Below are 55,891 nucleotides of genomic sequence, written 5' to 3' on the forward strand. Positions count from 1 at the left end.
CCCGCCGGCCGCAGTGGGGTGTCTGCGGCCGGCGGACGTCTTCTCGGCCCTGCCGTGCGCTGCCGTGCGCTGCCTCGCCCTGCCGTGCCGGCTACGCGGCGTCCGTCATGCGGGCGAACACGACCACGTTGCTGTCGTAGTAGTGCTTCTTCGGGTCGAAGTCCCCGCCGCAGGTGACCAGGCGCAGGCCCGCGTGGTCGAGGTTCTTGTAGACCTCCAGCGTGGGGAACTCGGCCTTCGGGTACTCACCGACCCGGTCCACCGTGAACGTGACCGTCTTGCCGTCCTTGCGCGTCACCTTGATGGTGTCACCGCCCTTCATCGTCTTCAGCTTCTCGAACACGGCTGATGCTCCGTTCCACGTCACGTGCCCTGCGATCACGGCCGGTCCCTGGGAGCCGGGTGTCGGCCCCGGCTCGTACCAGCCCGCGAGCGCGGGGTCCTTCGGGGTCTGCATGGTGCCGTCGGCGTTCTGCCGCAGCGTTTCCAGCGTGCTGGTCAGGCCCAGCGAGGGGATCGCGATCTTCTGCGGCTCCGACCGGGCCAGGGCGGGCCCGGCCTTGCCCGCGCCGCCACCCGTACCGTTCTGCGCCGCGTCCACGGGTGCCGGGGCGCCCCCGCCCGCGGGAGCCGGCGCGCCGGGGGCGGCGGCGTCCGGTGCCCCCGCCTGCCCGGCCTGCCCCTGCGGGGCGGGCGGCTTCTCGGCGTTCTGGCCTCCGCATCCCGCCAGGAGGAGGGCGCCGAGGACCGCGGCCGCCAGGGGGCGTGCCCTGCGGCGACGAGGCGGCGCGGTGGACGGGCGCGGGACCGGCGCGGGAATCCGCTTCACGCGCCGCCCCCGGTGGTCTCCCGGCCGGCGCGGACGGCGACGGGGACGGCGGAGGCCCGCTTCCGGGAGAGGGCCACGGCACCGGCCGCCACCGCGAGGACGGTGATCGCGACACCGTCGCGGACCGTCACCGGCACCGACGCGCTCTGTGTGCTCTCCGGGGAGCCGCCGCCCGTCTCGATGGCTCCGACCGGGAGGGACCCGACGGCCGCGCCCTTGACCTCTCCGCAGTTGGTCGGGGCCGTGGCCTCCTGGGGCAGCTTCGGGTCGAGCTCGCTCTTGCCGGCACCCTCGAAGTCGTACTTGCGGTTCTTGTTCCGGTCGATGCCGTGCTGTACGACGTGCAGGTCCTTGATGTGCTCGACCACGTCCTGGCCGACGGTCATGGTCCGCTTGTAGGAGAGCTTGCCCTGGTTGTCGGCCTTGGGCATGCGCTCCACGGCGAGGCCGCTGGCGGGGGTGGTGTCCCCCGTCGTGGTCAGGGAGATGTTGATGTCGCCGTAGTCGTGCGTGGCTTCGGTGTTGCTGAGGATCCCGTCGCGGTTGGTGTCGTCCGTCGCGTCGGGGCACTTGAAGTCGTGCCCCTTCGTCGAACCGTGCAGGTGCTGGGCCGACGGTTGTCCGGGCACCATGCCCTCGGATTCGATCTGCACGGTCAGCTGGTTGCCGTTGAGGCTGAGCATCACCGTGCCGCGGGAACCCGACTTGTTCAGCTGCGCCAGGTCGATCTGGTACGCCTTTCCGCCCTCCGCGAGAGCTGGTCCCGAAAGACCGAGGGTCAGGAACACTGCGGTGGGTACGGCGGCGAGAACCACGTGGCGACCGGCGCGCTTGACTATCACATTCGCTCCTGTTCCGTGGATCCCCAGGACGGGAATCGCAGATCGTACGGGGTGGAAACGAGCCCCCGGTGAGGGCCTCGCTCCTTCTTCGGCGCCCCAACGCCTTTGGATGGGTGTCTTTTTGATGAGTTTCCGGCGCCCAGCGCGTCCGGCAGCCTGCCCCCGGTCATCCAGATACGTGACATCGCGTCGCCCAGGGCGGGGAATCGGGCGGCCTCGCAGAGCATCACCGAGAGCACGAGCATTCCGTGCGCGGTGGATTTCGGATCACGGTTGCGGTGCAGCCGCATGACCGCGTCGCCCAGGGGGCGGCGTCCCAGGAGGATCCCCGAACGCCGCACGCCCGCGGCCCTTTCCAGGTCCGTTCGGTGGCCGCCGAACGGCAGTTCCTGCGTTCGGCGGATGCCCGATGGGGCTGCAGCGTCCCGCACGTGGCGCACGTACGCCTCCGGCGGGGCCTGCCCGTTCTCGAAGGTGTTGCGGAATCCGATGATGCGAGGGCCTGCGCCGTACCGGCGGAGCTCCATGTGGAGCTCGATGAACACGCCTCGGAGTTGAATGCGGAGGGGGAGGTGGGGTTCATCCCCGGATGAACCGGTGGATGCACCGGTGGATTCACTCTCGGATTCATCCTCGGATGCGCCCTCGGATTCACCCCCGCCCCCCGGGCCGGCCATGCTGAAAATACCGTGAGCATCTGCGGCTCTCGACCTGATGGTCGACGTCAGGAGCCGATACTCGTCCACCGATGCGTACGCCGAGGAAAACGACACGGGTTTCAGCATGGCCGCCTGCATCAGGTGGAGGAGCCGGAACCCGGACTCCTCTTCAGTAATCTGAACGGATTCGGTTCGACCTTGCTGTACTCACGCACGCGCATACACCGCCTTCGACATATTCCGATCGCCGCCCGGGTGACGTGGTCCCCGTCGCCGGATTCGGTTTCGGTTTCGGTTCGGTCTCGACCTTTGTAGTCGTCCTGGCGGCGGCCGGGCGAATAGTTGGCCTCTGATGCCAAAAAATCAGCGCGTGGTCCCGGCGTGCGGGATGTGATCAGTGCTCCTGGGCGGCGGCCGTGGCACCGGCCGCCTGTTCGAGGACCTCCAGGACGGTGTCGCGGAACAGGGTGGTCTTGTAGCCGGTCTGCGGCAGCGGACGGCAGCGGGCCACTACGGTGGCCGCCGCCGCGGCGAGGGCTTCGGGGGTGCCCTCACGGCCGATCAGCGCGGCCTCCACCTCCGGCAGCCGCAGTGGTACGCGCGCCACCCCGCCCGCCGCGACGGCTGCGTGCGTGACGGTGGCCCCGTCGAACGCGAGCCGGGCGGTGGCCTCGACCAGGGGCCACTCGGCGTGGGCCCGGCTGGTGGCCCGGTGGCAGGCGGCGCGTTCGCCGGGAAGGGGTGCCGGCAGCCGGACCGCGGTGAGGATGCGGTACGGCGGCAGCAGGTGGTCGGCCCGGTGGAGCAGGTCCCCGTCGCCGTACAGGTCGGCGACGCTGCGCGGCTCTTCGTCGTGGATCTCGACCCGGGCGTCGTAGGTGAGCAGGGCCATCGCCAAGGTGGACGGGTGCGGGATGATGCAGCGGCCCGCTCCGCCGACCACGCCGAAGTGGTGGTCCCCCTCGCGTGCGGGGCAGCCGGCGCCCCCCTTCTGGAGGCAGCTGACGTGCGGGTTGCGGAAGTACCAACAGCGGTTGCGCTGGAGCAGGTTGCCGCCCAGCGTGCCCGCCGCACGGATCTGCGGGGTGGCCGCGGTCCCGGCCGACGCCGCGAGGGCCGGCCAGCCCGCGCGCACCTGCGGATCGGCGGCCAGCTCGGCGAGGGTGGTCAGGGCGCCGATCCGCAGCCCGCCGTCGGGCAGCGCGGCGGTCCCGTGGAGGCCGGCGGCACCGTGGATGTCGGTGAAGGGCCCGGCGGAGACGCCGCTGCGCTGCCGTGCGCCGGTGTCGGTGCCGCCGGCGCGCAGTTCCCCGCCACGCGCCCGAACGGCGTCCGCGAGGCCGGTGAGGTCGGTGGGATCGGTGCGATCGGGTTCGGGGGTCACGTACCCAGTCCTTCCAGGAGCCGGTCGGGGCGGATGGGCAGGTCGTACGGGCGCCAGCCGGTCGCGTCGTGAACGGCGTTGGCCAGGCACGCCGCGGTGGGCAGGGTGGCGATCTCGCCGAGGCCGACACCGCCGCCGGGGACGTGCTCGAAGCCCTCCTGGTGGAAGTGGACGGTGATCTCCGGGGTGTCGCCGATGCCGGGGATGCGGTAGTCCTCCAGGTTCTCGGTCAGCACCCGGCCGGTGGCCGGGTCGACGCGCCGTTCCTCGTACAGGGCGTAGCCGATGCCCTGGACGACGGCGCCCTCGCACTGGCTGCGGGCGAGCCGGTCCTCGTGGATACGGCCCGCGGCGATGCCGCTCCACACGCGCAGCGGGCGGATCCGGCCGAGCCGCGTGTCCACCTCGACCTCGGCGACCTGCACCGACCCGGTGAAGCCGCGGCCGACGGCGATACCGCCCAGGGTGAAGGGGGTGACGTAGCCGCGGCGGTCGCGGGGGCGCCGGCCGGTGACCCGCAGGCCGTGCGCCGCGTCCAGCCGGGCGGCCACGCCGGGGCCGCCGAGGGCTTCGCGCAGCCGGGCGGCGGCGTCCGCGGCGGCGGGCACCAGGGAGGGGGTGGTGCGGCTGCCGCCGGAGGTGGGGCCGTGGACGGTGTCGCTGTGGCCGATGTCGGCGCGCACCCTCGTCTCCGGCAGGCCGAGGGCGGCGGCGACGGCCCGGCGCAGCACGGTCCGCGAGCCCGTGCCCATGTCCTGGACCGCGCAGCGGGCGACGACGACCCCGTCCTCGACGGTGAGCTCGACCTCGGTGACGGGGTCGAGGAAGTACAACCAGTTGGCGGCGGCGACGCCGACGCCGCGGCGGTACCGCCCGGTGCCGGCGCGGCGGCCCGTCCAGGCCGGAAGCGTGGCGGCCCAGTCGTAGAGGGCGTGCCGTTTGGGGTTCCCGTCCCATCGGCGGCGCAGGTCGATCGGGTCCTGGCCGAGCCGGTGCGCCATCTCGTCGACGGCCTGTTCCAGGGCCCAGCACAGGGTGGGGCCGCCCGGGCCGCGGAACGGGGCGCCCGGGGGCCGGTGGGTGACGGTGTCGAAGTCGCGGAGCCGGCGGGGGGCCTTGCCGTACATGAACCGGGCCAGGGCCGCGACGGAGCCGCCCACCGAGACCCCGCCGTCGCTGTCCGCGTCCATGGCCAGGGCGCTCAGGTCGCCGGAGGCGTCCGCGGCCATCGCCAGCCGGATGCGGGTGCCGGGCCGGTATCCGCCGTCGGTGAGCTCTTCGTCCCGGTCCAGGACGACGCGTACGGGGGCGCCGTGCAGCCGGGCCAGTTCGACCGCGGCGACGACGTCGGAGGTCAGGCCCATCTTGCAGCCGAAGCCGCCGCCCACGTGGACGGCCCGTGCCACCACCCGTTCCACGGGGACGTCGAAGCGCTCGGCGGCGAGTTCGGCCACGCGTTTCACCGACTGCGTGGACACCTGGATGTGGAGGGTGCCTTCGGCCCAGTGGGCGAGGCACGCGTGGGGTTCGAGCGGGGTGTGGGTCTGGGCGGCGGTGGTGAACACGCCTTCCACGACCCTCTCAGGGTTCTGCGCCAGCGCTTGCCGGATGCGGCGTACGGCAGCGGCGGGGCGTTTGCTCATGCCGGACGGACCGCGCAGGTTGCCGCGCCAGCGGGCGGGGACCAGCTGGGTGGTCTCGCCCGACCCGGGCGCCCGCTTGCGCGCCGCCTTGTCCTCGTAGACGAGCGGGCCCTCGCCGGCCCGGGCCCGGTGCACGTCGAGGGCCGCCGGCAGCACCTCGTAGTCCACGACGACGCGGGCGGCGGCCGCCCGCGCGGCGGCCCGGTCCGGTGCCGCGACGGCGGCGACCGGTTGTCCGACGTACCGGACGACGCCGTCGGGCGGCAGCAGCAGCGCCAGCGGCACGTCGCCGGCCTCGATGGACCGTACGTGCGCGTGGGCGTGCGGAGAGCGGATGATCACGCCTTCCAGCAGGCCGTCGGGGTGCAGATCGGTGGTGTAGCGGGCCGATCCGTCGGTCTTCTCGGGGGCTTCGGTGCGCGGGGTCGCCGCCTGTCTGCCGGTCGGGGCCCTGTCGTGGTCGCCTGCGCAGGCCGCGGCCACCGCCCGGAAGATGCCCTCGTAGGCGCCGCAGCGGCACAGGTGGCCCGCCAGGGCTTCGGCGATCTCTCGGCGCCCCGGCGGGGTGGTGCCGTGCTCGGCGCGCCACCGCTCGACGAAGGCGGCCGCCTCGACGACGAAGCCGGGGGTGCAGTAGCCGCACTGGAGGGCGTCCTCGGCGGCGAAGGCGCGGGCCACGGGGTGGCCCGAGAGGCCCTCCGCCGTCGTCACGCTCCGGCCGGCCAGCCGGGCCGCCGGGGTCAGGCAGGACACCCGGGGCTCGCCGTCGACCTGGATCGTGCAGGCCCCGCAGACGCCGGCCGCGCACACCAGCTTGGTGCCGGTCAGTCCCAGGCGGTCGCGCAGCACCTCCACGGCGGCCGGGTCGCCGTCCACGTCGACCGTTCGCCGGGTGCCATTGACCTCGAACTCCACGAGACGCACTCCTCTGCCGTGGGGTGGTGACCGCCGGAGCCTCACGCTCCCCGTCACGCTCCTTGATATCCCGCCCCCGGGGCGGGCGCAGTGCGGCGCTCGCCCGTTCGCGTGCGCAGGACGCCGTGCGGCGGCCCGCCGGTGCTCGTCGGCCGGGGGTCAGGGGGACGGTTCGGGGAGGGTCCCGGCGCGCAGGGCCGCGGCCGCGTGGACGGCGGCTCCGGTGGCCATGGCGTCCTCGTCGAAGACGACGCGGTCGCAGTGGCAGTCGGGGGCCGCCTCCGGTGCGCTTCCCGGCGGGCAGGCTCCGAGGAAGGCCATGGCGCCCGGCACCTGCTGGAGGACGTAGGAGAAGTCCTCGGCGCCCATGAACGGGTCGGGCAGCAGGTGGACGCGGCCCGGTCCGAGGAGCAGGGCCGCGGCGTCGTGGAGGGCCGCCGTGCGGGCGGGGTCGTTGACGACGGGCGGATAGCCCTCGGTCAGCGTGACGTCGGCGTGTGCTCCGTGGGCGGCGGCGACGTGCTGCGCGACACGGGTGATGCCGTCGCGCACCTGCTGCCGTGCGGCCGGGGTGAGGGTGCGGAAGGTGCCGTGGATCTCGGCGGTCCCGGGGATCACGTTGCCGGTGGTGCCGGCGTGGATCGAGGCGACGGTGACCACGGCCGGGTCGAAGACGTCGACGGTGCGCGTGACCATGGTCTGCAGGGCCTGGACGATCTCGCAGGCCACCGGGACGGGGTCGAGGGCCCGGTGCGGTGCCGAGGCGTGTCCGCCGCGGCCGCGTACGGCCACGTGCAGCCCGTCGGACGCGGCGAAGGTGGGTCCGGGCCGCAGGTGGAGGGTCCCGGTCGGGAAGCGGGTGGTGACGTGCAGGGCGAAGGCGGCGGTGACGCCGCTGCCGTCGGGGGTCTCCAGCACCCCGTCGTCGATCATGTGGCGGGCGCCGCCGCCGGACTCCTCCGCGGGCTGGAACATGAAGACGACGCGGCCCGCGAGCAGGTGGCGGCGGGCCGCGAGCAGCCGGGCGGCTCCGACGAGCATGGCGGTGTGCGTGTCGTGTCCGCAGGCGTGCATGGCGCCCGGTACCGAGGAGGCGAAGTCGAGGCCGGTCTCCTCGTCCATGGGCAGCGCGTCCATGTCGGCGCGCAGCAGGACCGTCGGGCCGGGCCGGGCTCCTTCGAGGCGTGCGGTGACGGAACTCAGGCGCGAGCCGGTGGCCAGGTCCAGGCCCAGCCCGTCCAGCGCCGCCAGGACGCTCTGCTGTGTGCGGGGCAGGTGGGCGCCGGTTTCGGGGTGGCGGTGGATGCTGCGGCGCAGCGCCACCATGCCGGGCAGGGCGGCGCGGGCATCGGCGAGCAGCCCTCCGAACACTTCCGGCGTCGTACCGTCGCCGGCCGGCGAAGCCACGTGCACGGCGCCTCCTTCACGAGAACGGGCATACGGGGCGCCTGCCATGGTGCCGCGCCCCGGGGCCGCCACGCCGGTGCACCGCCTCCGGCGCGCCGCAGGCGTACACCGCGTACGAGGGCCCCGGGTCGGCGCGGGGCCCTCGCGGTGTCCTGGGGGTCAGGTGTGCGCGGGGCCTTCGAGGGAGCGGAGGCGGCGGGCTTCGAGGACCGTGGCCAGGGCGTAGGCGCCGCCGCCCGCGGCCGCGAGCGACCAGGAGGGGCCGGGGGCTTCGAGGAAGAGCGCGGCGGCGGAGGCCAGGGCGAGCCAGACGCCGAGGCCGTAGTGCAGCACGTTGCGGCGTACGGCTCCTTCGGCGAGGTAGAGCAGGCCGACGACGATGCCGGATCCTGCGGGCCACAGGACGGACTGGAGTTCCGGCGCGTCGAGGACGGAGGTCAGGCCGGTGATGGCGAGGGCCAGAGCGGTGAAGGCGGCGATCCAGGCGGTGCCGAGCAGCTTGCCGGAGAGGACTTCCGGCGCGGGAGCGCCGCGTTGGGCCCGCAGCGCGGCTCTGGTGGCCAGGACGATGCCGGTCACGAGCCCGGCGCCGAGCAGCGCCGTGGGAAGCCACTCGGGCAGGCCGAGCAGGGGCGTGTCGCCGTGGGAGGCGGCGGCGGCGCCGTGGCCCAGCAGGTGGGCGAGCGCGAAGCCTGCGTAGGCCCCACGGTTGTCGACCTCGCGTGATCGGCGGGTGGCGGGGGCGCCGGTGTCGGCGCCGGTGTCGTTGTCGTCGTCGGTCGGCGGGAGGGTTGCGGTACCGGTCACGGTGTGGGTCTCCGGGGTGAGGGGTGGATGGTGGGCAGGGTGGGGGCGGGCAGCGCGTCGGCGGGGGGCCGGACGGGCGTCGCGTCGGCGCTGCGCGGTGGTTCGGACGCTCGGTCAGGGGGCGGGGGCGTGCTGCGGTGCCTCGCCCTGTGCATGAGGTGCCGCGGTCACGGGCGTGCGGGACGTCAGCAGCGGGCAGGGGGCGCGCCGACCCCGGCGGGTGAGCGGCAGGGCGAGGAGTGCGGAGGCCGCGAGGATCGCGGCGCAGACCGCGAAGGCGGTCCGGTAGCCGGCGGTGAGGGCTTCGAGGTGCGGTTGGTGGCCGGCCGCACGGGCGGTGACGGAGCCGGCCAGGGTGGCGAGGGCGGCGAGGCCGATCGCACCGCCGACCTGCCGGGTGGTGTTCACCAGTCCCCCGGCCAGCCCGGTGTCCTGTCGCGGGACGCCGTCCACGGCGAGGGCGGTGAGCTGGACGAAGGCGACGCTGAGGCCGAGGCCGACCAGGACGCTCGGGCCGAGGACGTCGACGAGGTAGGTCCCCTCGGCGGTCATCCGTGACAGCCACAGCATGCCGGCGGCCTCGGTGAGCAGGGCCGCCACCACGGTCGCGGTCGCGCCGACGCGGCGGGAGATCCGGGGTGCCGCGACGGCGCCGACCATGTTGGCGACGGCGAGGGGGAGTTGGCCCGCGCCGGTGGTCAGCGGGCTCATTCCGAGGACCTGTTGCTGGTAGAGCGGCAGGAAGAAGAAGAGTGCGATCCACACGGAACCGAGCAGTGCCATCAGCAGGTTGCCCGCGGCGACCTGCCCGGTGGCGAACAGCCGCCGTGGTATCAGGGCGTCCGTCCGGCGGCGTTCGACGACGGCGAAGACGACGAGGAGGGCTGCGGCGCCGAGGAGGGCGCCGAGCACCGCCGGATGCGTCCAGCCGAGCGCCCGTGCGCTGGTCAGTGCCCAGACCAGGCAGGTCAGGGCGAGCGTGACGGCAGCGGTCCCCAGCAGGTCGAACGTGCCGGTCCCGCGGCCGGCGGCCCGCGGGACGAGCGCCGCCACGGCGGCCAGGACCAGCACCGCTGCGACGGCGGTGATGTGGAAGACCCCGGGCCAGCCCCACGCCTGGGTGAGTACGCCGCCCAGCAGGACGCCGACCGCGCCGCCCGCGCCGGACACCGCTCCCCACACCCCCAGTGCTCTCCCCCGAGCGGGTCCGGGCGGGAACAGGTCCATCGCCAGGGCGAGCGCGGCCGGGGCGATGACCGCGGCGCCGAGGCCCTGCACGGCCCGGGCGGTGATCATCACGCCCGGGGAGGAGGCGAGTCCGGCCGCGAGCGAGGATCCCGCGAACACGGCGAGGCCGGCGATCAGTACCCGGCGGCGGCCGAGGAGGTCGGCCGCCCGGCCCCCGGAGAGGAGCAGCGCCCCGAACGCCAGGCCGTAGGCGTTGACCACCCAGGTGGTACCGCCGTCCGACAGTCCCACGCCGACGCGGATCTGCGGCAGGGCCACGTTGACGATCGAGGTGGCCAGCATGACGGTGAACTGGGCCGCGGCCAGCGCCGCGAGTGCGGGGCCCGGGCGGGGTGGGCCGGCCGGGGTGCCCTTCGTACGTCCAAGGTTCATGGCGGACAGACTCACGCCGGGCGGTGTCCACTTTCCATGCCCGGCGGGGACGTCGACTGTCCACTGCTGTCCGCACCTGTGCACTCGCCCCGACCGAGCCCCGGCCGAGCCCCGTTCCTGCTCCGGCCGAGCCCCGTTCGTGCCCCGGCCGAGCCCCGTTCGTGCCCGGGCAGCTCCGGTCGGGGGCCCGCGGCGTCGGGCCGTGGGCGCCGCAGGGCCGCCGCGGCGGTTACGGGACCCGCAGTGCGGCGAGCCGTTGTTCGAACGGCACCGTCACGAACCCGTCGGCCGGGTCCACCGACGTGATCGCCCCGGTCGGCGAACGGGGTGCGATCGCGGCGGCGGTGTCGAGGTCGAGGGCCGCGCTGCGACCGGGGACCGCTTCGGGTGCCGTGAACCGTGCCAGTTCGGCTCCCGCGCGGGCGATCCGCTGCGCCAGCCCTTCCTGTCCCCAGTCCTCCGAGGCCGCGTACACGGCGGTCGGCAGGACCAGCGCGCGCAGGTAGGTGAAGAGCGGGCGCAGGGCGTGCTCGGTGACCAGGGAGTGCCGTGCGGTTCCGCCGGTGGCGCCGAGGAGCACCGGTTTGGCGGTGAGGGAGTCCTTGTCGATCAGGTCGAAGAAGGACTTGAACAGGCCGCTGTACGAGCCGGCGAACACCGGTGTCACGGCGATGAGGCCGTCCGCGGCGGCGACGGCGTCGAGCGCGGCGGCCAGCCGGGCGGGCGGGAACCCGGTGACGAAGTGCTGGGCGATCTCGGTGGCCAGCTCCCTCAGCTCGACGACTTCGGTCTCGGCGTCCACGTGTTCCAGGGTCGCGGCCGCGAGCCGGTCGGCGAGCAGCCGTGTGGAGGACGGCGAGCTCAGTCCCGCCGATACGACGACGATTCTCATGCCTGTGCCTCCTCCTTCGGGGTCTGCTGAGCCGCGGTCGCGGCTGCGGCGACCCGGGCGGCGTGGGTCGGGGCGTCGGGCACTCCGGCCGGGCGCAGGTTCGCGAACTCCTTGCGCAGCACCGGTACGACCTCCTCGCCGAGCAGGTCGAGCTGCTCCAGGACGGTCTTCAGCGGCAGGCCCGCGTGGTCCATCAGGAACAGCTGGCGCTGGTAGTCGCCGACGTAGTCCCGGAAGGACAGGGTCCGCTCGATGACCTCCTGGGGCGATCCGACGGTGAGCGGTGTCTGGGAGGTGAACTCCTCCAGGGAGGGGCCGTGGCCGTACACCGGCGCGTTGTCGAAGTACGGCCGGAACTCGCGCACCGCATCCTGCGAGTTCTTGCGCATGAACACCTGGCCGCCGAGACCGACGACGGCCTGCTCGGGGGTGCCGTGCCCGTAGTGGGCGTAGCGCCGGCGGTAGAGGTCCACCATCTGCCGGGTGTGGGAGGCCGGTCAGAAGATGTTGTTGTGGAAGAAGCCGTCGCCGTAGTACGCGGCCTGTTCGGCGATCTCCGGGGAGCGGATGGAGCCGTGCCAGACGAAGGGCGCGACGCCGTCGAGGGGGCGGGGGGTGGAGGTGAAGGACTGCAGCGGCGTACGGAACTTGCCCTTCCAGGTGACGACGTCCTCGTCCCACAGGCGGCGCAGCAGCGCGTAGTTCTCGATGGCGAGATCGATGCCGTCGCGGATGTCCTTGCCGAACCAGGGGTAGACCGGTCCGGTGTTGCCGCGGCCCAGCATCACGTCGACGCGGCCGTCCGCGACGTGCTGGAGCATCGCGAAGTCCTCGGCGATCTTCACGGGGTCGTTCGTGGTGATCAGCGTCGTCGAGGTGGACAGGATCAGGTGCTCGGTGCGGGCGGCGATGTAGCCGAGCATCGTCGTCGGCGAGGAGGGGACGAACGGCGGGTTGTGGTGCTCGCCGGTGGCGAAGACGTCGAGGCCGACCTCCTCGGCCTTCTGCGCGATCGCGAGCATCGCCTTGATGCGCTCGTGCTCGCTGGGCGTGCGGCCGGTCGTCGGATCGGCCGTGACGTCTCCGACGGTGAAGATCCCGAACTGCATGGCTCCCCTTCCCAAGATTGTTTATGATTCAACTATACCGGCAAACGAGGGGTGCGGCGGAGGTATTCCCCGAGGGGGGCGGGGGCCGCCCGGCAAGGCGGTCCGGGCGGCGAAGCGGGCCCCGGCGGCGGTCCGGGCGGCTGCGGTCCGGGCACGGCCCGACGGCGGTCGGGGCGTGGCCCGGCCGCGGTGATCGTGCGGCGGTCGGCCGCGCCGGCGGCGGTCAGACCGGGGCGTTCCAGGCGGTCGTGAGCCCGTCCAGCCACGCGGGCGGCAGCTCGACGGCGTCCCACTCCTCGCGCAGTTCCTGCGGGGCGGCGGCGAGCCGTTCCAGGACGGCGATGCTCGTGGCGGAGTGGAGGAGCGAATAGCGGCCGTGCATGGTGATCGCGCTGCCCGGTCCGAACCCGGCGAACATCCGCTCCAGCCGGGCCCGGTGGTCCGCCGTGAACTCCGTCAGCCTCCCTGCGTACCCGGCCCGCTGCCGCGGGGTCATCGTGCCGAGGACGGCGGCCAGGACCTCGTCCGTCACCTCGGGATCCAGCTCCGACGCCGCGGTGAACGACAGGTACAGGGGGGTGACCGCCACCCGCGCCCGCTCCACCTCCATGCGCCTGGCCCGGGGGCGCTCCCCCGTCGGCCCCTGTTGCCCTTCCGCCCCGACGGCCCGCACCAGGGTCCGTTCGGCGACGGCGCCGAGCTCCTCCAGGACGGCTCGCGCGCCGTCCTGCGCCGACTCCGCCGGCCCCGCCTCCCCCGGCATGCTCCGGGCGGCGCTCAGCTCCTCGTACGCGAGAGCCAGTGCGCCCGCCTCCAGGAGCCCGATCAGTTGCCGTGCGTCGTCGTGCGGGACCCCTGCCCGCGCAAGGAGCTGCAGCAGTGTCGCCCTGGCGTTCTCGACGCTGACCTCGTCCGGCCACTGCCGCCCCCCGTCGGCCACGCTCATCAGGTCCTCCTCGTCACTCGGATCGTGCGGTGGGTGCCACGCATCGCACCCTCGACCCCGGCCGCCCCGCCGGGCGGGGCGACAGCGATCAAGGGCACCGTAGCCCTTGATCCTTCCAGACCGCCGTCAGGGCCGCAGGCCTGCTCGCCTGAGGGCGATCTCGGACAGGGTTGAGATGACCTGCTGGTCGCCGCGGCGCCAGGCGTCCGCGAGGCCGCCCGGCGGGGCGGGAACGCCGGCGAGTTCGCCCGGCGGTCCGGTGAGGGCGCGCAGAGCGAGCAGGTCGGCGCCCCCGGGAGCGTCGCGGAGGCGGAGGAGGGTGGCGCTGCGGCGGATCCAGCGCAGCCGGAGGGGGAGCCAGATCAGGAGGACGACGGCCACGGGGACGACGATCAGGCCGAGGGCGGCCAGGAACGCCACCTGGCCGACGATGTCCTGCAAGGACTGGCCGGCGTCGGCGAGCCCGCTGCCGGCGTCCGCCGCGGACCGGAACGGCGTTTTGAGGAGGTCGCCGACGAGCGGGACCCGTGAGGCCGTCTCACCGGCGTCGTCGAGGGCGGCGGCCAGGCTGTCGCCGGAGTTCTCCACCTTCCGTCCCGGTTCGGCCAGCATCATGATCGCGTCGTGGACGGCCAGGGCGAACCTCACCGCGGCGGCGATCAGGAGCAGCGCGATCAGGTCGGCGAGGATCTGGCGGTTGCGCCGTGCGGGGGTCTGGGCGTAGAGAAGCAACGGCCGCTCCTGTTCCGGTCAGGGCTTCGAGGAGTGCCGGCCGGCCCCCCGCCGGCCGCGCGCGCCTGCCGGCGGCGAGGCCCGGCCGGTCGGCTCGACCGTACGTCGCGCCCGGCCCTCCCGGCGGCGTCCACGGGCCCGGTGCCGCGGGACGATGCCGGGTTGGCGCAGCGCGGAAGCGGGCCGAGCACCTGGGCTCAGCACATGGCGTAGGCCGACAGCAGCGTGTCGGCGCGCAGGCGCAGGTCGGGGGTGAGGGGGCCGTGCACGGTCACGGAGACCTCGTCGCCGCCGACGCAGCGGGCGAGGCGGACCTCTGCGTGGCACGTTCCGCCGGGCAAGGGGTAGGTGTACCGGCCGTCGGCCTGTTCGTCGTCGGTTTCCCCGATCGCCAGGGCCACCGTCTCCCAGTCCGTGCCGTCGAAGTCGTAGCCGACGTAGTGGGACAGGAGTTCGAGAAAGGGCCGCAGGTTGCGCTCCCAGATCCATCCGCCGGCTTCTGCCATGGCTCCCCCTCGGTCCCCTCGGTGTTCAGGGGGACAGCCTGTCATCGGCCGGCGCGGGTGTCCTCCCCGGGGGGAGGGCACCGGGCGGGCGGGTGTCAGGTCAGCCAGGGCTTCCATACGTCCTCGTTGCGTTCCACCCACTTCTTCGCCGCCTGCTGCGGTGACAGCTTCTCCTCGGCGATCATGAGGGAGACCTCGTTCTGCTGGGCCTTCGTCCAGTGGAACTTCTTCAGGAAGTCGGCCGCCTCGCCGCCCGACTGTGCGAAGCGCGTGTTGAGGTACTTCTGCAGGGGTGTGTGCGGGTAGGCGCAGGCCACCTTCTCCGGGTCGTCCGCGCAGCCCTCGGTGTACTCGGGCAGCTTCACCTCGGTCATGGGGACGCGCTCGAAGAGCCACTGCGGCTCGTACCAGTACGTCAGGAAGGGCTTGCGCTCCTTGGCGAACTGCTTGATCTGGGTGATCTGGGCGGCCTCGGAGCCGGCGAAGACCACTTCGTAGTCCAGGTCCAGGTTCTTCACGAGGGCCTTGTCGTTGGTGATGTAGGACGGGGAGCCGTCCAGCAGCTGGCCCTTGCCGCGGCTTTCCGGGGTGCGCAGCCGGTCGGCGTACTTGTCGAGGTTCTTCCAGTCGGTGACGTCGGGATGGGCCTCGGCGAAGTACGTCGGGACGAACCAGCCGATGTGGCCCGTGACGCCCAGGTCCCCGCCGCGGGTGATGGTCTTCTTGCCCTCGACGTACCTCTTCTCCTGTTCGGGGTGGCCCCAGTCCTCCAGGATCGCGTCGACGCGCCCCTGGCTGAGGGCGTCCCAGGCGGGCACCTCGTCGACCTGGACGGTGTCGACGCGGTAGCCCAGCTCGTGTTCGAGGAGGTAGGCGGCGACGGCGGTGTTCGCCTGGGCGCCGACCCACGACTGGACGGAGAGGGTGACGGTCCTGGCGTCTTCCGCGGCCGCGTACGGGGAGGATTGGCGGGTCATGTCGGCGGCCCCGCATCCGGTGAGGACGGCGAGTCCGGTGGCGGCGGCCAGGACGGCCGCACCGCGGCGGCGGCGCAGCGGGCGCCGGTGGTTCGTGTCGCGCATGTCAGGCCTCCTTCGCGGGCTGGGTGAGACGGTCGAGGAGCAGGCCGAGGCAGACGATCGCGGCGCCGGCCACCAGGCCGGTGGCGAGGTCGCCCTGGGCGAGGCCGAGGACGACGTCGTAGCCGAGCGCGCCGCCGCCGACGAGGCCGCCGATGATGACGACGGCGAGGACCAGGACCACCGCCTGGTTGACGGCCAGCAGCAGCGCGGGCCGGGCAAGCGGCAGCTGGACCTGGCGCAGCAGCTGCCCGCGGGTCGCGCCGAGCGAGCGGGCGGATTCCACGACGGCCGGGTCCACCTCGCGCAGGCCCTGGACGGTGATCCGGACGACGGCGGGCAGCGCGTACACGATCGCGGCCGCGGCGGCCGGGGCGCGGCCGACGCCGAACAGCGCGACCACGGGGATGAGGTAGACGAACTGGGGCAGGGTCTGGCACACGTCGAGGACGGGCCGCAGCAGGCGCTCGGCCCGGGCGCTGCGGGCGGCTCCCACGGCGATCGCGAAGCCGGCGACGAGGGTGACGGCCACGGCGGCCAGCACCTGCGACAGCGTGTCCAGGGAGGCTTCCCACACACCGAGCACCCCGACGGCGGCGAGGGCGAGGACCGCGGTCAGTGCGGTGCGCCAGGTGCCGGCGAGCAGGGCGAGCGCGCCGGCCGCGAGCAGGAGCAGCCACCAGGGGGCGGCCTGCAGTCCGCCGCGCAGCGGGTCGAGGATCCAGCCGGTGAAGCGGGCGGCCCAGTCGGCGGTGCCGCCGATGACGGGTACGCCGGAGTAGAGGTGGTCGGTCATCCAGGCGACGGCCGAGTTCACCGGTTCGGCCAGGGAGAGCGTCCAGGACCCGGGCCATGCGGTGGTGCCGGCCATGCGGCCGACGACGGCGACGGCCACCGCTGCGAGGAGGGTGAGCAGGCGGCCGTACCAGCCGGCGAACACCCGCCGCAGCAGGTGCTGTTCACTCAGGGGTACGGGTGCGGCGCCGAGCCGGCGGCCCGCGGCGTCGGCGGTGCGGTCCAGGACGACGGCGAGCAGCACGATCGGGATGCCGGCGGCGAGGGCGGCGCCGACGTCGACGGAGGCGAGGGCCTGGTAGACGCGGTCGCCGAGGCCGCCCGCGCCGATCACGGAGGCGATGACGGCCATGGACAGGCCGGTCATGATGGCCTGGTTGACGCCGAGCAGGAGCTGTGGGCGCGCGAGGGGGAGGCGGGCGGTCAGCAGCCGCTGGCGGCCGGTGGCGCCGAGCGAGGCGGCGGCCTCCATGACGCCCGCGTCGGCTTCGCGCAGGCCGAGGGCGGTGAGGCGGGCCATGGGCGGGGCGGCGTAGACGACGGTGGCGAGGACGGCGGCGGGCACGCCGATGCCGAAGACGAGCACCATCGGCAGCAGGTAGGCGAAGGCCGGCAGGATCTGCATGGTGTCCAGTACGGGGCGCAGCAGGCGGTCGGCGCGCGGGGAGAGTCCCGCGGCGAGGCCGAGCAGGGCGCCGAGCACCACGGAGGCGGCGACGGCGACGACCATCAGCGCGAGGGTCTGCATGGTCGGCACCCACATGCCGAGCAGTCCGCAGGCGGCGAACGCGGCGGCGCAGGTCAGGGCGAGCCGGATGCCGGCGAGGCGGCAGGCGACCAGGGCGGCCAGTGCGGTGACCCCGGTCCATCCGGCGGCGAGGAGGAGCACGTACACGGCGCGGACGGCCACCACGACGGCGTTGCTGACGTGGCCGAAGAAGTGGAGGAACAGCGGGTGGCTGTCGCGGTGGTCGATGATCCAGTCGCCTGCGCGGCCGAGCGGGCCGGAGAGGTCCACGGAAAGGGCCGCGGGCCAGCTGCCGTCGCCGGGGAAGGCCGCTGCGAGCGGGATCAGCAGGACGAGGGCGATGCCCGTCGGGAGGAGGAACGCGCGGCCCGCGGCGGGGCCGCGCAGGCCTCTGCGGGGGCGGTCCTGCGCGGCGGGCGCGGTACGGGCGGACGCCGGGCCCGCGGGCCGCGCGGCGGACTTCCGGGTCTGCGCGGGGACCACGGCCCGGGAGCCGGCCTGTGCGGGGGTCGGGGTCGCGGTCATGCGCACCACCTCACGGGGTCGGGGACTCGGGTCCGGGGACGGTCGGGGCAGGTCATGCCGCGACCCCCCGTCCCGTGGGGGCGGGGAGCCCGGCCACGACGGCGAGCAGCCCGGCGTCGTCCACGACGCCCAGGCAGCGGCCTGCGTCGACGACGCGGGCCGGGCCGCCGCTGCGGGCGACGGCCTGGATGGCCTCGGCCACGGTGGTGGCGGGGGCCAGCGCGGGTCCCTGGTCGGCCTCGCCGGCGGTGGCGGGGCGCATCGCGGTGCGGACGGTGAGCACCTGTTCGCGGGGGACGTCGCGGACGAAGTCCCTGACGTAGTCGTCGGCCGGCGAGCCGACGATCTCCTCGGGCGTGCCGAGCTGGACGATGCGCCCGTCGCGCATCAGCGCGATCCGGTCGCCCAGGCTCAGGGCCTCGGCGAGGTCGTGGGTGATGAAGACCATGGTGCGGCCCTCTTCGTGGTGGAGCCGGGCGACCTCCTCCTGCATCTCGCGCCGGATGAGGGGGTCGAGGGCGCTGAACGGCTCGTCGAACAGGAGCACTTCGGGGTCGGCCGCGAGGGCGCGGGCCAGGCCGACGCGCTGCTGCTGGCCGCCGGAGAGCTGGCCGGGGCGCCGGTCCTGCAAACCGTCCAGGCCGACCTTGGCGACGAGTTCGGCGGCCTTGGCGCGGCGGTCCCCGCGTGCGACGCCCTGGATCTCCAGTCCGTACGCCACGTTGTCGAGGACGGTGCGGTGCGGGAGCAGGCCGAAGTGCTGGAAGACCATGGCGGCGCGGTGGCGGCGCAGGGCGCGCAGCCGGGTGGCGTCCATGGCCAGGACGTCCTCGCCGTCGATGGCCAGGCTTCCGGCGGTCGGTTCGATGAGCCGGGTGAGGCAGCGTACGAGGGTGGACTTGCCGGATCCGGACAGGCCCATGACGACGAAGACCTCGCCCTTGCGGACGTCGAAGGTGACGTCGCGGACTGCGGCGGTGCAGCCGGTGCGCTCGCGCAGCTCGGCGGCGGGCAGGCCGGCGTCGGCGGAGCCGGGGAGCTTCGCGGCGGCCTTGTCGGGGCCGAAGACCTTCCAGAGGCCGTTCACGGAGAAGACGGAGGGCGCGGCCGGGCCGCCGTCGGGCGCGGTGCCGGGCGCGGTGTCGGGTGCGGCGGGGGCCGGGGTGTTCGTGGCGTTCATCGGGTACCACCGTCCCGGGCGAGGAGTTCGGCTGCCTTCTCGCCGACCATGAGCACTGCGATCATCGGGTTGACCGCGGGCATGGTCGGGAAGACGGAGGCGTCCGCGATGCGGATGCCCTGGAGGCCGCGGACCTTGAGGTCCGGGCCCACGACGGCCCCGGGGTCGTCGGCGGCCCCCATCCGGCAGGTGCCGGCCGGGTGGTAGACGGTGTGGGCGACGGAGCGGGCGTAGGCGCTCAGTTCCTCGTCGCCGGTGATCTCCGGGCCGGGGCAGACCTCGCGCCCCAGCCAGCCGGCGAGCGGCTCGGTCGCGGCGATCTTCCGGGCGAGCTTGATGCCGTCGACGAGGGTGCGGCCGTCGTAGTCGTCCTCGTCCGTGAAGTAGCGGAAGTCCAGGGCCGGTTTCACCTCGGGGTCCGCGCTGGTCAGGTAGAGGCGGCCGCGGCTGCGCGGCTTGGGGATGTTGGGGGTCATCGACACTCCGTGGGCGGGGCGTTCGTAGCCGATGCGCTCGGGGTTGTCGGTGAAGGGGACCTGGTAGAAGTGGAACATCAGGTCGGGTCCCGCGGATTCGGGGTCGCGGCGGACGAACAGCCCCGCGTCGCTGTCCATGGCGGAGTTCTCCGGGATCGGGCCGTCGGTCTCCCAGACGATCACCGACTCGGGGTGGTCGAGCAGGTTCTCCCCCACCCCGGGCAGGTCGTGGACCGGCGGGATGCCGAGGGCTTCCAGGTCGGCGCGCGGGCCGATGCCCGAGTGCAGCAGGAGCCGCGGGGTGTCCACGGCGCCGGCGCAGACCAGCACCTCGCGGCGTGCGGTGAGCAGGGACCGCGTGCCGTCGGCGGCGCGTACGCGGACTCCGCGCGCCCGGGTGCCGTCGAGTTCGAGGCGGTAGGCCCAGGTCTCCAGCAGGATGCGGAGGTTGGGGCGCTCGTCCATGACGGGATGGAGGTAGGCGACCGACGCGGAGGAGCGCTTGTTGTCCTCGGGGTGGTAGGCGAGGTCGAAGAAGCCGGCGCCCTCGTGGAAGGGCTTGCGGTTGAAGCCCTCGATGCGGGGGACGCCCAGGGCGCTGTGCGCGGAGTCGACGAAGTCGCGTGCGATGGCGTTGCGGTCCTTCTCGGCCACCGGGACGATGTTGTTGAGGAGCTTGTCGAAGTACGGCTCCATGGCGGAGGCGTGCCAGCCGTCGGCCCCCGCCTGCCCCCACTCGTCCCAGTCGGACGGGAGCGGTTTGAAGGCGATCAGCGTGTTGTGCGAGGAGCAGCCGCCGAGGACGCGGGCGCGGCTGTGGCGGATGTGCGAGTTGCCCCGGGGCTGCTCGGTGGTGGGGTAGTCGTAGTCGAGCTCGCCGCCGAGCAGGCCCATCCAGCGGCGCAGGGTGAGGACGTCGGGGCGGTCGACGTCGCTGGGGCCGCCCTCGATGACGGCGACGGTGACGTCCGGGTCCTCGGTGAGGCGGGACGCGATCACGGAGCCGGCGGTCCCGCCGCCGACGACGACGTAGTCGTACTCGTACCCGTGCTCGTACCCGTGCTCGTGTCCTGCGGGGGTGGGGGTGGGGGTGGGGGTGTGCGTGGGGGTGGTCATGGCTGTGCTTCTCCTTCAGCCCGCGAACCAGCGCACGGGGCGCGGGGCGAGGTTGTGGTACACGTGCTTGGTCTCGCGGTACTCGGCCAGGCCCGAGGGGCCCAGTTCGCGTCCGGTGCCGGACTTGCCGAAACCGCCCCACTCCGCCTGCGGGAGGTAGGGGTGGAAGTCGTTGATCCAGACGGTGCCGTGGCGCAGCCGGCCCGCCACGCGGCGGCCGCGGCCCGGGTCGGAGGTCCAGACGGCGCCCGCGAGGCCGTATTCGGTGTCGTTGGCGAGGGCGACGGCCTCGGCCTCGGTGCGGAAGGTCTCGACGGTCAGGACGGGCCCGAAGACCTCCTCCCGTACGACGCGCATCCCCCGGTGGCAGCGGTCGAGCACGGTCGGCCGGTAGAAGTAGCCGGGTCCGTCGGGCCGTACGCCGCCGGAGCGGAGCACAGCACCTTCGGCGAGGGCGGAGGCCACGTACTCCTCGGTGCGTTCGCGCTGGGCGGCGGACACCAGCGGCCCGCACTCCACGCCCGGGGCGGTGCCGCGGCCGAGGCGGATCCGGTCGGCCCGGCGGGCGAGTTCGGCGACGAAGCGCTCGGCGGCGCTCTCCTCGACGATGAGCCGGGACCCTGCGGAGCAGACCTGGCCGCTGTGCATGAAGGCCGCGTTGAGGGCCTGGTCGACGGCGGTGTCGAAGCCTGGCCGGGTGGTGCAGGCGTCGGCGAAGACGACGTTGGGGTTCTTGCCGCCGAGTTCGAGGGCGACCTTCTTGACGGAGTCGGCGGCCGCGCGCATCACCTTCGTACCGCTGGTGAGGCCGCCGGTGAAGGAGACGAGGTCGACGTCGGGGTGGGCGGCGAGGCGCGCGCCGACGGGGTCGCCAGCGCCGGTGACCAGGTTCGCCACGCCGGCCGGCAGGCCGGCCTCCACCAGCAGGCCGATGAGGGCGGCCGTGGACAGCGGGGTGATCTCGCTGGGCTTGAGCACGAAGGTGTTGCCCGCGGCGAGGGCGGGGGCGATCTTCCAGGAGGCCTGGAGGAGCGGGTAGTTCCACGGGGTGATCAGGGCGCAGACCCCGACGGGCTCGTGGACGACGACGCTGTGGACGTCGCAGGTGCCGGCGTCGACCACGCGGCCCGCGCTCTCGCCGGCGACGAGGTCGGCGAAGTAGCGGAAGGCGTCGGCGACGCAGTCCACGTCGACGCGGCCCTCTTGCAGGGTCTTGCCCGCGTCGCGGCTCTCCAGCAGTGCGATGCGCTCGCGGTCGCGCTGGAGCAGGTCGGCGGTGCGGCGCAGGAGCGCGGCCCGCTCCGCGACGGGGGTCCGGGGCCACTCCCCTCCGTCGAAGGCCGCGCGTGCGGCGCTGACCGCCGCGTCGGTGTCCGCGGTGCCGCCCTCGGCGACGACGGCGAGGACCGTGGCGTCCGCCGGGTCGAGTACCTCTCGGGTGGCTCCTGACACGGCGGAACGCCAGGTCCCGGCGATGTGGATGGTCGGCTGCTCGGACACGACGCGCTGTACCTCCGATTGCGGCCACCGCGGCCTACCCGCGGTGGTGCTGCTCGGGCGCGCTTGCCCCGGTCCTCGGAAGGCATGTCACATCCGTCACAGGAAGTGACGGGAGTCACTCCCCGCCACTCCGCGGCGAGATGGTGCATATCGGTGAAAAGACGACAGCACTGGCGGCCGGTCGGCCGCCGGGCGGGAGGGCCGGCCGGGGCGGGACGACGGGGAGCCGTGTCCGCCGGAGAGCGGGACGAACGAGGCCGCCGCGCCAGGTGCTTCCCCGGTGTACGCCACTCTCGTCATGGGTACGGGGCACGCGGGGGCGCGGGCGGGGTGCGTGGCGCCCGGGAGGGGGCGGGGATGGCACCGGTCGTAGTGGTCCACGGCATGTTCAACTTCCTGCGGGGCGCGACGCCCCCCGAAGCGGCCGCACTCCGGGCACTGACCTGGCAGCAGCGGCTCGCCGGGAGCCTTGCCCTGGTGTCCCCGGGCACGCGGGTCCCCGAGCTGGAGGTCGCCTACTACGCGGACCTGCTGCGCCGGGAACTGCCCGAGAACGCCCAGTCCGAGGAGAGGGCACCGGACTTCGACGACCTGGACGAGCACGAGGCGTTCGAGGTCGCGCAGTGGCTCACCGCTGCGGGGGTGGAGGTGCCCGAGGACGCCATGAACCTCGGCATGGCGCCGGTGAGATGGATGCTCGGGCGGTTACTGGAAGAGCGCGGCAACCGCCTCACCCGGCGGCTGCGTGAGCAGACGTCCGACCGCATCCAGCAGGCCATCGTCTCCAACCTGCGCGAGGTGGAGGCGTACACCACCTGGCCGGAGCGACGCCGCCTGGTGCGCGAGCGCATCGCGGACACGATCCGCCGCGCCGCTCCCGGCATCGTCATCGCCCACTCCCTGGGCACCTGCACCACCTACGAGACCCTGCACGCCAACCCCGACATCAAGGTCGACCTCCTCCTCACCTTGGGCTCCCCGCTGAGGGTCCCCGCGCTCACCCGGCGCCTCGATCCCGCACTGCGAGGCGGCAGGGGGGCCAAGCCGGCCGGCGTCGGGCGCTGGGTCAACATCGCCGACGTCGGCGACCCCGTCGCCGTGCCGCCCGGGCTGTCCGCCGTCTTCCCCGTCGACCAGGACGAGACCTGCGACAACGGCTTCGGCTTCCACGGCCTGGGTGGATATCTGGCCAACGGCCTGACCGCCGCCGCCGTGGCCCCGTACCTGGCCTGAGCAGGCGTACGGTGACCAAGGCTCTGGTGGTCGGCGTCGGCGAGTTCGGCCGGCCCGGCCCCGCCGGCGAGTCGGCGGACGCCACGGATACCGGCACCGCAACCACCTCCCTGCGCCCCCTTCCCGCGGTCGCCCCCGCGGTACGCGAACTGGCCTCGGCCCTGGCCCGCGCGGGCGCGAGCACCGGGGAGGCCCTTGTCGGGTGCACCAGCACGGAGTTCGCGGCGGCCTGGCTGGAACTGCGCCGCCCCTTCGAGAGCGAAGAACCGCTGATCGTCCACTTCGCCGGGCACGGTGTGGTCTCTGCGGCCAGCAACACCCTGTTCCTGGCCACCTCCGACCTCCAGGAGGACAGCGCGGCACTCCACGCCACGGGTGTCAGCGTCAGCAACCTCCTGGTGGCCGCCGTCGACGCCCGGCGTCCCGTGCTCCTGCTGCTCGACGTGTGCGGCGCGGGCAAGGCCGTCGAGGCGGAGCGGCTGCACAACCTCCTCACCCGGCAGCCCCAGGACGCCGACCCGAACGTCTGGATCATCGGCGCCAGCGCCAGCCGGGCCCTCGCGTTCGGAGCACGCTTCACCACCGCCACCGTCGAGGTCCTGCACCGCCTCGCCGACGGCGACCTCGACATCAGTCCCCGCGAGGAGTACGTCCCCTTCACCACCCTCGCCCAGGCCGTCCACCGGCAGCTCGCCGCCACCGACAGTGCTGCCGGGCGCTACGTCCAGGACGTCGTCCACTCCCCGCTCGCCCGCGCCGCCCCCGAGACACCGCCCTTCCTCCGCAACCCCGCCCACCGTCCCGGTGCCCGCGCCGACCGGCTGCCGGGACTGCACCCGGCCCTGCGCGGCCTGGCCGAGGCGTGCACACCCGGCCTCGACCCGGTCCACTTCGGCGGACGGGTCGCGGGCGCCCGCGACGTGGACGCCATCCTGTTCTCCGGGCGCGCCGCACAGCTCGCACGTATCCAGGACTGGACCTTCGCCGCGGCCCGCAGGAACCGGCTGCTCGTGGTCACCGGCGGACCGGGCAGCGGAAAGTCCGCGCTGCTCGGCGTCACCGCCTGCCTGCTCCACCCCGAACTCGACGGGTTCGGCAACAGTGTGGCCGCGGTCGTCGACGGCTTCTACCCCAGGCAGCCCGAGACGGTCCTCGCCGTCCACGCCCGCCAGCTCACCCTCCGGCAGATCACCGACTCCCTCGCCCAGCAGCTCAGGGCCCGGCGCGAGCCCGGCGCCCCGGGCGCGCACCAGCCGTCAGGACAGCCGCCAGGGCACTCCCCGCAGCCGCCCCCGAAGGAGCACCGCACCCCCGGATCGGCCACCGCGGCACTCCTGGAGGAACTGGCCGGGGCGGGCGACGTGCTGGTCATCCTGGACGCCCTGGACGAGGCCGTCGACCCCGCGTCCGTACTCGGTGAACTCCTGCTGCCCCTGGCCACCGGCCCCGACACCGCGGGCTGCCGGCTGCTCCTCGGCACCCGCCCCTGGTGGGACGCCCTGCCCGCGCTGCGCCGCCACCTGGCCGCGCACCCCGAGGCCGTCCTCGACCTCGACCCCCGCGACGCCGGCGAACGGCGCGCGCTCGCCGCCGACCTCGACGGCTACCTGCGCGGACTCCTGCGTCCGCGCGCCCGCGACGCGCGCGAGCGGGTCCGTGCCATCGCCCGGCGGCTCTCCGAGTACACCGACCACGGCGCCTTCCTCGTCGCCGCCGTCTACGCCGAACACCTGCGCACCACACCGTCCGCCGAGGCCGCCCAGCCTCCTTGCGGCGTCACCGAGGTCTTCGACCTCCACTGCGGCAGCCTCGCCGCCACCGACCCCTGGATCCGTCCGGTCCTCGATGTCCTCGGCCGGGCCCGCGGGCAGGGCATGCCCCTCGACCTCCTGCACGCCGCCGCCCTCGCCCACCGGCCGCCCGACCTCACCGGGCCCACACCCCAACTCGCCGACACCCGCCGCGTGCTCGGCAAGGCGGCCTTCCACACCCGGACCGCCGTCGACACCGACCAGCGCCTCCTCTACCGCTACTTCCACCAGTCCCTGGCCGACCACACGGCGGCCCGCACCGACCCGGCGGTGTTCCACCAGGCACTCCTCGCCACCCTCCCCACCGGCCAGGACGGCGCACGGGACTGGACCTACGCCCACCCCTATCTCCTGCGCCACGCCGCCGAGCACGCCGCCGAGGCAGGCGCCGCCGCCCTGCGGGACCTGCTGCTGAACCACACCTATCTGGGGGCCGCGGATTTGGAGCGGCTGCTGCCCCTCGCCCTGCGGCGCATCGACGGCGAGGGCCACATCGGCGCGCACGGGCAGATCATCCGCCATGCCGCCCACCGCACGGCCCTCCTCGCGGACCGGTCCGGACAGGGCGCGCTGCTCGCCCTCGCCGCCCTCCACCTGGGCCTGGACGAGGAACGCGACGCGTTCGGCGGCGTCCGCCCCCGTGGTCTGCGCAGCGTCTGGGCGACCACCGCGCCCCGGCGCCTCGGCTCCCTCCCCGTACAGCCCGGACCGGTGGTGTCGCTCGACGCCGCCGTCGTGCGCGACCCGGAGGACGGGCGGCCCCGCGAGATCATCGTGACGGCCTGCGACGACGGCTGGGTACGGGTGTGGGACGCCCGGCTCACCACCCTCGTCGCCGAGGTGGACATGGCACCCTCACGGCCCGTGGGGGTTCGGCTGGCCGGACCGCCCGGCGCGGAACTGACGGTGCTCGACGCCGCGTTCGGCATCTGGCGGGGCGACGTCTGGGGCAGGGACGTCCTGACCCGTACGGGTCGCGCCTTTCCCGAACCGGAGGGGCAGCGCGGGACGTGGATGGCGCGCGCCGTCGAGGGCCGGGCGGCGAACCGGCTGCACATCGTCTGGGGCAGGAGGGAGAGGGAGTCCGAGACCCGTGTCGCCGAACTCGACCTGGACGTCGAGGACAGCCTGGTCGGCTCAGCCCTGCTCGGCAGGAGCACCCTGCGCGAGGACGACGACTCCGGCCTGTTCCTCCGGCCGTACGGCGGGGGACGGCTCCCCCTGGCGGCATCGGCCGGGGACGCTCCCGTCGCTGCCGTCGGGAACCCGCTGCTGGACGAGGTGTGGCTGCTCGACATCGAGGGCGAGGCGGCGGTGGCTGGCCGCGTCCCCATGGGCCCCCACCAGGGCGTCCGACACTGCAGAACCCTCCTCTGCGGCCGCCTGAACGGCGTCCCGGTGGCCGTCACCGGCGACTACATGGGCGAGATCAGCATCAGGACGGTGGCATCGTCCGAGAACACCATCACCTTCTCCGCGCGGCCCGCCCACACCTTCACCGGGCACTTCCTGGGCGTCGAGGACCTCGCCATCACCACCGTCGCGGGCCGCGAGGTGCTGCTCTCCAGCGGCACGGACGGCGCGGTGCACCTGTGGGACCCCGAGGACACCCGCGGGGCCCGGCGCCCCGCGCCCTTCGCGGGGGCGATCGCCGGCCTGGCCGTCGCGACGCTGACATCACCGGAACCAGGCCGCGGCCGCCACCTGGTGGTGGCCGGCGACACCGCCGGCAACTGGGGCGTCACCTGCATGGGTTCGGGACGCCCGGTCCACGGGACACCGCCCCGTCGCGAGGGCGAGGTGACCGGCGTGGCGACCGCCGTGCTCCCGGTGGCGGGGACGCCGCGGCCGCTGGGAGTCGTCTGCTCCACCGACCAGTCGATCCGGCTGATGGACCTGGAGACCGGCGAGGCGGTCGGGAGGCCGTTCGGCGGCATCGTCGAGTCCATGGGCACCCGTTGCGAGTGGACCGCCGTCACGGCCGGGTCGCTCGCGGGCCGCAGCGTGGTCGTGGGAGCCGCGACGGGCCACTACCGACGGCACCGCTACAACACCCTGTACGTCTTCGCCGCGGAGGACTGGAGCGACACCGCCGCACGGGAGACCCTTGTCGAACCGCTGTTCGGAACGGTCAGCGGACACCGGGGCCCGATCCCGTGCGTCACGCTCGGAACGGTGGGCGGGCGGGACATCCTGGTCACCGGGTCCGCGGACGGCCACGTCCGGGTGTGGGACGGCAGCACTTTCGAGAGGTCGGCCCCGCCCCTGGAGACCGGCTCGGCGTCCGTCCTCGACCTCTGGCTCGGCGAACTCCGGGGCCGGGAGGTCATTCTCGCCGTGTGCGGCGACGGCACCCTCCGCCGTTGGGACGCCCGCACCTTCGAGAGCCTCGGCGAGCCGGTGGCCGCCCACACCGGTGAGGCCAGAGGAGTGGGCGTGGCCGTAGGCGAGCACGGACCCGTGGTGGTGACGACGGGACTCGACGGCCTGGTCCGCACCTGGGACCCCGCCACCTGGAACGAGTACGGGCCCGTCCACCCCCTCCTCCACCCGGGAACGGCACTGGACTGCGCCGGGCCGACGGTGATGGTGGCCTCAGGAGTCACCCTGGTCCGGCTGGACCTGGACGGTCCGCCGGGCTGAGGCAGCACGGCGTGCCGTCGACCGGCTCCGGCGGCACGGCCGTCCCCTTCCGGCTGCGCCCCTGATCGGCCGGACGGCACCGGTCGTGTCCGTCCTGGTCCGTCTCCTTCGGATCCTGTCGGCCGAGCCCGCGTTGCCCGGTTCCGTGCATCGCAAGGCGGGGGAACTCCCCGCGTACCGGAGGTCCTCGGGAGCCCCGGCAGGCCCCGGAAGAGACGGCTCAGCCGTGCGCCAGCAGGAGGTGGCGCTCGTCGGCGGTGAGGCCGCCGCGCACACCGTGCAGGACCCGGTCGGCCAGGGCCCGGCGCCGGCAGGGGAGCCGGGCCGGGCAGCGGTGGCACACCGCCTTGGCGGCTTCCTCGCGCTGCCGGGCGGCTTCGGCCTGCTCGTTGGCGCCCCGCTCGAAGACGTCCCGCGCCCCGGAGCGGCACGGTCCGTCGACCGGGGCGTCGTGGCGGGGGTCGAGGAGTACATCCGTACGGGAGAGGTCGGTCACGCCCGGGTTCCTTCCGGCAGGGGCGGTCCGTGGCGACCGCCTGGTGCCGCGCGTATCACCGGAATCCGAGCGTCCATGCGTCGTCGGGCAGGCTCGTCCGATTCCGGTCCCGGCGTGTGACAGGGGCGCCGTCAGTCCCGCTTGTACCCGTCGCCGAAGTTCAGGGTGTGTTCGAGGACGTCCTCCATCGGGTCGTCGATCTGCCCGATGTTGATCAGTGCGACCACCGGCGCGTCGCGCGATACCCGATGGTCGTCCGCCACGGCGCTTCCGGCGGCGATGACGGCGAGAGCAGCCACCAGGACTCCTGTGATGATCTTCCTCATGCTTCGGTAACGACAACGGACCGCGGAGGATGCGGCTTCCAACCATCGCCGCGGACCCGGCCGCCGGCCGGTGAGCCGCGCCACTGCCGAAACCGCTACCGAGGTCGTCCCGGCGAAGCCCCGGCTGTCGGCGTGGCTGCGCCTCGGTCACGCCCGGGGCGCCTGTTGGGCGGGCGGCGGGGCTCGATCACGCGGGACCGAGGACGTTGTCGAGGTGGGCGGCGAGTGAGGAGCGCAGCTCCTCGGGGGACATCTTCTGCTCGTCGACGAGGTGGGCCACCAGGTCGGCCCGGATGGCGGCCAGCAGGGCGTGGGCGGTGAAGTCCGGGGCGTGGACGCCGGGTACCCGTTCGAGCGCCGTGCGCAGGGTCTCGTGCCACCAGCCGTAGTGCTGGGCCCGGTACGGGCTGCTGATGCCGGCGTCCTCCGCGGCGGACATGAGGTTCCGGTTCTCGATCTTGAAGGCCAGGGCGGCGTCGAGGAGGTCCGCCACCTGCCGGCGGGGTGCGGAGCCCGCCGCCTCCTGAACCTCCCGCACCGTGTGCCGCAGCGGTTCGAGGCGGGAGGTGATCACGGCGGCGATCAGGCCGGCGCGGTCGCCGAAGCGGCGGAAGAGGGTGCCCTTGCCCACGCCCGCGGCTGCGGCGATGTCGTCCATCGACACGCTGTGGGGGCTGCTGCTGGCGGCGAAGAGGGCGTCGGCGGCTGCCAGGACGGCTTCTCGGTTGCGCTGGGCGTCGGCGCGTTCGGTGCGCTCGGTCCGTGCCGTACGCTCCGTACGCTCGGCTCGTTGGGCCACGGGTCCTCCTCGGTCTGCGGCCTCTCCGGCCCCCGAAATGATAGGCGGCCGGGTGGTGTCAGTCGTGCGCGGCCGTCCGCACCTCCCGCTCCACGAAGGCGCGAAAGGTACCCGGGGGACGCCCTGTGAGGCGCTCGACGGCGTCCGAGGTACGGTCCTCGGCACCGTCGGCGATGGCGCGGTCCATGGCCGCCAGCATGGTGGCGAATTCCAGCGGTATCTCGGCCGCCCAGCGGTCGCGCAGTTCTTCGAAGGTCAGTTGCCGGTGCACGACGGGGCGGCCGGTGGCCTCGGCGATGATCGCGGCCGCGTCGGCGTAGCTCAGCGCCTGCGGTCCGGTGAGGACCAGGTCGGTGTTGGGGGCCTGATCGTCGGTCAGGGCGCGGACGGCCACGGCGGCGATGTCCTCGGCGTCGACGAATCCGACGCGTCCGTCACCCGAGGCCGTGAGGATGGTGCCGTGTTCGCGGATGGTGCGTGCGTGCGGCGCGGAACCGGCGAAGTTCTGCATGAACCAGGAGGGCCGCAGCACCGCCCACTCCTCGAACAGGGCGGGCAGTTGCTCGTGGACCCGGCCGACGGCGGGACCGCCGGCGGGGATCGCCGACGAGCTGAGCAGGACCGCGCGGCGTACGCCTGCCGCGCGCGCCTGCCGCAGGAAGGGCAGCATGACCCCGGCCGGGTCCGGGGAGCCGGTGGGCGGGATCAGATAGACGCGGTCGACGCCGTCCAGGGCCCCGGCCCAGGTGGCGGGTTCGTTCCAGTCGAAGCGGACGGACTGCGCGCCCGGCTGCGGGGTCGGGGCCCGTCCGGCGGCCTTGACGCGGCGGCCCTCGGCGATCAGCCCGGCGGTGACGCGGCGGCCGGTGGTGCCGGCGGCCCCGATGACCAGAGTGGTCGCATGGTGGGCGTGCTCGGCCTGGGAGGCGTGAGGGGCGTGGGAGGTGTGGGGGGTCGTCATCGGTTCGCTCCCGTGAAGTCGGCGCCGGACTCTGACGCGGCCAGAGGGTTCCAGTAGTCGCGGTAGGAGGTGATGAGGCCGTTCTCGACCGTGACCACGGCGATGTACGTCATGTCGTAGGGGGTGTCGGTCTTCACCAGCCGACCGACGCCGCGCATCTCGACCACGATCGTTTCGGGGGCGGTGGTCTGGTGGACGGTCACCTCGGGGAAGTCGTGCAGGTCGATGTGGTCGGGGTAGTGGCGCATGTACTCGCCGACCGCGGCCTTGCCTTCGAGGCGGCGCGGCCGGCCGTCCGGGGCGAAGGGGAACTCGAGTACGCCGTGGGTGTCCCACAGGTCCACCCAGCCGGGGATGTCCTTCGCCAGCAGCAGTTGCAGGCCGTGGCGGTACAGCTCCGCGGCCGTCATGGGGTTGGTCATGGTCAAGGCTTCCGTTCCGCTCGATGTGGCAGCGTTGCCCGGCGGCTCGCGAGAAGGCGGTAGCCGCAATAAACGGACCAGCAGTCCGTATGATCTCGAGCGTACGGACCGGCGGTCCGCTTGGCAAGCGCGGGACGCCAGGCGGATCAGGCGCTCCCCCCGCGACCGACGTCCCCGCCCGGTACGGGCGGCGTCCCCAGCATGGAGACGAGGTGGTCCAGCGCCGCCTCGGCGGCCGGTGTGCCGGGCAACACCTCGGGAGCGATGTCCGGTGCGGTGCGGCGCAGGTCGAGCCAGCCCAGGTAGGCGGCGTAGGCGGCCAGGGCGCGGTGGCGGGCATCGCCCGGGGCGAGCCCGAGGTCGGCGAAGACGGCCTCCAGGTATCCGATCCGGGTGCGGGTGACCCGGTCGACCACCTCCGCCACGGCCGGGTGGGCGTCGCGGGCGGCGCCCAGCGCGGGCTCGAGGCCCGCGATCCCCTCGTCACCGAGGGCCGCGAGCAGCAGCGTCCGGGCGCGCGTCCAGGGGTCGCCGTGGGCGCCGACCGCGGCGATGACCTCGGTGGTGGCGTGCCGCTCCCAGGTCTCCAGGGCGGCGACGAGCAGGGCGTCGCGGTTCTCGAAGTGCCAGTAGAAGCTGCCGCGCGAGACGCCGAGCTCGCGGGCGAGGACGTCGACGGCCACGGCGGAGACACCTCCCCTGGCGAACGCCCTGAGCGCCGCCATCGTCCAGTCCTCTTTGCTCACTCGACCCTTCGCCATGTTCCGTACAGTAGTGTATGGAAAATCCATACAGCACTGTCTGGATCTACTGACGGGCATCGTGGGGAAGGGGCACCGATGGACACGACGACGGGAACGGGCGCGGACGTGCACAGGGACGCGGCCGGGGACGGGGACCGGGACGGGGATCGGGGGGCGCACGCGGGAGCGGGAGCGGGCGGTGCGGACGGGGGCGGCACCGCGGCGGTGCCGCGTCCTGTCCGGGCGGCGGCGGTCGTGGCGGCCGGCGGCCTGGCCGCGGCTGCGGCACTGCACGTCGTCTGGATCCGCTCGCCGTGGCCGCTGGGCCCCCCGGCGGAACTGGCCGAGGTGGTGGTGGGCACCGACCAGGAGGGGCTGCCGCCTGCCGCGGCGACGGCCGCGGTGGCCGGCCTGCTGGCCGCGGCCTCGGGCATGGTGCTGGCCTGCGCCCGCCCGGATTCCGCGCTGGGCCGCGCCCGTCCCGTACGGGTGGGGCTGTGGGCCGTATCGGCTGTCCTGGCCGCGCGGGGGCTGGGCGGTCTGGTCGTTTCCGGCCTGGACCTCCAGCAGACGCCGGCCCGGTACACGGCGATGGATCTGCGGGTGTATTCGCCGCTGTGCATCGCGCTGTCGTCCCTGACCGGCTACGTCGCGTCGCGCACCCGGCGCCGCGCCGGCCGGCTCTGACCGGGCGCCGTGGTCGGCCTCGGGGAGGTTCCGTCGACCACGGCGTCCGCATGCGATCAGGAAGTGCGCTTCAGGGTCCAGGTGTTGGGGTTGAAGCTCGGGACGGCGGAGTAGCGACAGCCGCTGGAGTAGTAGGTGCTGGTGATGGTCCAGCCGGCGGGCGGCCACGTGGACGCGCAGGCGTTGACCTGGGTGCCGACCGGGTAGCCCCTGAGGTCCTTGATCTGCTTCATGTTGGGCGTGAAGCCGGAGCCGCACCCGCCGCTGTTCCACCACTGGACGTCCACCCAGCCGTCCGGGGTGAGCGTACTGGCGCACATGTTGACCGTGTCACCGGGTGCCGCCGAGGCGGGACTTGCGGTGACGGCCAGGGCGGTGACGGCCATGGTGGCCAGGGCAACGGCATAGCGTGTGCGGATCACGAGACGTTCCTTCCTCGGCGCACCGGGATCGCCGCCGACGGTCGGCAGGCCGTGCCAGGCGCCGCGTCATTGCTATCCGACCGCTTCAGGATGCAGAAAGTGACCTTTTGGGCATAACTCTGCGATCGTTTAGAGCCGCTGTCCGGCCTCCGCCTTCCAGGGCCGCCTGCCCCGCGGCGGCCGATCGCCCTGCGGGGAGCACGTGCGAGCAGGGCCACCCGGCCCGCAACCCCCGTACAGGTCAGGCGGCGTGGCAGAGCTGCGCCGGGTCGGCCGGGGCGGGAGTGCGGGCCACGGTCGCGGGCAGGTGGCGGGGACCGCGGAGGGTGTCCGCGGTCTGCGCGTGGTTCCGGGCGAAAACGACGAGGCGCAGCACGGCGAAACGGGCCACGCCCGCGAACGCGGACGCCGACAGGTAGACGACCTGCTCCAGCAGCGGATCGGGCGCCGCCGCCAACTGCCGCAGGGCCAGCATCGCCATGCAGGTCACGGCGTACGCGGCCACTGCGGACCCGGCCGACTGCGCGTGCTGGCGCCGGCTCGCGCGGCCGCCCGCGCCGAAGGTGAAGCGCGCGTGGAGCTCGGTGGCGAGGAGCGTGGAGGCCGCGGTGATCAGGGCGTTGGCCAGCGCCCAGGGGATCCAGGAGGCCAGCGCTCCCACGGCGAAGCTGGAGGCGAGCCCCACGCCGCCGCCGCAGAGCACGAAGCGGGCGAAGGCGGTGAGGGCGCCGGGCTGCGCCGCCTGCTGTCGGCTCTGCGCTGTCTCCATGATGCGACCCCTCCCACGATTTACCGGCGAACGCGCACCCACCGCCGGTCCGACCGACGGGCGCGCCACCCATGACGCCATCATGGCTCATCAATGGCACCACGTCGAGCCACTATTGACGCCACGTCGGATCGCGGAGGGTGAAGATGCAGTTCAGAAGCAGCGCCACGGTGTCCAAGTTTCTTGTCCGTGCACCCTTTTCGTGGCGCCAGGGAGGCCTGGGCCGGAGCGTGAGTCGAGCCGGGTCGAGCCTCGGCCGCCCCTGACGGACGATCAGCCCCGGTGTGGAATCGGCCTGGAGGGGACCGGCCCGTACCGGTCGGCCGGGCGCGGCAGCGGGGCCATGCGGCGCGGGTACGGCGCGCGGGTACGGCGTGTGGAGGAAGGGCCGTCGACAGCCGGAGCGGCCCGGTGGCTCGGCCGGAGCGGTCCGGCGGTGGCCTGGCGGACGCGCCGGAGCGGGCCGGAGCCCGCGGCGGCGCGTCCCGCCCTCGAAGCCTCTCGGGCAGTGCCTCGGCGGACGGTCAGGCGCCCACGCCGAGGACGGTACGGATCAACGTCCGCTGGGCGTCGGTCAGGCAGGGGTCCTGGAGGTCGAGCACCTCGTCGTCCACGGTGATCCGGTAGCGGTAGCCGTCGGGCACGGGGGCGACGGCCCGCTGAGCGAGTTCCTCCAGGTCCGCCGCGTCCGCGCGTCCGGTCGTGTCGAGTGCGCTGAGCTTCTCCAGGCCGCCGGCGAAGCCTCCGGAGCGGGTGACCGTTATCAGCATGGCCGTTCCTTCCTGTTCGCGGGTGTGTCATACGGTCTGCGCGTCGCAGCCCTTGCCGCGCATGCCCCGAACCGCGGCCCGCTGTCAGCGAGCCGGCGCCGGTCCGTACGAACGTCCGGAAAACGCTGTCGCGAGCCGGGGGGCCGACCGGCCACAGGGCCGGAGCGGGCGTGCGACGCGCATGAGCCGTTCGGCGAGGAGGGCGCGCACCGGTTTCGTCGTCCCGGGGTGATCGGCAAGCCGCGCCTGGGGGTTGGCGGGCGCCTTGCCCGTGGTCCTCCCAGAACGTCTGGTTTTCGATCTCCGATGGGGAACACCGCATGCGGTCCCGGCAGTTCTTCGGATGGAACCGGGGGCGAGCCCGCACCGCCCGTCCCCGACCGCAGACATGGGCAAGGAGAAACCGTGCGCATTCTCTTCACCGGCCCGGCCTCGGCCGGGCACCTCTTTCCGATGATTCCGACCGCGCAGGCCTTACGCGCCGCCGGGCACGAAGTGCTGTTCGCCGGCTCGCAGCCGCTGCACCCACTGCGCCAGGCAGGATTCCCGGTCGTCGAAATAGGCGACGGCCGCACCATCCGGGATGTGTTCGAACAGGCCACGGGCGAGGAGGCGCGCTACGTCACGACCGACCTGACCTCCGACCAGATCCTCGACCGGGCTGCCCACGGCTTTGCGCTGCTGTCCCGCTCCACCGTGGACGGCCTGCTGGACGTCGCCGAGAGCTGGGGCGCCGACCTGCTCGTCTACGACTCCTTCCAAGCCTCGGCCCCGCTGGTGGCGGCCAAGCTCAAGATCCCGTCCGTGATCCAGAACTTCGGCGTCACCTCCGGCCACGACATGGTCGGCCGGCTCGCCTCCAACTTCACAGAGGCGTACGAGACGTACGGGGTGGCCGGCCCTGCCGAGACCACCGCACTGAACATCGTCCCCGCCTCCCTCGGCGGTGACCCGGACGGCCTGCGGATGCGCTACGTCCCGTACAACGGCGGCGGCTTCGTCCCCCGCGAACTGCTCCGTCGCGGTGACCGCCCGCGCGTGGCGGTCACCCTGGGCACGGTGCTCACCGAGCTGGACGGCGTGCGCGCCATAGTCCGCCTGATCGAGGCCGCCGCGTCGGTGGACGCGGAGTTCCTGCTCGCCGTGGGCGACGCCGACCTCGCACCGCTCGGCACCCTCCCCGACAACGTGCGCGCACTGCCCTGGGTCCCGCTCGCCGAGCTGCTGACCGCTTCGGACGCGCTGATCCACCACGGCGGCTCCGGCACCATGCTCACCGCCCTCCAGGCCGGACTGCCCCAACTCCTCCTCCCCCAGGGCGCCGACCACTTCACCAACGCCGACGCCCTCACCGCGACGGGCGCCGCCCTGCGTTCCGCCTCCGACGGCGTCGACGCTGCGCTCCTCACCCGGCTGACCGTCGACCCGGACCTGCGGGAGGCCGCGGGCCGCCTCCGCGCGGAAAACGCCGCTCTGCCGACCCCGGCCGAGACGGTCCCCGCTCTGGAGGCCCTGGCGTCCGCCTGAGCCACCTCCGCGAAGTCGCCCGGGCGGAAAATCCCGAGCGCCGGAGGTGACGGACGCCCTCCACAGCGTGAGGCGCGAGGCGCAGCGACGCCGGGGGATGCCACGCCGCCGGACGGGGGCGCGCCGGCACGCAGCAGGCGGGCAGGTGGGCCGACAGCTCACCCCTTCACGGGCCGCCTGCCTGCGTAACACGGCGATGTGGCTCCGCAGCGGCATCTCCAGGCTGCGATGCGCATGCTTCTTCGGCACCGGCACCACGGCACCACGGCGCAGTGGCACCGTGGTGCCGAGCCCGCCGACGGCGTCGAGCCGACCGCCCGCACGGGTAGGGGGCGCAGCCCGCCCCCTACCCGTCAGGCCGTCACGGTGAGCGCGGCTATGTCGCCCAGCACCTGGGCCGCCGGCGCCGGGTCGACCAGCCACTTGAGGTGGCTGCCGTCGAGGGTGCGGACGTCGTAGGGGTTGTCCGGTGTCAGGGTGTCGCCCTCGCGGATCAGCCGGTCCTGCATGGGGAGCGGCAGACTCGCGTCGTCGGCCAGGCGCACGAAGGTCTTCGGGATACGGCCCCAGGTGGCGGCCTGCGCCCGGTCGGCGGAGGTGCCGACGTCGAGGTTCTCGTCGGGCTGGAAGGTGTTGAGGAAGGTCAGGAACTGCTCGTCGGTGCCGTCGGCGAGGAAGGCCGCCTTCAACGCGGCGAGGGCCGCGGGGTCCGCCGTACGGAAGTTGACGCGCAGCAGCCCGAGTTCCGCGGGGTTGCCGGCCAGCGCCAGGCTCAGGGAGGCGGCGTCGACCTTGGCCATCTCCGGTTCGGCGTAGTAGCCGCCGACCTCCAGGTCGACCGGGGCCCAGGCCGCGACGTACACGATGCGGTCGATCAGGTCCGGCCGTGCGTTGGCGGCGGCGGTGGCCGTGATGCCGCCGCGGCTGTGGGCGACGAGGATGACCGGCCCGTTCTGCTTGGCCCGTTCCAGGACGCCGATCAGGTGCGCGGCGTTGTCGGCGAGCGTCACGCCCCGGATCGAGCCGGGCGCGGCGGCGAGGCCTTCGGGATCCTGCGGTGCCTGATAGGCGCGGTGGTAGCTCGCCCCGAATCCGTGGCCGGGCAGGTCGACGGCTACGGATCGGTGCCCGAGAAGGCCGAGTTCGGCTTGGAGCGGCGCGAAGGAGAAGGAGTTCGCGAAGGCACCGTGCACCAGCACGAAGGTCGGGGTCGGCTGCATCTGTCTGCTCACTCGCTCTCTGCCGAACATGAGGATTCCGTGGGACATCGGTGGCGCGAGCGCCCGCCGCAGCCCGTAGGGACAGTACGCAGAGAATGATCACCAAACAATCGGTACGGACCCCTCCGCCTGTTCTTCGGGCTGCGCCCGACCCGGCGGACGGCGGCCGACCGGGCTGCGGACGGCGGCCGCCCCGGTCAGGGCATCTCGTCCGGATCGCAGCTGGCCCGCCGCAGCCCGATCGTGCGCAGGGCCCGCATCAGGGCGTCGAAATCCCCTTCGCGCACGACATGCACGGCTCCCTCGACGGCGAGCCCGGCCACCGCACGGGGCACCTGGGCGGCAGCCGTCCGCAGCACCACACCGCTCGGAGGGTCCAGACCGCGGACCCCGCGAAACACGCGGAGGGCCGCGGGGTCCGAGTCGATGGCGTCGATTCCGGCCGGAAGGGACATGACGGTGATGTCGGGCAGCAGGACGCGGGCGTGCGCGAGGGCGACGGCGGGGTCGTGCGCGTGCGAGACGACCTGGAAGTGCGGGTTGCGCTGGATGCCCGAGCGCAACAGTTCCAGTTGCTCGCCGTCGGGCACGCCGACCACCAGGACCGTCATCACCCTTCCCATCCTGCTTTCAGGCGCGCGGCGGGGCGACCGGAGGCGCTGACCGCCGGGGCGGCCGCCCTCGGTCAGGCGGTCGCCGGCTCGCCGACGGGCCCGTCGGCCGGCTCGTCACTCTGCTCGTCAGCCCGCTTTTCGACCGGCTCGCAGGCCGGCTCGCAGGCCGGCTCGCAGGCCGGCTCCGGGCGCCGGCTTCGTCCGGCGTTCCCGGGCTGCGCCGAGGGCACGGCCTGAAGATGCTGTGCCGCCTCGGCGGCGGTGTACGCGGAGGCGAAGGTGAAGGCGCGCGGGGACGGCCCGTGCGCCCGCAGGTCGCTCAGCCGGTCCAGCGCCTCGCCGACGGTCGGCAGGTGGCCGGCGGGGATCCACCAGAGCACCAGGTGCGCCTCGACGTGCCGCTCGAACCATTCGCGGCGGCGCCGCATGACCTCCAAGTGCCCACTGCGGTAGGCGAAGTCCCACAGGGCCTCCTGGGACTCCCACACGGACAGGTTGACGATGACGTCCTCCCCCGCCGGGCGCAGGCCGGTCGCGTCGGCCGCCCCCTCCTCGACGAGCCGCCATACGAAGCCGGGCGCCCCGTCGGCGGCGGAGTTGACCGGATCCAGCATCTCGACGAACGGTGCGATGCGCGGGTCGTCGAAGGGGTGGAGGAGCGTGGCGACGTTGAGCTGGGCGAGGTGGGCGGCGTGCGTGGATGCGGTCATGGCCTCATCCCAGCACGGCCCCCTTTTCTATGTCAATGGCCATTGTTTTTAGACTCGACCACCACGCAGCACTCCCCCGGCCTGGCGTCCATGCGGGCGCGGACCGGACCGTCGACGCCGAGGAGCCCTTCCAGCAGCGCGAGGTTCATGCCGCAGACGAGCGGCGGGAAGCGTTCGGCGACGGCGTGGAACGGGCAGTTGCGCATGCGGACGACAGCATCCCGGCCGCCCTGCTGCCCACTCCCCTCCCGCTCCCCCTCACCCTCTCCGTCTCCATCTCCCTCTTCCAGATGGGGCTCGTAGCCGCGGGCGGCCAGCAGTTCCATGGCTTCTTCGAGGTCGCCGCAGGGCGCCGCCGCGCCGCGCAGGGACTCGCCCCGGCGGCGCGCGGCGGCGCAGAGCCCGGCGTCCAGCCCGGCCTGCTCGGCAGCCTCGGCAAGCAGCTCTGCGGCGGTGCGGTAATCGCGGGCGGGCAGCGACACCGACCGCTCCACCCGCGCCCGCGTGTACACCTTGGCCGGCCGGCCCGCCCCCGGCCCCGAGCGCCCGGTCAGCCGGCGGCTGCCACTCTCCAGCAGGCCCGCCTCGGTCAGCCGGTCCAGGTGGTGCGCGGCGAGCGTCCGCGCCACTCCGGCCGCCTCGGCGGCCTCGTTGCGGCCGACCTCGCGGCCCTGGGCGGCCACGTACTCGTACAGTCGGCGGCGCACCGGATCCTGTAGCACCGCGATCACGTCGATGTCCTTCACCAGGCCATTCTAGAAACAACCCAGGTTGGATATAGAAAGGCGGCGCGGCTGCCCCCTGTCGGACGGACTCCGCGCGATCCAGCCAGCGAGATGAGTCCCCGGTCGCCGACAAATGGGCGGCAGGCGCGCCCCGGGCACGAGCTCTGCTCATCCGCCGCTCCCCCGTGGTCGATGTCGCGAGAACTGCGATGCCGTCTGCGTCGTGTGCCTCGTATGGTTCGCTTCATGAGTCTGTTCGAGGTTTCCGCCGAGTCGTCCGAGCTCGTCGTCCGTAGTCCGACCTCGCCGACGACGTATGTCCGGTTCTTCGATTGGTCCCGCGTGGACGATCATGAGATCGCATTCGGGGTGGAGTGCGTGGCGGACGGCATGCACGCACGGCTCGACTCGGTGAGCCTCTCGGTCTGGGATCGCGCCGGGGACCTGACCGAGTTCTTGGACGGCTTGGCGAAAGACTTCCGGGGCTGGAAGGAGGACAGGTCGTGGGTGACCAGTCGGCTGGCCCTGACGGCGGCCTTTCATTCCGGGGGCCACGTCCAGCTGAGCTGGCTTCTACGCCGTGGGACCTTTGCCGAGGATGCGTGGGAGTGCTCGGTGACCACCACCCTCGAAGCGGGTGAGCAGATGTCGAAGCTGGCTTCCGACGTGCGGAGTTTCCTCCACCAGGGATAGATCCCTCGCCCTGTCGACGGTCGAAGTTGCCGACGCACTCCTGAACTTGCGCATCCCACCGCGTTGCCGCCGACGAGGCTCGCGCAGTTGCGGCGCGATGCCCTCCAGCTGGGCTCGGACAGGGCCGAGGGGCGGCCTGACGAGACCCTGCACCCGCCCCACGACCCGGGCCGCGGCCTGTTCCGAGACCGGCAACGCGGACGAAGGGTGTGGAGTTTTGTGCTCAGGCGCATCGGGCCGATCTGGCCGCCGCCGCGCTGACCGCGCCGGCCGTACGGGCCACCGCCGACGCCGCGGCGATCGCCTGCGGCGGCGGGACGTCGACCGGCCGGGTGGCCGTCAACGGGTGCATCAGCGCCGAGCGCGGATCCGGGTGCACGCGAAGGCCGACGGTGCCGCCTGGCGCGGATGGTCTTCCTCGGCGACGAGGCGGTGCCGGACGTGAACGCGGGCCGGCGCCCGAAGACGGTGGACGTCAGCCGCGCCACATGGGCCACAGGGTCGGCCCGCCGCCCGGGAGGTGGATCTCACCGGAGACGCGGAAGCCCAGCCCTTCGTAGAAGGGGATGTTGGTGACGTTGCTGGACTCCAGGTAGGCGGGCTGCCCGAGCCGGTCGCACTCTGCCAGCTGCTGGCGCAGCAGTGCCGAGCCGACCCCCATCCCCTCGAATCCCCTCTCCGTCCCCACCGTCGGCAGGTACCAGTGCGGCGTCTGCGGATGAGCCTCGTGGAGGGCGTTCTGGACCTGCCCCGCCCTCGGCATACCCCGCAGGCCGAAAACACGCGCGTACTCGGGCAACGCCGCCACTTCCCGCACCGCGGAAGCCTTCCAGCGCCCGGGACCCGACCACAGCGCCGCGCCCAGCAGCCGCCCGTCGCCCATTGCGGCGACCCGCACGGCGCCCGCGCGCGGCCTCTGTTGGCGCTGGGCCAGCCGGAAATAGCGGGCGATCCGGCGTTCCCGGTCGGCGGCGGGGACCATCCACGCCATGACCGGGTCGTCGGCGAAGGCACGGGCCAGGAGCGCGGCGATCGCCGCCGCCTCGGTGGGCCGGGCCGGACGGATGCCGTACCTCAACGGCTCCGCCGGGCGTGGGCGTCTGCTCATGGGATCACGGTAGGCAGCCGGACCGGGCGCCGCGGCCGTACGGCGGCGGACACGCCGTACGAGCCACTCGCTCCGCACGGAAGGAACGCCCCCCGCTGAGGGCGGCAGCCTTCAGACGTGGTGGCCCGTCATGTGGGCGACCGACACCCCAGGAGGCAGCGCCACCGCTCCCCCTCCCTTCGTGGTCCACGCCCCATCCGGCAGGTGGGACGGGCGGGACGGCGGCGGCCGGTCGGGGAGAGTCCGGCGACTGTCCGGTGTGTCTGCGCGGCGCGTGCGGCCCGACTCCCTTGAATGGGCAGCCTCCTACGGAAACGGGCACCCCGTATGACCCTCCCCGCACCGCACCATGCGTCAGCACCGGTACCGGCCCCGGCCCCGCCACCAGGACCGGCATCAGTCCCCGCCTCGGGCCGGTACACCCGCCGGTCAGTCCTCACCGGCGCCTTCGCCCTGGCCACCGCCGCGGCACTGCCCGTCACCGGCGCCGGGCGTGCGTACGCGGCAGCCGGGCCGAACATCATCGGCTGCGCAGCCTGGGGCGCGCGGGCCGCATCCGAGCCCGTGGTCGTCCTCGCCAACGGGCCGGAGCGGATCGTCGTCCACCACACGGCGACGGCCAACGTCACGGACTACTCGAAGCAGCGCGCCTTCGCCCTGGCCAAGGCCATCCAGACGTACCACATGGACGCGCAGGGCTGGATCGACACCGGGCAGCACTTCACCATCAGCCGCGGCGCCTTCGTGATGGAAGGCCGTCACCACAGCCTCGCGGAGCTGAACACCGGCAGGCGCCAGGTGCGCGCGGCGCACTGCGTCGGGCAGAACACCGTGTCGATCGGCATCGAGAACGAGGGCACGTACACCTCGCAGACGCCGCCGGCGGCGCAGTTCGCGGCGCTGGCCGACCTGTGCGCCCACATCTGCAGCCAGTACGGCCTGCCCGCCTCGGAGATCTACGGCCACCGCGACTTCAACGCCACCTCCTGCCCGGGCGACCGCCTGTACGCCATGCTGCCGACCCTCCGCAGGGACGTCGCCACCCGCCTCGGCACCACCCTGTCGGAGCCGGAGGAGGATCCGGTGGGGGACCTGGTCCGCCAGGCCACCGGACGGCCGGCCGCCCTGTTCGGCGAGTACCTGCCGGCGGGGCTCCTGCCCTGACGGAGGGTCACGTACGACGTACCCGTCGCCCAGGCCACGGCCTTGCCCGACGGGCCGACTCCCACGGTCTCGGGCCGTCAGATGTACCCCTCGCGCAGGGCGTACGCCACGGCGTGGGCACGATTGCGCAGGTGCAGGCGGGTGGTGAGCCCGTGCATCACGTTCTTCACGGTGCGCTCCGAATAGGCCAGCTTGCCCGCGACCTCCTCCGTGCTCAGCCCGTCGGCGACCAGCCGCAGCACGTCGACCTCGCGCTGCACGAGGCCGGAGGCCGGGGTGCCCGGCAGCCGCTCGCCGCTGCGCTGCATGCTGCCGAGCTGGGCGATCAGCCGGGCGATCAGGTCCGAGGGCAGGTCGCCGTCGCCCCGGGCGGCCGCGCGGACCGCCTGGAGGAGCCGGTCCTCGGTCGCCTCCCGCCGCCAGACGATGGCGCGGACGTCGCATTCGACGACCTGGAGCAGCTCCGCCTCCCGCAGGGCCCTCGCGACGAGGACCACCCGGATCCCCTCGGTGCGCGCGAGCCGCCGCAGACGCGAGAGGGCCGTCTCGTCCAGCGTGTCGACGAGCAGGAGCGCGACCGTCCCCGGGCGTCCGGCCATCTCCTCCACGACCTCGACCTCGGGCTGCCGGCGCAGCAGGCCGGTCGCTCCGGCGAAGGAGAGCGGATCCGGTGCGTGGACCTCGACCGGGATCCTGGCACGGGAACTCAGAGCCATGACCGAACATCCTTAGGTGCGGGGAGCGCGCGCAACACGCCGAACGAGCTTGGAGAATCGTCCTGTTGCGGTCGGTCCGCCGACAATCGTGGCTCACCACGAGATCGACCACGAGATCGACCCGATACCTACCACCAGTTCGACCACCAGATCGCCGGGAGCGTGTGATGGCGTCCCTTTTCGACCGTCTGCGGTGCACCACGGGCGCCGGCCGGGTGTTCGACGTCGCCGTCTCCGGGGCGCCCGGCGGACGTCCCGGCACGGGGCCGTGCATGTGATCGCGGCCCCGTGGGCTCAGCCGGATCTGAGCGTGGCGGAAGGCGTCACGCCGTACTCCTGCCGGTAGGCGGCGGCGAAGCGGCCCTGGTGCGCGAAGCCCCAGCGTCCGGCGATGTCGGCGACGGTGGCGCCGCCCGACGGATCGGCGGACCGGAGCTCGGCGTGGGCACGGGCCAGCCGGACCCGGCGGAGGTGGCCGAGCGGCGTCGTGCCGGCGTGGCGGGTGAAGGCGTACTGCACCGCGCGCGGCGTGACGGGGATCGAGGCGGCGATGTCGGCGAGGGTGATGGCGCGGTGGGCGTTGGCCTCGATGAACGCGACGGCGCGGCGCAGGGTGTCGCTGTGTGCGTCGCGCGTGTCCCGCGGGGCGGGCGCCTCCTCCCGGGCGGTGTTCGGCAGCGTGCGCAGCACCGTGGCCGCCAGGTGCTGGGCGGCCGTCGAGACCAGCAGCCCGTCGGGGTCTGCGGATGCCGTGCCGTCGTCGAGGACGTGGTCGCGGAGGTAGGCGACGGCCGCGCCGAGCCGCCGGTTCTCGGCCGGGCCGACGGCCCGGGGGCCGGTGATCCGTACGCCCTTGCCGTCGGGGACGGAGGCGACCCGGCCCAGCAGGCGGGGGTCGAACATAGTGATCGTGTAGCGGGCTTCGCGCACCTGCCCCGCGTACGGCCGGTCGGGCGGGGCGATGAGGAAGGTCTCGCCGGGGCCGAAGACCTCCTCGCGGCCTCCGGTGGTGTCCACGATGGTTCCGCTGTGCATCGTCACCAGGCACACCTTGCCCAGGCATCCCGCGTCGTAGCCCATCGTGTAGCCGAACGAGAGTCGGTCCACGCTCAGCCCGCCGACGGCGGTACGGGAGATCCGCGCCTTGGTGTCCGCGGGGCGCCCGCCGATCTGCATGGGGGTGTAGGCGGCGGACAGGAACGCCTCCGTGGCATCGAGGCTGCCGCTCTCGAAGAAGAGGTTCGTCATCGGGCCCTCCCTCGCCGGCACCGGGCACGGCCTGCCGTGGACAAGCCCGTCCAGTATGCCGCCGGCGGCCGACCGGACCGTCTAGGCACCGGTGCCGAAGGTCACGGGGAGGCTCAGGGGGCCGCGCAGCCCGCCCGGGCGCCAGCGGATCTCGTCCGGCTCCACGGCGAGGGCGAGTCCGGGCAGGCGGCGCAGCGCGGTGCCGATCGCGATGTTCCCCTCCAGGCGGGCCAGCGGTGCGCCCAGGCAGTAGTGGACGCCGTGGCCGAAGGCGAGGTGGGCGTTGTCCTGCCGGGTGATGTCGAGGCGGTCGGGGTCCGGGAACCGTGCCGGGTCGCGGTCGGCGATGGCGGACGCGATCAGGACGGTCGCGCCGCGCGGGACGGCCGTACCCGCGATCTCGACGTCCTCGCGGGCGAAGCGGGCGATGCCGGGGTTGACCGGCCCGTCGTAGCGGAGGAACTCCTCGATCGCGCTTTCCAGGAGCTCGGGTCGGGAGCGCAGGAGGGCGAGCTGGCCGGGGTGGGCGAGGAGCATGGCGATGCCTGCGCCGATCAGGTTGACCGTGGTGATGTAGCCGGCGGCGAGCAGCAGGAAGACCATGGCGATGAGCTCGTCCTCGCTCAGGCGCCGTTCCTCGTCCCGGGCGGAGATCAGTCCGCTGAGCAGGTCGTCGCCGGGGTGTGCGCGTTTGTCCCCGATGAGGCCGGTCACGTAGGCGCGCATGTGCTGCCATGCCTCGTCCACGACTGCGGGGTCCGGCGGCTCGGCGCCCCGCATGATCATGCGGTCGGTCCAGTGTTGGAAGTCGAGGCGGTCGTCCGGTGGTACGCCGAGGAGTTCGCCGATGACGGTGACGGGCAGCGGCAGCGCGAAGTCCGCGACGAGGTCGGCGCGACCGGCCGGGGCGATCCTGTCGAGGAGGCTGTCGGTGACGGCCTGGATCCGGGGCCGCATCTGCGCGACCCTGCGGGCGGTGAACGCCTTGGAGACCAGGCGGCGCAGGCGGGTGTGGTCGGGCGGGTCGCTGCGGAGCATGTTGCTGAGCATCGACTCGCGCTCCGTGCCGGGCAGCTGGGCCAGGAGCCGGGGGTCCGAGGCATCGCGTACGTCACTGCTGAGGCGGGGGTCGGACAGGGCAGCGAGCGCGTCCTCGTAGCGGGTGACGAGCCAGGCGTCCAGCCCGCCCGCGGCGACGACGCGGCGCACGGGCCCTTCCTCGCGCAGTTGCCGGTACAGCGGGAAGGGATCCGCGAGGAATGCCGGGTCGGCGTAGGGAAGAAGGACCGGCCGCTCACTCATCGTGCCTCCAGGTATACGACGCCCCCGCCATGGGAAGTGAGGATATGCGCCCGAGTGTCCGCGAATGCAGCTTTTCGGTCATGGCGGACGGGGCGCACACCGTCCCGACGGCCCGTCAACTCCCCGCGTCCACGGCATCCTGACGGCCTGTCGATGACCGATGGACGCGTGATCTGGGCCAAGGCCCCCTCCGGAAAGTATGATCAAGAAATGGCTGACATGACCGAAACTACGCCAGGCTGGCTGACCAGTGACGAGCTGGACGCGGCCAGGGCCCAGATGCCGATCCTGTACGTCGAGGCCGTCCCCGTGCGCGTCGACGAGACCGGTGAAGTCACCAGCGTCGGGCTGCTCCTGCGGATCGGCGCGGACGGGACGATCAGCCGGACGCTGGTGTCCGGCCGTGTCATGCACCACGAGCGGATCCGTGACGCGCTGCTGCGCCACCTGGAGAAGGACCTGGGTCCGGTGGCCCTGCCCCTGGTGCCGGCCTCCCTTCAACCCTTCACGGTGGCCGAGTACTTCCCCACGGCCGGGATCACCCCGTTCCACGACCCGCGCCAGCACGCGGTGTCCCTGGCCTACGTGGTACCGGTGACGGGCGACTGCCGTCCCCGGCAGGACGCCCTGGACCTGGTGTGGTTCAGCCCGCAGGAGGCGGCTTCGGCGGCCGTGCAGGGCGAGATGCCGGGCGGCCACGCGGTGCTGCTGAAGCAGGCCCTGGCGCACGTGGGACGCGCGTACTGAGGCCGCCTCCGGGCCCATGTGCCCAGGCCTGCCCGGCCTGCCCCGGACGCATGTACGGCGGCGGCTTCCCGCGCGGTCGCCCGCCCTCGGCTACGGGGTCTGCGCCGGGGTGAGCCTCGTGAGGATCAACAGGGTGTCGACGAGGTCCTCGGCGGGGGCGCCCGTGGCCAGGCGGCGCAGTTGCTGCCCGAAGACCAGGGCGACGGCCGCCCCGGCCAGGCGTTCGGGGTCCTGGACGCCCAGTTGGGTCAGGATCCGGGTGGCCAGCAGGTCGTAGGCGGCGAAGCAGTCGGCCGCCGCGGCCCGCAGCCGTTCGTCGCGGCCGGCCTGCACGTACAGCTCGAAGGGCGCTATGTGGCGGCTGTCGAAGGCGTTGCCGCCCGCGACCTGCGCCACCACCTCTGCGGCCTGGCCGATGTCGAAGTGCTCGTCGGTGCATTCGTCGGCCAGCGCCGTGAAGTGCCGGGTCTCCTCGGCCACGAAGTGCAGCAGGCTCTCGCGCAGCAGCTCGTGCTGGGTCGCGAAGTGGTAGGTGACGGAGCCGAGGGAGACCGCGGCCTCCTTGGCGATCCGCCGGTTGGTGACGGCCGCGATGCCGTCCTGCCCGATGATCCGCAGTACGGCGTCGATGATGTTCTGGCGGGTGGCGGAGGCGTGGGACACGTCCGCATTCTGCCCCATCGCCCGGTGCGGCCGCCCGTACGGGTCGGGGAGTCGGGCGACCGGGGTGTGGACAAGCAGCGACGCCATCCCTACTGTTCGTTCGAACGAACAGTAGGGAACGCCGCACCGCCGCACGGGAGTCGTCGTGGAGATGTCCGGATCGAACGTTCTGCTCACCGGGGCCACCGGAGGCATCGGCGCGGCCCTGGCCGCGCGACTGACCGCGCAAGGGGCCCGCCTCACGGTCACGGGCCGGCAGGAGGCCGCCCTCAAGTCCGCCGCGGACGCCTGCGGGGCCGCGGCCGTGATCGCCGATCTGGCCGTCCGGTCGGACGTCGTGCGCCTCGCGGAGACCTGCGCCGACACGGACGTCCTCGTGGCGAACGCCGCACTGCCCGCCAGCGGCGACCTCCTGGACTACACGGAGGAGCAGCTCGACCGCGCCCTCGACGTCAACCTGCGGGCGCCCGTCCTGTTGTCCCGGCTGCTCGCGGAGCACATGGTGGCGCGCGGCCGCGGCCACATCGTGCTGGTCGGGTCCATCTCCGGCAAGGCGGCGACCAAATCGACCTCCCTGTACAACGCGACGAAGTTCGGGCTGCGCGGCTTCGCGCTCGCCCTGCGCCAGGAGCTCAGGGGCAGGGGCGTGGGGGTGTCCCTGGTCCAGCCCGGCTTCGTCCGCGACGCGGGGATGTTCGCGGCGACCGGCGCCGCCACACCGAACGGCATCAGGACCGTCACGCCCGGGCAGGTCGCCGACGGCGTCGTGCGGGCCGTCCGACGCGACCTGTGCGAGGTCAACGTCGCGCCGCTGGAGCTGCGGCTGCTCAGCGCCATCGCCGGGCAGTTCCCCGGCTTCGCCGAGCGGATCCAGGCCCGGGCGGACGTCGACGGCTCCGTGCGGCAGATCGTCGACGCCCAGCGCTCCCGGCGGTAGGCCGTCTACGTCGCCTTCGGCGCCCCCGCCGGAGTGCGGCGGATCTCCGCCTCCGGCGATCACCGGCATGCCCGACGGGCCTCGCAGGTCCTGGCGATCGGCATCGACGGGATCGGGTACCCCAACGGCGGCGGCCGGACGGCTCCTTGACCGGATACGGGCCCCCGCGGGGCGTCACCACCCCCGCCACGGGGGCCGGCTCCCTCGAACATCGCCGAAACGCCCGACGGCCCGGCCCAGGTCGTGGCGGTCGGGCCCGAGGGACGGACCTGGCACAACGTCAGGGGCCTGACGGCTCCCGGACCCAACAGGAGGTATCCCCGCGGGCCGGCAGGCCTCCCGTACGCTGCCGTGCGGGGCCGCTACCGGGGCGGTTCGGGGGTGCGGAGCGCGGGGCGGGACCAGGGTGCGTCGGCGTCGGCGCCCGGGACAGGGCGCAGGCCCAGCTCGCCGAGCTCGTTGAGCGCCATCATCGCGGTGAACAGCGGGTTGGGGTTGGCGCCGCCCACGCCGAGCTCGGCAACGGCCTGCGCGTAGCGGGTGGCGAACGTGCTCGGGACGATCCGCCCGACCTCGCCCGTCAGGCCGAGGGCCGCCGCCTGCAGGGCGGTGGCCTGCTCCAGCAGCCCGTCCAGATGGGACACCGCCTCGGCGCCGCGGCGCACGGCGAAGGTGTGGCCGTCGGTGAGGACCGCGGCCTCCCCCTCCTCGAAGAGGCCGGCGACGGCGCCGAGCACGCTCTGGATCTTGAGCTGGTCGGCGTCGTACATCGCGCCGCAGGCGCCGTTGCCCTCGTCGGACAGGTGCAGGACGCCGTGGTCCCTCAGGTGCACGATCACGTGCCCGGCGCAGTGGCCCTGGCTGCGCAGCACCCGGACCGCGCCGTCGGCGAAGGTCCAGCCGGTGAACCTCTGCGAACCGATCCGGATCTGCTCCAGGGGCCGTTCCTCGTACGTCCGGGTCGCCGCGGCGAAGGGCCGCATCGGCTCGAAGAGCGACACCACCTTGCCGGCCAGCTCGGACGCCGGCAGCGGCGCCGCCCAGGCGACGCGCTCGAAGGACCGCACCCAGTAGGACTCCGGGTCCCGCATCTGGTCGAGGTCGCGGGCGGGGACGCAGTGCTCCACGGGCACGCCGAGCTCGTCGGCGAGGTCGTTGTTGCCGACGTGGTCGAGGTGGCCGTGCGTGGTCAGGACCAGCGCCCGGGACCAGGGCCCGACGCGGTCGGCCGCCGTCCGCAGCGCCGTGCGGAAGGGCGTCGTGACGCCGGTGTCGACGAGCACCAGGGTGTCGCCGGCCCGGTGGACCAGGGCGTTGCCGATGTCCGGCTGATCAGGCGCGAGGTCCAGCTCCCGGCCGAGGACCAGGAGGGTCCTGTCGTCGATCTCGACCAGGTCACCGAGCGCCGTCATGGATCCTCCCGCGGTCCGCTCCGGGCCGGCGGGGCCGGAGCCGCTGCTCAAGGCTGTCCAGCACCAGTCTCCCGCCGCCGGGCGCAGGCCGCACCGGTGCTCGGCTACTGCCGGCGCAGGATGGTGACCAGGTCGCTCGGCAGACCGTGGGTGTCGTGGAGGTGGTGGAGGTCCTCCTCGGTCAGCGGTCCTCGGAAGCGGGGGCGGGCGAGCACCTGCCGGAAGTGGTCCAGGGGTGCGCCGGACCACGTCCTCCGGGAGGTCTCCGACGCCGCGCGAGGGGTCGTCCCGCCACAGCAGGGTGAGCACGCGCCGCACCAGCCGTCGCAGCACGTAGCCCCGCCCGGTGTGGGCGGGGCGGACCCCGTCGCCGAGGACCACGACGGCCGAGCGCAGGTGGTCGCAGACCACGCGCAGCGTGGTCTGCGACCAGGTCCCACAGGGCCGGTACGTGCCGGCGCCACGGGTCGTTGCGGCCGCAGGGGCCGAGGGGGCCGTTGGACCACCAGTTGTCCCCGGCGGTGAGTTCGACGGGTACGCCCTTGTCCTGCCACAGGCGGAGGGAGGCGGTGTCCGGCCCCGTCCGGTCGTCGCCGGCGTGGACGCACGGGGTCGCCGCGACTGCGCCTGCCGCGGCGGGTGATTTTCGCCGGGTCGGCCCTCCCACCGGCGCCTCAAGGTTCAGGCCCGGATGCGCGCCCGGGGGTCCTCCGCCCGCATCAGGAGGTGGCCCCTGCGGAAGCGCTCCTGCGCGCCGGGCTCCCGGAGCATCCGCCCGACCTCGGCGAACCCGGCGTCGCGGGCCATCCCGGCGAGGTCGTCGATCGGCCACCGGTAGGCGGTCGTCACCTTGTGGTCGAACGGCGCCGGCGGACCGCCTTCGGCCTCGAAGAAGGCGAGCAGGAGAGTCCCGCCGGGGGCCAGCACGCGACGGAACTCCGCCAGGTAGGAGGGGAGTTCCCGCGGCGGGGTGTGGATCACCGAGTACCAGGACACGATGCCGCCGAGCGCGCCGTCGGCGAGGTCCAGTGCGTCCATCGAACCGACGTCGAACCTCAGGTCCGGGTGGGCCCCGCGGGCGAAGTCGACCATGGCCGGCGAGAGGTCGACGCCGAAGACGTCCAGCCCCAGGTCGCGCAGGTGCGCCGTCACGTAGCCCGGCCCGCAGCCCAGCTCCGCCACGGGACCGGCACCGGTGGTCCGGGTGAGGTCGGCGAACGCGGCGAGGACCGAGCGGTCCAGCGGAGCACCGTCGAGCAAGTCGCGGGCGAGGTCCGCGTAGAGGACGACGACGGCGTCGTAGGCGTCGGACGTCGCACGGAGGTGGGTGGGGAGTTCGGTCACGGGACCGACCTTAGACCGGGCCGGTAAGCGGCTAGCGCGCGGTGGTCTCCTTCACCGCCCAGGCCAGGTACTGCTGCGAGGTCCCGGCGGCCGGGAGCACGATCCACTGGGGCGTGCCGTGCGGGTGGCGCTCGTGCACCCAGTCCTCCAGGGCCGCGACCCGCTCCGTGGTGGTGGTGAAGGAGACCCGGTAGCCGCGTTCGTGACGCAGGGCGTTCTTGTGCCAGTGGAAGAGGGTCATCCGCGCCTCGACGTCGGCGGCGGCCGCCAGCCTGGCCTCCACGGCGCCCTGCGCCATCTCGTAGGCCTTCTCCTCGTCGTTCACGGTCGTCTGCGCGATCATTATGTCCGCCACGTGTGTCCTCCTCGATCCGGTTTTCCCCCACCCTACGGCGGGAGTTCACCGCGCCGCGCAGCATGGAGCTTCGTGATCACGAAGCGGCCGTGCGACGGCGCCCACGACGGGCCGGCCGGCCGGCCCGTCGGCCACGGGAGCGGCCACGCGCGGCTGGGTCGCGTCGACCCGCAGTACGTACCCCGCTCGCGGACGGGCCCCACGAAGTCTCCCGGACCGTGGACCGGTTGCTCCACGGCGGCGCACGCGTAGCCGGGACCCGGCTGCGCGGTCGCGGACGCGGGGACCGGCTCAGCCGGCCAGGGCGACGAGCCTGCGGTACGCCAGTTGGTCCGCGCGCCTGGCGGTGAGGTGGACGTGAACGTCGGCGAGGTACTCCTTCAGCGCCGTGTACCCGGCGGTGTAGGCCTCCTCCTGTGCCTCGGCCGCCGGCGGCATCCAGAGGATCAGCAGGAGTTCGTTCCTCCGCGTGCCCTCCGGGCTGGCGAAGGAGAGCTCGTGGACGACCAGCCGGGGCTCGTCCGAGGGCAGGCCCTGAACCAGTTCGTCATGGGTCAGGTTGCCCTCCAGCTCGGGGACCAGCACGTCTGCAGGGTGCTCGTGGCGGAGCACCACGGTGTTGACCTCCCGCTGCTCCCTCAGGTGGTGGAGGGCGGCGAGGCAGCTTTCCGACAGGCCGATCGCGCTGCTCATGGGGGGCTCACCGCTCCGTACTGGTCGGGTCCGGGTACCGGCGACGTCCGCCGGTCGAGGTCCCCGACGACATCCGCCCGGCCCGTGCATCCTCACGCCGACCCGCGTGCGGTGCGGCGTACCCGGCCCGCGGTGCGGGCAGAAGTCACCCGCCCGGCCGCACGCCCCACCGCCGGGGCAGCGGGCCGCGAGAAAAGCGGGCCGGGCGGGCTGAGCGGGCCGGGCTGCCGGGTGAGCGTGCTCCGGCCATACGGTTCGGCGTGGCTGCCGCCGACCGTCGCGGGCTGTCTGCTCGCGCGGGCCTCTGCGGCGGTGGACGCGGGCCTGGCCGTCCGGCCGACGAACGGGGCGACGGGTCTGCCGGACCGGCGGGTCGGCGGAGGCGGATCCCCTCCCCCGCGCGCGGCTCCGGACGGCGCCGCGGCCTTCCTGGCTGCCGCCGCCGTGGTGGTGGCCGCGGCGATCGGGGCCCTGGCGTACACGGCCGGCCAGCCCGAGAAGGAGTCGGACCCGGCGGACGACGGCCCCCTTTGACGACTGGTCCCCGGCCGACGCGGCCGACGTCCGACGGCCCACCGGCCTCCACGTCACCGACATCGCGAACGGCCGGGACCACTCTGTGGATGCCGTGGCCACGCTGGGAAAACGGCAGTGGCCGCGGCTACGGGGTGGTGGGGCCGGCCTCCAGTTGCGCCTTCAGGTTGCGCAGGGTGGTCCGGATGTTCTTCCGCTGGAACTCGGCGAAGGTGTGGCCCCTCGTCGCGATCCTGTCGAACGTGTCGGCCACCAGGTCGGGCCAGCCGCGGCGGTCGTCGGTCCACGTCTCCGTCACCTCGGTGCCGCCGGGCACGGCGGCGAAGCGGTACTCCCACGTGGCGATCGGGCCGGGCAGCCAAGGGCGTCGCAGTCCAATGGCATGGACCCTGAACCGGAAGAGCCGGTCCGGGTCGGCGGCCGTCACCGTGCAGCGGGTCGTCCAGCGCAGCGGTCCGCGCTTGTTGCGTCCGTCGAAGACCATCCCGACCCGGGTCGCGGTGCCGGGTCCCTCCGCCGGGATGGCGCCCAGGTTCTCCGGGCTCCAACGGCCCATCAGGGCGGGGTCGGAGACGTGCTGGTAGACCGTCGACGGGTCGGCCGCGACGAAGACGGTGTCATGGACGCTGAACGTGCGGGGCATGTGGCTCCCTCCTCGGAGCACGACGGTAGCGGTCGCCGCCCCGCCCCCGACCGGCGCCCCTGCCGCGCGTGGGCCCGGCGGCCCTCAGGCCCGTTGCAGCATGCGCCGCCGCAGGGTGTCGTAGACGGGCGGGCTCCCCAGCCGGTCCGCCGTCACGGCCGCGGCGAAGCAAGCCGTCAGCAGGGGCAGCAGGAGCACGCCGGCGCCGGTCATCTCCGCCACCAGGACGACACCGGTGAGCGGCGCCCGCACCACCCCGGTGAAGACGGCGGCCATCCCCACCACGGCGAACGCAGCCGGACCCGCCGCCCCGGCCGGCAGCAGCGGGGAGGCGAGCTCGTGGGTGAAGGTCCCCCACAGGGCTCCCAGGGCCAGCAGCGGGGCGAACAGCCCGCCGGGCGTCGCCGCCGCATAGCTGAGCGGGCCCGCCACGAACCGTACGGCGAGGCAGAGGACCAGGGCCGCGGCGCTCAGGCTCCCACCCGCCAGCAGCCGCTCGCTCAACTGGTCGCCGCCGCCGGTGAGGAGCGGGTCGAAAGCCATCAGCGCCCCGACCAGGGCTCCGATGACGGCCGCGCGGACCACGAGGGGTACCCGGGTGAGCCGGTCGCACACCTCCAGGGTCCGGACGACCAGCGCACTGTACGCGGCGCCCAGCGCTCCGGCGGCCACCCCGAACAGCAGGAAGACCGGCAGCATCCACAGCGGTGGGGCCGCAACGGCCGACATGGGAAGGACGAGGGCGTCGCCCACGATCAGTCCGGAGGCGGCCACCGCGGTGACCGTCCCGGCCAGCGTGAGCAGCACGAGGCGGGGCCGCACCGTGCCGGTCACCTCCTCGCAGACGAACACCAGCCCGCCCAGCGGGGCGGTGAAGGCCACCGCCAGGCCCGCCCCACCGAGCGCGGTGTGCAGCATGCGGGCGTCCTCGGCGTCCAGCCGGCCGCGCCTGCCCGCGCCGGACCCGATCGCGGCGCCCATGTGGACGATGGGCCCCTCGCGGCCCAGGACCAGGCCCGAGCCGATCGCGACGAGCCCGCCCGCGAACTTCGCCGGCAACAGCCAGGCCGACCGGGCCTCGGCCTCCTGCCGCCACACGGCTTCCACGTGCTGGATGCCGCTGCCCGCGGCATGCGGGACCCGCAAGGCGATCAGGCAGGCCAGGGCCGCGCCCGCCGCGGTCAGGGCGACGGGGATCAGCCGGCCCGCCCCGCCCGGCCCGGCGGCCACCTCCAGGACCGAGGCCCTCAGCAGATCGGCGTGTTCCAGGCACCACCGGAACGCGCCCCCGACCAGCCCGACCAGACACCCCGCCAGTGCCGCGACCACGAAGGCACGGCCCGCTCCCCACCCCCGCCGGCGTGCCACGCCCTACTGCTGGGGCAGGTGGGTCTTGGCGTCCTCGTACGTGGCCCCGCCGGGTGCGGCGGCCACGGCGTAGAAGAGGTTCAGCACACCGGTTCGGAAGGTCTCGGCGGACAGCAGTTCCAGCGGCAGCGGCGCCGCGTCCTGCTCGAACAGGTGCATGCCGCCGCGCACGGCAATCGGGTGCAGCAGGAGGTTCAGCTCGTCCAGGAGCCCGGCGGCCGCCAGTTGGCGTACGACGGAGACCGACCCGCTGATCCACACCGGTGTGTCCGTGCCCGGTTCCTCCCGCAGGGCGGCGACCCCGGCGGCGAGGTCGCCGGCCAACTGCTCGGAGTTGCGCCAGGTGAGGTCGAGCGGCCTGTTCGAGACCACGATCTTGCGGGCGTCGCCCAGCACCTTGGCGAACGGGGCGTCCTCCCCGCCGGCCGCTTCCCGGTCCGGCCAGGCTCCCGCGAAGCTGTCGTACGTCCTGCGCCCCAGCAGCAAGGTGTCGGCCCGGCCGAGGGTGGCGTCGACGGCGGCGCCCATCTCCTCGTCGAAGTAGGGGAAGTGCCACTGGTCGGGGGCCTCGACGACGCCGTCGAGCGAGATGAACAACTGCGCCTTGATCTTCCTCATACCGGTCTCCGGGAGCGGGTCGTCGGGTGTCGGGGCGTCGGGGTGTCGGGAGGTTCCGTCCGCGTCGTACGGGCCCATCCAAGGCACCCGGTGGCCGGTACCCGCCGCATTCACCCGCACGGCGGCTGCGTCACGCGCCCCGGGGCTCCGGGCGCCGGGGCCCCCAGGCTCCGGGCTCCGGGCTCCGGGCTCCGGGCTCCGGGCTCCGGGCTCCGGGCTCCGGGCTCCGGGCTCCGGGCTCCGCCGATGACCGGCGGATCGGGATTGCGTGCGGCGAAGTGCAACCCGATCGGGTCCTCGCCCGGAAGTGGTGGCGAGGGGCCGCCGCCGGCGGGTCCCTCGGCATGGATGCTGTCCGTCCGACTCCCTCACACATCACGGCCAAGGGGCTCTCCTTGAGAAACGCACCGCGCTGGGCCCGCTGGATCGTTCCGCTCGCCCTGCTGCTCGTCTGGCTCGGCATCGGCGGGACGCTGGGACCGTACGCCGGGAAGCTGGGCGAGGTCGCCACCAACGACCAGGCGGCGTTCCTGCCGCGCAGCGCCGAGTCGACGAAGGTCCTCGAAGCCCGCAGGGCGTTCGAGGAGGCGCAGTCCGTCCCGGCCATCGTGGTGTGGACGTCGAACGGGGCCCGGGTGACCGTCGGGCAGCAGGAGGCGGCCACCCGGGCCGTCGCGGGTCTCGCCGGCCGGCCCGGGATCACCGCCCCGCCCTCACCGGCCGTCGTCTCCGACGACGGGCTCGCCGTCCAGGCCGTCGTGCCGCTCGCACCGGACCTGGGCGAGGAACTCCCGGCGGTCCTCGACGAGGTGCGCCAGGCGGCGCAGCGGGTGCCGGGCACCTCGGTCGGGATCGCCGGCCCGGCGGCCACCCAGGCGGACCTGTCCGACGCGTTCGCGGGGATCGACGGGCTGCTGGTGGGTGTGGCCCTGGGGGCGGTGCTGTTGATCCTGCTGCTGGTCTACCGCAGCGTCCTGCTGCCCCTGGTGATCATCGTCAGTGCGGTGTTCGCCCTGGGCCTGGCCTGCGCGGTGGTCTACGCGCTGGCGGCCCGCGGGGCCGTCCGGGTGGACGGCCAGGTCCAGGGGATCCTGTCGATCCTGGTGATCGGGGCCTCGACCGACTACGCCCTGCTCGTCGCGGCGCGCTTCCGCGAGGAGCTCGCCGTACGGGGCGACCGGGCGGACGCGGCGGTGGCCGCGGTGCGCCGGTCGGCCGGGGCGGTCACGGCCAGCGCGGCGACCGTGGCGCTGGGGCTGCTGGCGCTGCTGGCGAGCGACCTGACCAACAACCGGGCGCTCGGGCCGGTCGGCGCGATCGGGATCGTCTGCGCGGTGCTGAGCTCGCTGACCTTCCTGCCGGCCGTCCTGGTCCTGCTGGGCCGCACCGCGTACTGGCCGGCGGTGCCCGGCCCGGCCGACGCCTCGGCCGAGGGGCACCGGGTGTGGCGCCGTGTCGCCGCTCTGATCGACCGGGCGCCGCGCCGCGTGTGGGTCTCCGCCTCCGTGCTGCTGGTGGTGCTGGCCGGCTTCTCCCCCGCGCTGTCGTCCAAGGGCGTGCCGTTGGACGAGATCTTCGTCAACGACGCGCCCTCGGTCGGGGCGCAGCAGACCTTGGCCCGGCACTTCCCCGGCGGCTCGGGCAATCCGGCCGTCGTCATCGCGAACGCCGACCGGGCCGCCGAGGTACGGGCGGCCGCCGAGGGCACGGACGGCGTCGCCGCGGTCGTGCCGGCCACCGCGGGCGGCGGCCGGCCGG

51 protein-coding genes and 3 pseudogenes are annotated in these 55,891 nt (G+C 73.8%); 10 read left to right on the forward strand and 44 right to left on the reverse strand.

From position 1 onward, the window contains the following. Nucleotides 1-91: 91 nt before the first annotated feature. The 18 genes and pseudogenes from AVW11_RS19950 to AVW11_RS20035 all read right to left on the reverse strand — a co-directional run bounded on the left by AVW11_RS19950 (nucleotide 92) and on the right by AVW11_RS20035 (nucleotide 21,710). Complete coding sequence (locus tag AVW11_RS19950) at nucleotides 92-829, reverse strand: class F sortase (protein ID WP_234362352.1); 738 nt, start codon at nucleotides 827-829, stop codon at nucleotides 92-94. Next, nucleotides 826-1,671, reverse strand: coding sequence for a hypothetical protein (locus AVW11_RS19955; RefSeq protein WP_030854114.1), 846 nt, complete (start codon nucleotides 1,669-1,671; stop codon nucleotides 826-828). The genes AVW11_RS19950 and AVW11_RS19955 overlap by 4 nt, the downstream gene beginning before the upstream one ends. After that, nucleotides 1,668-2,216 carry a ribosome-inactivating family protein gene (locus AVW11_RS19960; RefSeq protein ID WP_240528218.1) on the reverse strand — a complete coding sequence of 183 codons (549 nt, stop codon included), beginning with the start codon at nucleotides 2,214-2,216 and terminating at the stop codon, nucleotides 1,668-1,670. Before AVW11_RS19960 ends, AVW11_RS19955 begins: the two co-directional genes overlap by 4 nt. 508 nt (nucleotides 2,217-2,724) lie before the next feature. Beyond that, entirely contained in the window at nucleotides 2,725-3,714 is a 990-nt protein-coding gene (locus tag AVW11_RS19965; protein ID WP_076045073.1) for an FAD binding domain-containing protein, read from the reverse strand. Beyond that, nucleotides 3,711-6,272, reverse strand: coding sequence for a molybdopterin-dependent oxidoreductase (locus AVW11_RS19970; protein WP_060180199.1), 2,562 nt, complete (start codon nucleotides 6,270-6,272; stop codon nucleotides 3,711-3,713). The genes AVW11_RS19965 and AVW11_RS19970 overlap by 4 nt, the downstream gene beginning before the upstream one ends. Nucleotides 6,273-6,431: 159 nt before the next feature. Then, nucleotides 6,432-7,685 carry a M20 metallopeptidase family protein gene (locus tag AVW11_RS19975; RefSeq protein ID WP_225885056.1) on the reverse strand — a complete coding sequence of 418 codons (1,254 nt, stop codon included), beginning with the start codon at nucleotides 7,683-7,685 and terminating at the stop codon, nucleotides 6,432-6,434. A gap of 153 nt (nucleotides 7,686-7,838) precedes the next feature. Beyond that, nucleotides 7,839-8,486 carry an ABC transporter permease gene (locus tag AVW11_RS19980; protein ID WP_076045075.1) on the reverse strand — a complete coding sequence of 216 codons (648 nt, stop codon included), beginning with the start codon at nucleotides 8,484-8,486 and terminating at the stop codon, nucleotides 7,839-7,841. A 114-nt stretch (nucleotides 8,487-8,600) separates the two neighbouring features. Beyond that, nucleotides 8,601-10,106, reverse strand: a complete 1,506-nt coding sequence (locus tag AVW11_RS19985; protein ID WP_076045077.1) for an MFS transporter — start codon at nucleotides 10,104-10,106, stop codon at nucleotides 8,601-8,603. Between the two features lie 229 nt (nucleotides 10,107-10,335). After that, a complete protein-coding gene (locus AVW11_RS19990) occupies nucleotides 10,336-10,998 on the reverse strand; it encodes a CE1759 family FMN reductase (protein ID WP_060180196.1) in 663 nt (220 codons plus the stop codon). Beyond that, nucleotides 10,995-12,107: pseudogene (locus AVW11_RS19995) on the reverse strand (LLM class flavin-dependent oxidoreductase). The gene AVW11_RS19990 and the pseudogene AVW11_RS19995 overlap by 4 nt, the downstream one beginning before the upstream one ends. A gap of 223 nt (nucleotides 12,108-12,330) precedes the next feature. After that, a complete protein-coding gene (locus tag AVW11_RS20000; RefSeq protein ID WP_076045079.1) occupies nucleotides 12,331-13,053 on the reverse strand; it encodes a hypothetical protein in 723 nt (240 codons plus the stop codon). A gap of 126 nt (nucleotides 13,054-13,179) precedes the next feature. Next, a complete protein-coding gene (locus tag AVW11_RS20005; RefSeq protein WP_076045081.1) occupies nucleotides 13,180-13,785 on the reverse strand; it encodes a hypothetical protein in 606 nt (201 codons plus the stop codon). A gap of 197 nt (nucleotides 13,786-13,982) precedes the next feature. Further along, nucleotides 13,983-14,291, reverse strand: a complete 309-nt coding sequence (locus AVW11_RS20010) for a hypothetical protein (RefSeq protein ID WP_060180192.1) — start codon at nucleotides 14,289-14,291, stop codon at nucleotides 13,983-13,985. Nucleotides 14,292-14,386: 95 nt separating this feature from the next. Next, entirely contained in the window at nucleotides 14,387-15,373 is a 987-nt protein-coding gene (locus tag AVW11_RS20015; RefSeq protein ID WP_076045083.1) for an ABC transporter substrate-binding protein, read from the reverse strand. Between the two features lies 1 nt (nucleotide 15,374). After that, nucleotides 15,375-17,438, reverse strand: a complete 2,064-nt coding sequence (locus tag AVW11_RS20020; protein WP_079250701.1) for an ABC transporter permease — start codon at nucleotides 17,436-17,438, stop codon at nucleotides 15,375-15,377. 52 nt (nucleotides 17,439-17,490) lie between these two features. Further along, on the reverse strand, nucleotides 17,491-18,618 hold the full coding sequence (locus AVW11_RS20025; RefSeq protein WP_079250702.1) for a quaternary amine ABC transporter ATP-binding protein: 1,128 nt from the start codon (nucleotides 18,616-18,618) through the stop codon (nucleotides 17,491-17,493). Further along, complete coding sequence (locus tag AVW11_RS20030; RefSeq protein ID WP_076045085.1) at nucleotides 18,615-20,210, reverse strand: GMC family oxidoreductase; 1,596 nt, start codon at nucleotides 20,208-20,210, stop codon at nucleotides 18,615-18,617. The genes AVW11_RS20025 and AVW11_RS20030 overlap by 4 nt, the downstream gene beginning before the upstream one ends. Nucleotides 20,211-20,225: 15 nt before the next feature. Beyond that, nucleotides 20,226-21,710, reverse strand: a complete 1,485-nt coding sequence (locus AVW11_RS20035; RefSeq protein ID WP_076045087.1) for an aldehyde dehydrogenase family protein — start codon at nucleotides 21,708-21,710, stop codon at nucleotides 20,226-20,228. 357 nt (nucleotides 21,711-22,067) lie between these two features. Between AVW11_RS20035 and AVW11_RS20040 the strand changes: the two genes are divergently transcribed. Both AVW11_RS20040 and AVW11_RS20045 read left to right on the forward strand, forming a co-directional pair. Further along, nucleotides 22,068-22,943 (forward strand): hypothetical protein, encoded by an 876-nt coding sequence (locus tag AVW11_RS20040; RefSeq protein WP_076045089.1) that lies wholly within the window; start codon nucleotides 22,068-22,070, stop codon nucleotides 22,941-22,943. A gap of 11 nt (nucleotides 22,944-22,954) precedes the next feature. After that, nucleotides 22,955-27,397, forward strand: a complete 4,443-nt coding sequence (locus AVW11_RS20045) for a P-loop domain-containing protein (RefSeq protein WP_076045091.1) — start codon at nucleotides 22,955-22,957, stop codon at nucleotides 27,395-27,397. Nucleotides 27,398-27,617: 220 nt separating this feature from the next. Here AVW11_RS20045 and AVW11_RS20050 read toward each other — a convergent pair whose 3' ends face one another. The 6 genes from AVW11_RS20050 to AVW11_RS20075 form a co-directional block, all read right to left on the reverse strand. Continuing rightward, nucleotides 27,618-27,893 carry a WhiB family transcriptional regulator gene (locus tag AVW11_RS20050; RefSeq protein WP_060180185.1) on the reverse strand — a complete coding sequence of 92 codons (276 nt, stop codon included), beginning with the start codon at nucleotides 27,891-27,893 and terminating at the stop codon, nucleotides 27,618-27,620. Nucleotides 27,894-28,024: 131 nt separating this feature from the next. Beyond that, nucleotides 28,025-28,219, reverse strand: coding sequence for a hypothetical protein (locus AVW11_RS20055; protein ID WP_060180184.1), 195 nt, complete (start codon nucleotides 28,217-28,219; stop codon nucleotides 28,025-28,027). 187 nt (nucleotides 28,220-28,406) lie between these two features. Continuing rightward, on the reverse strand, nucleotides 28,407-29,018 hold the full coding sequence (locus AVW11_RS20060) for a TetR/AcrR family transcriptional regulator (RefSeq protein ID WP_060180183.1): 612 nt from the start codon (nucleotides 29,016-29,018) through the stop codon (nucleotides 28,407-28,409). Between the two features lie 58 nt (nucleotides 29,019-29,076). After that, nucleotides 29,077-29,979, reverse strand: coding sequence for an NmrA family NAD(P)-binding protein (locus AVW11_RS20065; RefSeq protein ID WP_079250703.1), 903 nt, complete (start codon nucleotides 29,977-29,979; stop codon nucleotides 29,077-29,079). Further along, nucleotides 29,976-30,401, reverse strand: a complete 426-nt coding sequence (locus AVW11_RS20070) for a nuclear transport factor 2 family protein (protein WP_030854996.1) — start codon at nucleotides 30,399-30,401, stop codon at nucleotides 29,976-29,978. The genes AVW11_RS20065 and AVW11_RS20070 overlap by 4 nt, the downstream gene beginning before the upstream one ends. Nucleotides 30,402-30,547: 146 nt before the next feature. Continuing rightward, nucleotides 30,548-31,162: a TetR/AcrR family transcriptional regulator gene (locus AVW11_RS20075; RefSeq protein ID WP_079250704.1), complete on the reverse strand. Its 615-nt coding sequence runs from the start codon at nucleotides 31,160-31,162 to the stop codon at nucleotides 30,548-30,550. 78 nt (nucleotides 31,163-31,240) lie between these two features. Between AVW11_RS20075 and AVW11_RS20080 the strand changes: the two genes are divergently transcribed. Continuing rightward, entirely contained in the window at nucleotides 31,241-31,831 is a 591-nt protein-coding gene (locus AVW11_RS20080; RefSeq protein WP_076045095.1) for a DUF3995 domain-containing protein, read from the forward strand. A 56-nt stretch (nucleotides 31,832-31,887) separates the two neighbouring features. On the opposite strand, the gene AVW11_RS20085 is transcribed toward AVW11_RS20080, so the two are convergent. The 3 genes from AVW11_RS20085 to AVW11_RS20095 all read right to left on the reverse strand — a co-directional run bounded on the left by AVW11_RS20085 (nucleotide 31,888) and on the right by AVW11_RS20095 (nucleotide 33,792). Beyond that, nucleotides 31,888-32,253 carry a hypothetical protein gene (locus AVW11_RS20085; protein WP_234331163.1) on the reverse strand — a complete coding sequence of 122 codons (366 nt, stop codon included), beginning with the start codon at nucleotides 32,251-32,253 and terminating at the stop codon, nucleotides 31,888-31,890. A 241-nt stretch (nucleotides 32,254-32,494) separates the two neighbouring features. Then, the gene (locus tag AVW11_RS20090) at nucleotides 32,495-33,022 is read right to left on the reverse strand and encodes a GtrA domain-containing protein (RefSeq protein ID WP_076045097.1); all 528 of its coding nucleotides are present in this window, start codon (nucleotides 33,020-33,022) and stop codon (nucleotides 32,495-32,497) included. Nucleotides 33,023-33,546: 524 nt separating this feature from the next. Next, nucleotides 33,547-33,792 (reverse strand): protealysin inhibitor emfourin, encoded by a 246-nt coding sequence (locus AVW11_RS20095; protein ID WP_030854976.1) that lies wholly within the window; start codon nucleotides 33,790-33,792, stop codon nucleotides 33,547-33,549. 405 nt (nucleotides 33,793-34,197) lie between these two features. Here AVW11_RS20095 and AVW11_RS20100 point away from each other — a divergent pair, with 405 nt between their 5' ends. Next, a complete protein-coding gene (locus AVW11_RS20100) occupies nucleotides 34,198-35,319 on the forward strand; it encodes a nucleotide disphospho-sugar-binding domain-containing protein (protein WP_030854973.1) in 1,122 nt (373 codons plus the stop codon). Nucleotides 35,320-35,672: 353 nt separating this feature from the next. On the opposite strand, the gene AVW11_RS20105 is transcribed toward AVW11_RS20100, so the two are convergent. From AVW11_RS20105 to AVW11_RS20120, 4 genes and pseudogenes are all read right to left on the reverse strand, one after another. Continuing rightward, nucleotides 35,673-36,539, reverse strand: coding sequence for an alpha/beta hydrolase (locus tag AVW11_RS20105; protein ID WP_173675304.1), 867 nt, complete (start codon nucleotides 36,537-36,539; stop codon nucleotides 35,673-35,675). Between the two features lie 197 nt (nucleotides 36,540-36,736). Beyond that, nucleotides 36,737-37,150, reverse strand: coding sequence for a response regulator (locus AVW11_RS20110; RefSeq protein WP_030854967.1), 414 nt, complete (start codon nucleotides 37,148-37,150; stop codon nucleotides 36,737-36,739). 224 nt (nucleotides 37,151-37,374) lie between these two features. Beyond that, nucleotides 37,375-37,863: pseudogene (locus AVW11_RS20115) on the reverse strand (DUF3291 domain-containing protein); the annotation flags it as partial. Nucleotides 37,864-37,895: 32 nt separating this feature from the next. Then, nucleotides 37,896-38,609, reverse strand: a complete 714-nt coding sequence (locus AVW11_RS20120) for a helix-turn-helix transcriptional regulator (protein ID WP_076045101.1) — start codon at nucleotides 38,607-38,609, stop codon at nucleotides 37,896-37,898. Between the two features lie 225 nt (nucleotides 38,610-38,834). Here AVW11_RS20120 and AVW11_RS20125 point away from each other — a divergent pair, with 225 nt between their 5' ends. Further along, nucleotides 38,835-39,281, forward strand: a complete 447-nt coding sequence (locus tag AVW11_RS20125; protein WP_076045127.1) for a DUF6228 family protein — start codon at nucleotides 38,835-38,837, stop codon at nucleotides 39,279-39,281. Between the two features lie 475 nt (nucleotides 39,282-39,756). On the opposite strand, the gene AVW11_RS20135 is transcribed toward AVW11_RS20125, so the two are convergent. Further along, on the reverse strand, nucleotides 39,757-40,389 hold the full coding sequence (locus tag AVW11_RS20135) for a GNAT family N-acetyltransferase (protein ID WP_076045105.1): 633 nt from the start codon (nucleotides 40,387-40,389) through the stop codon (nucleotides 39,757-39,759). 327 nt (nucleotides 40,390-40,716) lie between these two features. Here AVW11_RS20135 and AVW11_RS20140 point away from each other — a divergent pair, with 327 nt between their 5' ends. After that, on the forward strand, nucleotides 40,717-41,553 hold the full coding sequence (locus AVW11_RS20140; protein WP_076045107.1) for a peptidoglycan recognition protein family protein: 837 nt from the start codon (nucleotides 40,717-40,719) through the stop codon (nucleotides 41,551-41,553). 77 nt (nucleotides 41,554-41,630) lie between these two features. Here the strand turns inward: AVW11_RS20140 and AVW11_RS20145 are convergent, their stop codons facing one another. From AVW11_RS20145 to AVW11_RS20155, 3 genes are all read right to left on the reverse strand, one after another. Next, nucleotides 41,631-42,269 (reverse strand): helix-turn-helix transcriptional regulator, encoded by a 639-nt coding sequence (locus tag AVW11_RS20145; RefSeq protein ID WP_060180175.1) that lies wholly within the window; start codon nucleotides 42,267-42,269, stop codon nucleotides 41,631-41,633. A gap of 294 nt (nucleotides 42,270-42,563) precedes the next feature. Continuing rightward, nucleotides 42,564-43,517: an AraC family transcriptional regulator gene (locus tag AVW11_RS20150; protein WP_030854943.1), complete on the reverse strand. Its 954-nt coding sequence runs from the start codon at nucleotides 43,515-43,517 to the stop codon at nucleotides 42,564-42,566. Between the two features lie 81 nt (nucleotides 43,518-43,598). Beyond that, a complete protein-coding gene (locus tag AVW11_RS20155; protein WP_076045109.1) occupies nucleotides 43,599-44,819 on the reverse strand; it encodes a cytochrome P450 family protein in 1,221 nt (406 codons plus the stop codon). 219 nt (nucleotides 44,820-45,038) lie between these two features. Between AVW11_RS20155 and AVW11_RS20160 the strand changes: the two genes are divergently transcribed. Further along, on the forward strand, nucleotides 45,039-45,566 hold the full coding sequence (locus tag AVW11_RS20160; protein WP_030854935.1) for an NUDIX hydrolase family protein: 528 nt from the start codon (nucleotides 45,039-45,041) through the stop codon (nucleotides 45,564-45,566). Nucleotides 45,567-45,656: 90 nt separating this feature from the next. Here AVW11_RS20160 and AVW11_RS20165 read toward each other — a convergent pair whose 3' ends face one another. Beyond that, nucleotides 45,657-46,247 carry a TetR/AcrR family transcriptional regulator gene (locus AVW11_RS20165; protein WP_076045129.1) on the reverse strand — a complete coding sequence of 197 codons (591 nt, stop codon included), beginning with the start codon at nucleotides 46,245-46,247 and terminating at the stop codon, nucleotides 45,657-45,659. Nucleotides 46,248-46,374: 127 nt separating this feature from the next. Between AVW11_RS20165 and AVW11_RS20170 the strand changes: the two genes are divergently transcribed. After that, nucleotides 46,375-47,166, forward strand: a complete 792-nt coding sequence (locus tag AVW11_RS20170) for an SDR family NAD(P)-dependent oxidoreductase (protein ID WP_076045111.1) — start codon at nucleotides 46,375-46,377, stop codon at nucleotides 47,164-47,166. A gap of 362 nt (nucleotides 47,167-47,528) precedes the next feature. Here the strand turns inward: AVW11_RS20170 and AVW11_RS20175 are convergent, their stop codons facing one another. The 5 genes and pseudogenes from AVW11_RS20175 to AVW11_RS20195 form a co-directional block, all read right to left on the reverse strand. Then, entirely contained in the window at nucleotides 47,529-48,578 is a 1,050-nt protein-coding gene (locus AVW11_RS20175; protein WP_076045131.1) for an MBL fold metallo-hydrolase, read from the reverse strand. A 104-nt stretch (nucleotides 48,579-48,682) separates the two neighbouring features. Next, nucleotides 48,683-49,182, reverse strand: a pseudogene (locus AVW11_RS35940) (alanine--tRNA ligase-related protein); the annotation flags it as partial. A 77-nt stretch (nucleotides 49,183-49,259) separates the two neighbouring features. After that, nucleotides 49,260-49,922, reverse strand: a complete 663-nt coding sequence (locus AVW11_RS20185; RefSeq protein WP_060180171.1) for a class I SAM-dependent methyltransferase — start codon at nucleotides 49,920-49,922, stop codon at nucleotides 49,260-49,262. Nucleotides 49,923-49,953: 31 nt separating this feature from the next. Then, the gene (gene cutA, locus AVW11_RS20190; protein WP_234362347.1) at nucleotides 49,954-50,277 is read right to left on the reverse strand and encodes a divalent cation tolerance protein CutA; all 324 of its coding nucleotides are present in this window, start codon (nucleotides 50,275-50,277) and stop codon (nucleotides 49,954-49,956) included. A 291-nt stretch (nucleotides 50,278-50,568) separates the two neighbouring features. Continuing rightward, complete coding sequence (locus AVW11_RS20195) at nucleotides 50,569-50,970, reverse strand: cofilin family protein (RefSeq protein ID WP_060180169.1); 402 nt, start codon at nucleotides 50,968-50,970, stop codon at nucleotides 50,569-50,571. Between the two features lie 237 nt (nucleotides 50,971-51,207). On the opposite strand from AVW11_RS20195, the gene AVW11_RS20200 reads away from it, so the two are divergent. Next, complete coding sequence (locus AVW11_RS20200; protein WP_143568869.1) at nucleotides 51,208-51,504, forward strand: hypothetical protein; 297 nt, start codon at nucleotides 51,208-51,210, stop codon at nucleotides 51,502-51,504. Between the two features lie 127 nt (nucleotides 51,505-51,631). On the opposite strand, the gene AVW11_RS20205 is transcribed toward AVW11_RS20200, so the two are convergent. The 3 genes from AVW11_RS20205 to AVW11_RS20215 all read right to left on the reverse strand — a co-directional run bounded on the left by AVW11_RS20205 (nucleotide 51,632) and on the right by AVW11_RS20215 (nucleotide 54,133). Beyond that, on the reverse strand, nucleotides 51,632-52,147 hold the full coding sequence (locus AVW11_RS20205; protein WP_076045115.1) for an SRPBCC family protein: 516 nt from the start codon (nucleotides 52,145-52,147) through the stop codon (nucleotides 51,632-51,634). A gap of 84 nt (nucleotides 52,148-52,231) precedes the next feature. Beyond that, nucleotides 52,232-53,476, reverse strand: a complete 1,245-nt coding sequence (locus tag AVW11_RS20210) for a ClC family H(+)/Cl(-) exchange transporter (RefSeq protein ID WP_079250706.1) — start codon at nucleotides 53,474-53,476, stop codon at nucleotides 52,232-52,234. Nucleotides 53,477-53,518: 42 nt separating this feature from the next. Continuing rightward, nucleotides 53,519-54,133: a dihydrofolate reductase family protein gene (locus AVW11_RS20215; protein WP_060180222.1), complete on the reverse strand. Its 615-nt coding sequence runs from the start codon at nucleotides 54,131-54,133 to the stop codon at nucleotides 53,519-53,521. 395 nt (nucleotides 54,134-54,528) lie between these two features. Here AVW11_RS20215 and AVW11_RS20220 point away from each other — a divergent pair. Continuing rightward, nucleotides 54,529-55,891: MMPL family transporter (locus tag AVW11_RS20220; protein ID WP_158076149.1), on the forward strand; the 1,363-nt coding region annotated here is incomplete at its 3' end.

It is taken from the genome of Streptomyces amritsarensis (assembly GCF_001953875.1).
Classification (GTDB): domain Bacteria; phylum Actinomycetota; class Actinomycetes; order Streptomycetales; family Streptomycetaceae; genus Streptomyces; species Streptomyces amritsarensis.

Excerpts from the sequence above, each read along its gene's own strand:
- AVW11_RS20215 (WP_060180222.1), bottom strand. The coding sequence starts at position 54,133 with ATGAGGAAGATCAAGGCGCAGTTGTTCATCTCGCTCGACGGCGTCGTC.
- AVW11_RS20155 (WP_076045109.1), bottom strand. The coding sequence starts at position 44,819 with ATGAGTGAGCGGCCGGTCCTTCTTCCCTACGCCGACCCGGCATTCCTC.
- AVW11_RS20135 (WP_076045105.1), bottom strand. The coding sequence starts at position 40,389 with ATGAGCAGACGCCCACGCCCGGCGGAGCCGTTGAGGTACGGCATCCGT.
- AVW11_RS20175 (WP_076045131.1), bottom strand. The coding sequence starts at position 48,578 with ATGACGGCGCTCGGTGACCTGGTCGAGATCGACGACAGGACCCTCCTG.
- AVW11_RS20195 (WP_060180169.1), bottom strand. The coding sequence starts at position 50,970 with ATGAGCAGCGCGATCGGCCTGTCGGAAAGCTGCCTCGCCGCCCTCCAC.
- AVW11_RS20150 (WP_030854943.1), bottom strand. The coding sequence starts at position 43,517 with ATGACGAACCTCTTCTTCGAGAGCGGCAGCCTCGATGCCACGGAGGCG.
- AVW11_RS20105 (WP_173675304.1), bottom strand. The coding sequence starts at position 36,539 with ATGCAGCCGACCCCGACCTTCGTGCTGGTGCACGGTGCCTTCGCGAAC.
- AVW11_RS20070 (WP_030854996.1), bottom strand. The coding sequence starts at position 30,401 with ATGACCAACCCCATGACGGCCGCGGAGCTGTACCGCCACGGCCTGCAA.
- AVW11_RS20125 (WP_076045127.1), top strand. The coding sequence starts at position 38,835 with ATGAGTCTGTTCGAGGTTTCCGCCGAGTCGTCCGAGCTCGTCGTCCGT.
- AVW11_RS20075 (WP_079250704.1), bottom strand. The coding sequence starts at position 31,162 with ATGGCGAAGGGTCGAGTGAGCAAAGAGGACTGGACGATGGCGGCGCTC.
- AVW11_RS20165 (WP_076045129.1), bottom strand. The coding sequence starts at position 46,247 with ATGGGGCAGAATGCGGACGTGTCCCACGCCTCCGCCACCCGCCAGAAC.
- AVW11_RS20030 (WP_076045085.1), bottom strand. The coding sequence starts at position 20,210 with ATGACCACCCCCACGCACACCCCCACCCCCACCCCCACCCCCGCAGGA.
- AVW11_RS20065 (WP_079250703.1), bottom strand. The coding sequence starts at position 29,979 with ATGACGACCCCCCACACCTCCCACGCCCCTCACGCCTCCCAGGCCGAG.
- AVW11_RS20095 (WP_030854976.1), bottom strand. The coding sequence starts at position 33,792 with ATGCTGATAACGGTCACCCGCTCCGGAGGCTTCGCCGGCGGCCTGGAG.
- AVW11_RS20025 (WP_079250702.1), bottom strand. The coding sequence starts at position 18,618 with ATGAACGCCACGAACACCCCGGCCCCCGCCGCACCCGACACCGCGCCC.
- AVW11_RS19990 (WP_060180196.1), bottom strand. The coding sequence starts at position 10,998 with ATGAGAATCGTCGTCGTATCGGCGGGACTGAGCTCGCCGTCCTCCACA.
- AVW11_RS20145 (WP_060180175.1), bottom strand. The coding sequence starts at position 42,269 with ATGGCTCTGAGTTCCCGTGCCAGGATCCCGGTCGAGGTCCACGCACCG.
- AVW11_RS20020 (WP_079250701.1), bottom strand. The coding sequence starts at position 17,438 with ATGACCGCGACCCCGACCCCCGCACAGGCCGGCTCCCGGGCCGTGGTC.
- AVW11_RS20055 (WP_060180184.1), bottom strand. The coding sequence starts at position 28,219 with ATGAGGAAGATCATCACAGGAGTCCTGGTGGCTGCTCTCGCCGTCATC.
- AVW11_RS20015 (WP_076045083.1), bottom strand. The coding sequence starts at position 15,373 with ATGCGCGACACGAACCACCGGCGCCCGCTGCGCCGCCGCCGCGGTGCG.
- AVW11_RS20040 (WP_076045089.1), top strand. The coding sequence starts at position 22,068 with ATGGCACCGGTCGTAGTGGTCCACGGCATGTTCAACTTCCTGCGGGGC.
- AVW11_RS20000 (WP_076045079.1), bottom strand. The coding sequence starts at position 13,053 with ATGAGCGTGGCCGACGGGGGGCGGCAGTGGCCGGACGAGGTCAGCGTC.
- AVW11_RS20205 (WP_076045115.1), bottom strand. The coding sequence starts at position 52,147 with ATGCCCCGCACGTTCAGCGTCCATGACACCGTCTTCGTCGCGGCCGAC.
- AVW11_RS19985 (WP_076045077.1), bottom strand. The coding sequence starts at position 10,106 with ATGAACCTTGGACGTACGAAGGGCACCCCGGCCGGCCCACCCCGCCCG.
- AVW11_RS20010 (WP_060180192.1), bottom strand. The coding sequence starts at position 14,291 with ATGGCAGAAGCCGGCGGATGGATCTGGGAGCGCAACCTGCGGCCCTTT.
- AVW11_RS20080 (WP_076045095.1), top strand. The coding sequence starts at position 31,241 with ATGGACACGACGACGGGAACGGGCGCGGACGTGCACAGGGACGCGGCC.
- AVW11_RS20110 (WP_030854967.1), bottom strand. The coding sequence starts at position 37,150 with ATGACGGTCCTGGTGGTCGGCGTGCCCGACGGCGAGCAACTGGAACTG.
- AVW11_RS20140 (WP_076045107.1), top strand. The coding sequence starts at position 40,717 with ATGACCCTCCCCGCACCGCACCATGCGTCAGCACCGGTACCGGCCCCG.
- AVW11_RS20090 (WP_076045097.1), bottom strand. The coding sequence starts at position 33,022 with ATGGAGACAGCGCAGAGCCGACAGCAGGCGGCGCAGCCCGGCGCCCTC.
- AVW11_RS20160 (WP_030854935.1), top strand. The coding sequence starts at position 45,039 with ATGACCGAAACTACGCCAGGCTGGCTGACCAGTGACGAGCTGGACGCG.